A 56,209-nucleotide genomic window follows, 5' to 3' on the forward strand; every position below is an offset into this window, starting at 1 on the left:
GGTTGATGCGTCTTGAATCGGCCCACTGCTGCTAAGCTTATCCACAATTGCTGGGACAGAAATCAGCAATCCGTCCTGGGTCAATTTTCAATCGGCAGGGTGGGTCAGTTTTCAATCAGCGCCAACACACCTTGCCATCGACTTTCGTCGGATTAAACAAAATGCCATCACAAATGGCTAAGTTTTCCGCGATTGGTGCCGACAGCCTCTTGAGCAATGCGTGCTAAGTAGAGCTGCCGGTTGAAAAGGCTGCCTGCGCTGTTACATGGAAGGTTGCACCCGTACGCATCCCCACTCTCGGCATAAGAAGTCCCATGAAATGAATCTCAAGTTCAGCCATAAAATCCTTCTGGCCGCTTCAGGCGTCGTGGTTCTGGCGTTTGCGTTGTTCACTTTGTACAACGACTACCTGCAGCGAAACACCATCAAGCAAAACATCGAGTCCTCGGTGCAACAAGCTGGGAACCTGACTGCCAGCAGCGTTCAGAATTGGCTGAGTGGCCGAATTCTAGTACTCGAAAGCCTCGCACAAAACGTAGCCCACCAAGGCAAGCAAGCAGATTTGGCCGGATTGGTGGATCAGCCTGCGTTAACGTCGAATTTTCAGTTCACCTACGTTGGCCAAGCGAACGGCGTATTTACACAGCGCCCTGACGCCAAGATGCCAGACGATTACGACCCGCGTGAACGTCCTTGGTACAAACAAGGTGTAAGTGCCGGTAAGACCATGCTTACGCCGCCCTACATGGCAGCGGTAGGCGGCTTGATCGTGACCATCGCCATGCCTGTGAAAAAAGATGGCGAGTTACTCGGTGTGGTAGGTGGGGACTTGAGCCTCGACAGCCTGGTGAAAATTATCAACTCCGTGGATTCGGGCGGCCTTGGCTACGCGTTTCTGGTGAGCGGCGATGGCCAGATCATCGTAAGCCCGGAAAAAGATCAGGTCATGAAAAACCTGAAAGACATCTACCCATCCAGCTCGTTGCGAATTGAGAAGGGTATTCAGGAAGTCAGCGTGAATGGACATGAGCGGATTATGTCTTTCACACCGGTAACCGGTTTACCTGCTGATTGGTATATCGGTCAGTCGCTGGACAAAGAGAAAGCTTACGCCCCACTTTCTAAATTCCGCACCTCTGCGTTTATAGCCATGTTTATCGCAGTGGCTGTGATTGCAGTTCTGCTTAGCCTGTTGATTCAGTTCCTTATGCGCCCTTTGACCACCATGGGCCGAGCCATGCAAGACATTGCACAAGGCGAGGGTGACTTGACTCGTCGTCTGGTAATCGAAAGCAAGGATGAGTTTGGGATGCTCGCCAGTTCTTTCAACCAGTTTGTAGAACGTATTCACGCATCGATTTCGGAAGTTTCTTCGGCAACACGTCAAGTCCATGATTTGTCCCAACGAGTGATGGCTTCGTCTAACGCGTCGATCATTGGTTCTGACGAACAAAGTGCACGGACCAACAGCGTGGCCGCGGCGATTAACGAACTGGGCGCTGCAACCCAGGAAATTGCACGTAACGCGGCTGATGCGTCACAACACGCCAGCGGAGCAAGCGAACAGGCCGATGATGGCCGTCAGGTGGTTGAGCAAACCATTCAAGCGATGACTGAGTTGTCGCAAAAAATCAGCTTGTCGTGTGCCCAGATTGAAACCCTGAACGCTAGCACTGACAACATTGGTCATATCCTGGATGTAATTAAAGGTATCTCCCAGCAAACCAACTTGCTCGCCCTTAACGCGGCGATTGAGGCGGCACGTGCAGGTGAAGCTGGGCGCGGATTCGCCGTTGTGGCCGATGAGGTGCGCAACCTCGCACATCGCACGCAGGAGTCGGCAGAAGAGATCCATAAAATGATCACTTCCTTGCAAGTGGGCTCGCGGGAAGCGGTGACCACCATGAATGCCAGTCAGGTGTCCAGTGAGGAGAGTGTGGAAGTGGCTAACCAGGCGGGCGCACGCTTGATCAGCGTCACTCAACGTATTGAAGAGATTGACGGCATGAACCAGTCAGTGGCCGCTGCCACTGAAGAACAAACCGCCGTAGTTGAAACCCTCAACGTTGATATCAACCAGATCAACCTGTTGAACCAACAAGGCGTGGTCAATCTTAATGAAACGCTCAAGGACTGTGATGCGCTGTCGCAGCAAGCGAGTCGACTGAAGCAATTGGTCGACAGTTTCAAAATCTGACCCACAAGCTGGCAATCGCTTTGTCCACAGCCCTGTCGTTTGAAACGTCAGGGCTGTTTTGCTTTTCGGCGGTCCAGATACTCAGTGATGGCGCTGACCGCGCGCTGCAAATGCAGCCCCAACTCGGCCACACAGGCTTCGACCTCTTTTGCCCGGGCGAGACGCAAAAGGGTGCGGTGATCGTCTTGAGCCAGAGGGCCGAGATTCATTTGCTCAAGATTAAAGCGAAGAAAACGCTCTTCCTCAATCAGTCCGGCATCAACCAAAGCCAAAAGCTTCTTGTTAGATGCTTTGTTATAGAGCGCCTGATGAAACTGCCGATTCAAGGTGCCGACTTTGCTCAAGTCAGTTTCGGCTTCCATCGCCTCGATAAATCCCGATGCGGCTGCCAGATCCTGGTCATCCAGTAACGGAACAGACTGACGCAATGCCTCGGCTTCCAACAACAAGCGCAGCTCGTAGGACTCCAGTGAATTGTCTTCAATCAAAGGCGCCACCACTGCACCTTTGTACTGCACTACATGCAATAAGCCTTGGGACTCCAGTTGGCGCAATGCTTCGCGCACCGGCATGCGGCTCACACCAAACAGATCGGCCAGCGCCTCTTGGCGAATCGCCGTACCGCATGGCAGACGCCCGTCGAGGATGGCATTACGCAATGACTCTTCGATTACCGCGCGAGCTTGATGAGCTGCTACAGGGCCATGAACTTCAATGCTGCTTAAAGGGTTTCGTTTTACGGCCACGTTCGCGCACCTGCGTATGACATTCAGCTTGCTTGTTTGGATCCAAATGAAGGTAGGTACAGACCAAATCCTTGTCAAATCCTGTAACAACAAGTTTACCGTAACGACAGGTGAGTCCATCCATATCGAATTTCAGAACTGTCTTACAGACTGTCTGTCAGAAGACCTTCACGCGGGATAACTCGCCATTTCATTGTTTTTGGTACCACCACGACCGGCGATCATTTGCAGCAAGGCTGAGTAACAGGGCTTCGGTTTACTCAGGCTCGACTATATTCACCTAGGCACGGCCAGGCACGTGCGCAAAGGTGCAGTCAGCGCGCTGTTTAAGAATTAATTTGCAACACTCTTGACTGAAACCCACTCGCCGCGCAAAATTAATAGTTAGCAAACTAACATTATGTGACGCTTCTCTTGTCTGACACCCTTGATTCACTTCAAATGAGCATCAGCACTGGCATGGTGGTCGCGACCCGCCATTGGCGTCGCGTGTGCCAGACCACGCTGGTCAATTACGGAATTTCCGAAGCTTGCGCCATGCCGCTGCTGATTATCGGCCGCCTGGGCGAGGGTGTGCGGCAGGTTACTGTGGCCCATGCAGCCGGTATGGAAAGCCCATCGTTGGTGCGCTTGCTTGATCAGTTGTGCAAAGACGGCTACGTCCGCCGTTGCGAGGACGCCAGTGACCGCCGCGCCAAAACGTTAAGCCTGACAGACTCCGGGCGTGCTCTTGCGCAGTCCATTGAGGCGCAGTTGGTTCAATTGCGCCGTGCGGCGCTGGCCAATGTGCCAGTCGCCGATCAAGAAGCCGCGTTGCGAGTGATCCAGGCATTCGAAGCGGCTGGCCAACTGCCTGATGGGGCTGCTTCTTGAACGGCTTCTTCAGCAGCATGCCGCCTGCACGCGACTGGTTTTACGGCGTACGCACATTCGCCGCATCGATGATCGCGTTGTACATCGCCCTGCTCATGGAAATGCCGCGCCCGTATTGGGCGATGGCAACGGTTTATATCGTTTCCAGCCCCTTCGTAGGCCCTACCAGCTCCAAGGCCGTGTACCGCGCCCTGGGTACTTTGCTGGGGGCATCGGCAGCCGTGTTCTTTGTGCCGCTGTTCGTCCAGACACCGTTTTTACTGGTACTGGTCATTGCGCTCTGGACCGGCATTCTGTTGTTCCTGTCGCTCCATCTGCGCACCGCCAACAGCTACGTGTTCATGTTGGCGGGCTACACCATGCCGATGATCGCACTGCCGATTGTGGATAACCCGCTCAACGTCTTCGACATTGCCATTTCGCGGACCGAAGAAATCATGCTCGGCATCGTCTGCGCCGCCGTCGTGGGCAGCATGTTCTGGCCGCGCCGCCTGACCCCCGTGTTCATTGATGCGGCGGGCAAGTGGTTTGGTGATGCGGCCAACTACAGCAAACACTTTCTGGCCCGAGATGTAGAGCCCAATAAGGTCAGCGGCCTGCGTTCCTCGATGGTGGCCACGTTCAACACCCTTGAACTGATGATCGGCCAATTACCCCATGAAGGTGCGCACCCGCAAACCGTGCGTAACACCAAAGAATTGCGCGGGCGCATGATTCACTTGCTGCCTGTCGTGGATGCACTGGACGACGCGCTGTACGCCCTTGAGCGGCGCACGCCCGAGCTGGTAGAGCAAGTCACGCCACTGCTCGACCGCGCGCAACAATGGCTTGAAAGCACCCGCGAAGGCGCGCCTATTGAGCACTGGAAGGCCCTGCGCCACGAACTTGAGGCCCTGCAACCGAGCGCGGCGGCGCTGGATGATCGGCGTCAGCTGCTGTTGTCCAACGTGTTGTACCGCTTGGGTGAGTGGATCGATCTATGGCAAGACTGCAGAAGTTTGCAGCAGGCCATTACGACGGGAAATCAAGATGTCTGGCGCGCGGTGTATCGACATTGGCGGCTGGGTCGCCTGACGCCGTTTCTGGACCGCGGCCTGATGCTCTATTCGGCGTTCTCGACTGTGACCGCCATCGTGGTGGCGTGCGTGTTGTGGATTTTGCTGGGCTGGACAGACGGGGCGAGTGCCGTGATTCTGGCCGCTGTAGCCTGCAGTTTCTTTGCTGCGATGGACGATCCGGCCCCGCAAATCTACCGCTTCTTTTTCTGGACCTCGCTGTCGGTACTGTTTGCCAGTTTGTACCTCTTTGTGATCTTGCCCAACCTGCATGATTTCCCCATGTTGGTTCTGGCGTTCGCTGTGCCCTTTATCTGCGTCGGCACCCTCACCGTGCAGCCGCGTTTCTACCTGGGCACGTTACTGACGATTGTGAACACTGCCTCTTTTATCAGCATTCAGGGCGCCTACGACGCGGACTTCATGGTGTTCATAAATGCCAACCTTGCAGGCCCTATCGGCTTGCTGTTTGCATTTGTGTGGACGCTGATCGCCCGGCCGTTCGGTGCTGAGCTGGCGGCCAAGCGCCTAACCCGTTTTAGCTGGCGGGATATTGTACGGCTCACCAAACCCGCGACGCTGGCCGAACACCGGCAAATGGGGGCGCAAATGCTTGATCGCCTGATGCAGCATTTGCCGCGCCTGGCCATGACCGGGCAAGACACCGGCATTGCGGTACGCGAGTTGCGCGTCGCGCTTAATCTGCTGGACTTGCTTGCGTATGCACCTCGTGTGACCGGCGGCCCGCAACTGCTGCTGCGCCAAGTGGTCAGTGACGTAGGGGATTACTTTCGCAGTTGCCTGATGGCCGGTGAACGCCTGCCTGTTCCTGCAGGGTTACAGATGACCATGGACCGAACGCGCCGCGCCCTCAATGCCAATGATTTGCAGGACGAAAGTGATGCCCGTGTTCATTTGTTGCACGCGCTAAGCGGTCTGCGGCTGGCCCTGTTGCCCGGCGTCGAATTTATCGTTGACAACGACGACCTGCCCCAGCCGCACGTACAAGGTATTGATGGAGCACCGCTATGATCGGGGATGTGGATATCAGCGGCGTGTTCCTGCCTACCTTTCTGGTGTTGATGGGCATCACCTATTTACTGTTTTTGGTGGTACACGCGGTTCTGACGCGTGTGCACTTTTACCGCCTGGTCTGGCACCGGGCTTTGTTCAACGTCGGTCTCTACGCTCTGCTTCTCGGCGTTGTGGATTCGTTAAGTCGATATTTGATGACATGAAAAAACCGTTATTGACCCTGGGCCGCGTCGTTCTCACCTTGCTGGTGGTGGCGTTTGCCTGCGTCGTGGTCTGGCGCATGACCATGTACTACATGTTTGCGCCGTGGACACGGGACGGCCACATCCGTGCCGACATCGTGCAGATTGCCCCCGATGTCTCGGGCCTGATCAAACAGGTTGAGGTGCGTGACAACCAGCCGGTCACCCGTGATCAGGTGTTATTTGTGATCGACCAGGAACGCTTCAAGCTGGCGCTGCGCCAGGCCCAAGCCACCCTGGCCGATCGCAAGGAAACCCTGGCCCAGGCCCAGCGTGAAAGTCGTCGTAACAAAGGCTTGGGCAATCTGGTCGCCCGCGAGCAACTGGAAGAAAGCCAGTCCCGCGAAATGCGTGCACAAGCGGCGCTCACCGAGGCCCAAGTGGCGGTGGATAGCGCTCAGCTCAACCTTGACCGCACCGTCGTGCGCAGCCCGGTGGACGGGTATGTCAACGACCGGGCGCCGCGGGTCAACGAATTCGTCACAGCCGGGCGGCCGGTGTTATCCATTGTCGACAGCAGCTCATTTCATATTGATGGCTATTTCGAAGAAACCAAACTCGATGGTATTCACGTCGGCCAGAGCGTGGATATCCGTGTGGTGGGTGACAATGCGCGTTTGCGCGGGCATGTCGAGAGCATTGTCGCGGGCATTGAAGACCGTGACCGCAGCAGCGGCCAGAACCTGCTGCCAAACGTCAACCCGGCGTTCAGCTGGGTACGGCTGGCACAACGCATTCCGGTGCGCATTGTGTTCGACGAAGTGCCGGAAGATTTCCGTATGATCGCCGGGCGAACCGCCACGGTTTCGATTATCGAAGACTCACCCAAAACCACGCCTGCGCAGGAGCAAGCGCAATGAAAGCGGTTCACCTGGCGGCCGTGGGGCTGGGTTTGTTGCTGTCCGGCTGCCAACTGGTGGGGCCGGACTATCACCTGCCTAAAGACGCCGCGCTGCAGCGCCCCGATTTGCAGGGAGGGTTTGCGGGCGAGGGGGCCAACGTGATGTCGGCGCCCGTGCCTGCCGATTGGTGGAAGCTCTATCGGGACCCGAAGCTTAACGAGCTGGTGCGTCAGGCGCTCGCCTCCAACACGGACCTGCGCGTTGCAGCCGCTAACCTGTCGCGGGCACGGGCTCAGGTTGAGCAAGCGCAATCAGCGGGCGGCTGGAGCGGTTCGGCCAAGGCGGGCGCCCAGCGCTTGCAGGAGTCTGGCGAAGCGTTCCTGTTGGCCGACAAGGTGCCTGTGGCCAACGTAGGCGACCTTGGCATCAGCACTTCGTATCAGTTCGATTTATGGGGCACCTTGCAGCGCGGTATCGAGGCGGCACAGGCCAATGCTGACGCCACCCAGGCCGCCGCTGACACTGCTCGTATCACCTTGGTGGCAGACGTGGTACGGGCGTATACCCAAGTGTGCGCGGCCAACGAGGAGCATCACATTGCTGAAGAGTCACTCCAGCTGCAGGCGCAAAGCACGCGATTGACCCAGCAACTGCGCGATGCAGGGCGCGGCGACGAAACTCAGGTCACGCGGTCTGAAACTCAATTCAAATCGTTGCGCGCCGAACTGCCTCGCTACGAAGCCTTGCGCCAGTCCGGGCTGTTTCGTCTATCGATGTTGCTGGCCAAACCGCTGAACCAACTGCCCACGGGCGTAGCCACTTGCGCCGAGTTGCCGCAGATCGCGCAATTGTTGCCCGTGGGTGACGGTGCCGCGCTGCTCAAGCGCCGTCCCGATGTGCGTCAGGCCGAGCGTCATCTGGCGGCAGCCACCGCCGAGATCGGCGTGGCCACAGGCGCCCTTTACCCCGACATCAGCATCGGCGCGAGCATTGGCACTGTTGGCATCATCGACAACCTTGGCACTGCGCCGACCAATCGTTGGGGCTTTGGCCCGCTGTTAAGTTGGACTATTCCTACAAACGGCTCGCGTGCGCGTATCCGTGAAGCCGAAGCCGCCACCCAAGGTGCGCTGGCCAAGTTCGACGGCGTTGTTCTAAACGCGATCCGCGAAACCCAGACCAGTCTGGTGCAATACACCGCGTTGTTGCAGCGCCGCGATGCCTTGGCCGAAGCAGAAGCATCAGCCAAGACAGCCGCCGACCAAACCCACCAATTCTTTCAGGCGGGGCGCGAGTCGTTCCTGGCGGACCTGCAAGCGACCCGGGTTTACACGGATATGCGCGCGCAATTGTCAGCGGCCAACACTCAGGTTGCCATGAGCCAGATCGACTTGTTTCTGGCCCTCGGTGGTGGCTGGGAAAGCGGACGAACGCAAGCGGCGACCCACGCCAAACCCTGATGGCGTTGCTATGCTCTGAGAGGTCGGTATCAAAACGATGGCTCAGGGCGTCGAGACACTTTTAGCCCCTCCCCATCGCGCAAAATGGCTCGATGGGGATTCTAATAATGAAAAACCCTTATGCTCCCGGTTTCTGGTGTGCGGTCGTCGCGGTGGTGCTGCTGTCTGCTACGTACTTCTACGGCATCATGTTGGCGCACCAGATCGACAAGGCGTTGTTCTTCCTGGACAGCGCCAGTGCATTGATTGCGGTATTGGCTATTGCTGTGGTGGCTTGGGCATTGGTGCAAACCCGGCAAATCAAGAAGCGTCAGGTTGAAGCCGGTCAGACCCGGGTTCTGATCTGGGACACCAAAATCGCATTACGCCGCGTCGAAACAGTCTTCGATCGCTACTTCTGGGGCAGCTACTGGCAGCCGGGGCGCACGTTTGAAGCGTTCATGGGAGAACTGACCGGAACGCCACTCGAAAAAAGCCTTGATGCCCTCAAATCTCAATGCCTGCAACTCGATAAAGCCTTGCCCTCGGAAGAGCGTCAGTGGCTCGATAACGCACGCGAGTTATCTGACGTAGCCGCTGCCATGGCCCGAGAGCGGTATCAGTTGGATTACTCAGATTCGTCTGTGAATTCCGTGGGAGAAATCTGCGTAGATCATGACCTGGAAGTGTTGGTGTACACCTGGAGCGCCATCCTCAAGAATTTCGATCATCGCCTGGATGAAATAGAGCGTCTCTTGGCCCGCCCAGCATGAATTTTCATGACTGAAAATGTCCGAAAGAAGCGTGTGGCAAGTTGCCAGTGATACCCTGCTGCCACTTTTCGGCCCATGACGGGCTTGGCAAAGACCGCTTTTACTTTCAACACAACGGACATTGAACGGGTCAACTGATGAATAAACCATTAGGCGTGTTAGTAGGGATTGTTGTTATTGCAGGTGCTCTGAATACCGCTGGGGCGTGGTACACCGGCACCAAACTGGAAGGCGTGTTGCAAACGTCGATTCAGGAGGCCAACAAGGAACTGGCGTCTCAGTTGCAAGGTACGCCAACCCACGGCTCGGTCGAACTGGTCTCACTTGACCGTCACCTCTACAACAGCACCGCCCACTATCGCGTAAAGGTTGAGGATGACTCCGCCGGGCCGGATGCCCAGCCTGTAGAGTTGCTGTTCGTGGCCGACATCGAGCATGGTCCGTTGCCGTGGTCGCGCCTCAAAACCTTCAAGTGGATGCCAGTCATGGCAACGACCACGTATGCGCTGGAAAAAACACCGTTCACTGAAAAGTGGTTTGCTGCTGCCAAGGACCAATCGCCGCTGCAAGGCCAGGTCACACTGAATTACAACCGTTCGGTTGAAGGCCGTATGGAGTTTCTGCCGCTCGAAGCCGCCCTGGACGCAAACTCCAGCCTCAGCTTCTCGGGCATGACCATGGAAGGGACGTCCGGTGCCGACGGTCAAAACCTCAAAGGCAAAGGCTACATGGATCACTTCAAACTGCATGCCGTGTCGCTGAACAAACCGCCTTTGTTGATTGAGCTGAACGGCCTGACCGTGGCCAGTGACCTGGACAAAAGTGAATTTGGCTTCTTTCTGGGTCAGAACTTTATCAATTTGAATGAAACCCGGTTTACCTTCGGCAATCGCCAATCGGTGCTCAAGGTCAATAATTTTGAATACACCGGCTCCACCTCGGCCAAAGGCAAGTTGTTGTCAGGGCGACTGGACTACAAAGTCGGTGACGTTTCGCTCAACAACAACCCGGTCGGCAGTGCACAACTGGTCTTGAGCGCCAGCAGCCTGGACATCCCTGCGATGCAATCGATGTTGCAGATTTACCAGACCAAATTTCAGCCTAAACCTGACGGCACACTGCCCGCGACTGAGCTGACCCCGGCCGAGCAAACCCAGCTACAAACCAATCTTGATACGTTGCTGGCGGGTAAACCGCACATGGCGGTCGAGACGCTGACGGTGAAAACGCCGAATGGCGAAAGCGAGTTCAACCTGGCAGTTGCACTGGCTCAGCCTGCTGCCCTTGATCAGCCGCCGGTGGAAATCACCAAGCAACTGCTGACCTCGCTGGTAGCCAAGTTGCAGCTGTCCAAGCCGATGATTGCCGACCTCGCCGGTGTACAGGCGCAACTGGAAGGCCAAACCGACCCGCAGACCCTGGCGCAGGTTGGCACCATGACCAGCGACATGGTCAGCAACATCGCTGTGGGTGCCGGGCTGGCAAAAGTGGAAGGCGACAACATTGTGGCGTCGCTTGACTACGCGGCAGGCAACGTGGATTTCAACGGCCAGAAAATGAGCCTTGAAGACTTCATCAACCAAATGACTCTGCGCTTCAACGCGCCGATTCAGTAATTACCCCAGCGCCTCATGCCTCGTCAGCGGTGACAGAAAACCTGTCGCCGCTGCCGTGCAACACGATGCGTCAATACGCCATCGACCACGTCAGGCTGTAGGTCCGACCGCGGCCCTGATAGTCGTACAAGTATTCCGGTCCGTATGTTGGCGAGTAGAACAGCGCTGCACGCTGGCCCCACACGGTGCTGTATTCCTTGTCGAGCAGGTTCTGGATACCCGCGCTGAACGTGCCAAATCCGGTTTCTTGGCTGCCCATTAAATCGAACGTGGTGTAGCCGCTGATTGTGTGGTCGGCATCGTCCTTGAGGGTGAATGCATGGTTGCCTTGCAGGCGTACGTTACGTCCATCTCCGTGCCATCCCACGAACGCGGTGGATTTGGACAATGATGCGTAACGCGCATCGCGCTTCATCCAGTCGCCGTTAGCGTCTTCTTCCTCTGAACGCACCATGTGCAAGGTGCCACCCACCTCCCAGCCGTCGCTGAAGTGACGGGTCAACGCGCCTTCGAACCCAAAGTCGCGGCTCTTCTTGTCTGTTACATCAATCGTCAGTGTGGCGGCATCTGTGGTGATGACCTTGTCCGACCAGATGTAATAAACCGCGGCCTGCGCATCCCAATCCACATCCGCGAAACGCCACCCGGTCTCAACCTGACGGCTTTTAATACCGGCCAGCGGGTTATCTTTAACGCTCAAACCCGGCTTGCCGTAGTACTTGGCCGGATCCGGCAGGTCGAAGCCTTCGCTGTAGTTGATCCAGGTCTGGTGGCCGTTCTGGAAGTCGTAAATGGTGCCCAGGTTGAACAGATTGACCGCGTAGTCGTTGCTGCCCCCCGGTACATTCTTGAATACGCCCACCTCCACGTCCATTTGCTGGCGCCGCGCGCCGCCGGACAGGGTCAGGGCGTCAGTGAGTTTCCAGTCCAGTTGCGCGTACACCGAATGCCCGTCCACGCGGTAGCTGGGATAGCGCGGGGCTTTGCTCTGGGTGACCAGATCAAGGCCGCCGCTTTGCGAGGAAATGGCCGAATCAAATACGCTTTGCTCGGCGTTGAAACGCTCGCGATCCAGGTCCACGCCATACGTCAGCTTCAAGCGGTCCCACTGCTTGGCGAACAGCGCCTTGAGGCTGGTGACTTCAAAGTTTTGCTGCGATGCCGCAAAGTAAACGCCTTTTGAGCCTTGGGGTTTGGCAGTGTTGTAGTAAGGAAACGGGAAGAAGTTGTTGTCCTCCTTGCGGTAAGAACCCTGTAGGTAGAAGTCCTGACCCAGTACGTCGCTGTGATGGTAGTTGGCGTTGAACAGCAGGCGTTTGGAGCGCGGCTTAAGGTCGGTGTCATAGCCGCTGCGGATCTCGGCATCTTCAAGGTTGGAGGGGGCCTTGTCGTGCAGGTTGGGGAAGTAAATGCCCACGTTGCCGTGGTTGCCCGAGTCGTAATACTGCGCCAGCAGGTCGAGGTCCTGTTCATCGTCGAGCTTGATCGCGAGGCTGCCCATCAGGTCAAGGGTGCGGTTGTACTGCAGGTCGGTCTGGGTGTTGTCGATAAACACCTGATCGCCTTTGCCATCGTAAAAGGCTTCGTTCTGCTCGCCGGAAATCCCCAGCCGGCCGTAGATGCGTTCCGTGCCGCCGCTCACCGATTGCGAGATGCGGCTGGACAGGTCATCGCTGTTGTTGAAGCCACTGGTGGCTGACAGTTCGGTTTCGAATTGAGCCGGGCCGGGGGTGCCTTTTTTGGTCACGATATTGATGATCCCACCCGTGGCACCGCCGCCGTACAGCGCGCTGGCGCCAGATAACACTTCGACCCGCTCCACGTTGAACGGCGAGATGCTGTCGAATTGTCGCGACAACCCGCGCGAGCTGTTCTGGCTGACGCCGTCGATCATCACCAGCACGTTACGCCCGCGCATGTTTTGCCCGTAGTTACTGCGTCCTTCAGGGGCCAGGTCCAGCCCCGGTACCAGCTTGCCGATGGCCTCCTTCAGGGTGACGCCAGTGTCGAGCTGTTCTTGCAACTGCACGTGGTCGACCACCCACACGGTGCCCGGAATTTCGCTGATCGCTGTGCTGGTGCGCGCGCCGACGCTGACTTGCAGTGCTTTGAGTTGCAGGCTTTGGGCGGGCGCTTCCGGCTTGTGCAGGGTCACCGTCCGTGCATCGCTGAACTGCCAGTTCAGGCCGCTGCCCGCCAGCAAGGTCTGCAACGCCTGCGCGACACTCATCTGGCCTTGCAACGCCGGGCTGTGCAGACCGGCGACTTCAGCAGACGTGAACAGCAGGTGCAAGTCGGCCTGGTCGGCGAACTGGGTAAGGGCTTGGTCGAGGTCTTGAGCCGGGACGCTGACAGTGACCTGACGCGTGCTGATGGCTGTGTCTTGTGCCGTCGCTGTCTGAGCCGTGGCCTGCACGGTGCCGCCCAAGCTGGCGAACAAGGTGGTGGCGATCAACACCTGACGCAGTCGCTGTTCTTTACGTTGTGCACTACGCGGCTTTTTGACGTGCTCGACCATCGCGTTTTCAATCCTTCTTCGGGTTTTTATGTCGCAAATGAGAACGTATTTCGCTCTCAGTCTTACTACGACGATATGCCCGAGCGGATCTTGCAGTGCCCGCGAAGAATTATTTTCAGCGCACCCACGCCACAAACGGCAAATAGGTGATGTTCAGCCCGTAACGTTGCTCCAGGGTATGCAGCAGGTTTTGCGGGTCGTTGAGGTCGAACACGCCGCTGATTTGCAACGCGCCGAGGCTGGCATCAGGAAGGACGATGCGCCCGTATTGATAGCGCTCCAGCTCGGCCAGCACCTCTTGCAACGGTTTACGATTGAAGATCAGTTTGCCGCGATGCCAGGCTGTGAGCGCATGGGCGTCCACCTGATCGCGCTCGGCCAGCGCTTGCCCGGCTCGGTACACCGCTAACTGATTGGTTCGCAGCTCCAGTGTTTGAGCCTGATGCTCGACCTGCGCAGCGCCGGTGGCCACTAGCACCCTTGTTTGATCCGATTCGCGTCGCACGCTAAAGGTAGCGCTTTTGGCTTGCACCCGATCGGCGCCAGCCTCAACGATAAAAGGCCGCGACGGGTCCTCAGCCACTTCAATCAAGGCTTCGCCCTTGCGCAGTGAGAGCGTGCGGCGGTGTTCATTGAAGTCGACGGTAATTGCGCTGGCGCTGTTGAGCGTGACCCGTGAGCCATCGCTCAATACCCATTGCTGGCGCTGGCCAACGCCGGTGTGATGGGTGTCGAACCAGCCCGGCACAGCCTCGGCGCCGCCATAACCGACCACTGCCAGCACCAGCCCGGCCGCCACCCCGCTGGCCCAGCGTGCAGCCCTGCGGCGCGGGCGAGGTGTGACGACGTGAGTGTGAGCCGTTGGGGTCAAACCGATGTCTGCCCACAGCGCTTCGGCCTCTTGAGCAGCCGCTTTGTGGGCGGGGCTTGTGTGCTGCCACTGAACATACGCCAGACGCTGACGCGCCGTGGCTTCACCCGAGTGCAGCAGGGTTTGCCAATCAATGGCCTGATCGTCGAGATCGTCGGAGGGGGGGCAAGGAGGCATTGCGGCGGGCTCAGGCATGGTTGTGTTTGAGCCAGTCACGGCAGTGGCGCAACGCCTGGCCGATGTATTTTGCCACCATACTTGGCGACACGCCCAGCTCAGCGGCGATCTGGGCTTGGGTCATCCCGTCGATGCGGCTCATGAGCAGCGCTTGCCGGGCGTTGGGCGATAACTGCTGCAATGCTTGGTCGAGAATCCCGATGCGTTCCTTGGCCAACAGCAGCCCTTCAGGCGGCAAGCCCGGATCCACAAGTTCCACCGACGGAGGCTCGGCGCTCAAATTACGGGTCTGGCGCTGATCGATCCGTAGCGTATCAATGGCCAGATTGCCCGCGACCTTGAAAATAAAGTGCCGATCATTTTGCACAGTGATTGAGTGTGGATCGATCTTCGCCAATTTGATCCACGTTTCCTGCGCCACATCCGCCGCCCGGTGACGGTCTCGCAGGCGGCGGGTCAGGAACGACAACAGATCGTCGTAATGCTCCTGAAAACTGGCCAGCAAACGGGAAGGAGAAGGCGAGGGCATCAACAGAGACTCAAGCGGCAATAGCGTGAATGAGAAGCCGTATCATTCATGATTGCGCGCCCCGGCGCAATGACCCGCCATGTACGCCACTGAAAGGGAGGACGCCAGAATGCAGCACACCCTTCTTTCTAATCGTGTCAGGGGGCAAGCTCAGTCGCGGCAATGCATCAAGCGATGACTTGCAGGAGAGCGAATAAATAACGGAGGGGTAAAGCGGTTCCCTTGAACAAGGGAAAGAAGAATGGTGCACCAGGCGGGATTCGAACCCACGACCCCTGCCTTCGGAGGGCAGTACTCTATCCAGCTGAGCTACTGGTGCGACGCGGGCGCCATAATACTCATCTGCGTGTCACCCGTCCATGCCGCTGATTGAGCGGGTGTTTCTTGCGCCGATATGGGCTATTAATGGGGGCCGTGCGAGAAAGGGGGTTTAATAGCCGCTTGTTCTTTTTTTCGAACAACCTATTGTCCTTTACCCCCTTTGCTCCTAGGATTCGTTTGAGATTTCAAACGCTCTTGTCTGAGTGCTAAACCGCACGCCGTGTGTGTTGTGCGTTTTTTGAACACTTTGGCAGTGAATGACTTCCTGACGGCAGCCACCTCTGGCGCCTTTCTACACTCAATAATTTGCTCCGCGTCCGCGCGGTGCTGTTAAGGAAAGCCCACATGCAGCTCAAAGACGCACAGTTGTTCCGCCAGCAAGCCTATATCGACGGGGCTTGGGTAGACGCCGACGGCGGCCAGACGATCAAGGTCAATAACCCGGCCACCGGTGAAATTCTCGGTACTGTGCCAAAGATGGGCGCCGCTGAAACCCGCCGCGCCATTGAGGCGGCCGATAAGGCGCTGCCAGCCTGGCGTGCCCTGACTGCCAAAGAGCGTGCCACTAAACTGCGCCGTTGGTTTGAGTTGCTGATCGAACATCAAGATGACCTGGGTCGCCTGATGACCATGGAGCAAGGCAAGCCGCTGGCCGAAGCCAAAGGCGAGATTGTTTACGCCGCGTCGTTCATCGAGTGGTTCGCGGAAGAAGCCAAGCGTATTTATGGCGACGTCATTCCGGGTCACCAGCCGGACAAACGCCTGATCGTGATCAAGCAACCCATTGGCGTTACCGCCGCGATCACGCCGTGGAACTTCCCGGCTGCCATGATCACGCGTAAAGCAGGCCCGGCACTGGCGGCCGGTTGCACCATGGTCATCAAGCCTGCTTCGCAAACACCTTTTTCCGCATTGGCACTGGTTGAGCTGGCGCACCGTGCAGGCATTCCGAAGGGCGTGTTGAGCGTGGTTACCGGCAGCGCTGGCGACATCGGCGGCGAGCTGACCAGCAACCCGATCGTGCGCAAATTGTCCTTCACCGGCTCGACCGAGATCGGTCGCCAGCTAATGGCTGAATGTGCCAAGGACATTAAAAAAGTTTCGCTGGAACTGGGGGGTAACGCGCCCTTTATCGTGTTCGACGACGCAGACCTGGACAAGGCTGTTGAAGGCGCAATCATTTCCAAATACCGCAACAACGGCCAGACCTGCGTCTGTGCCAACCGTCTGTACATTCAGGATTCGGTGTACGACGCGTTTGCCGAAAAACTCAAAGCGGCTGTGGGCAAGCTGAAGATCGGTAACGGTCTGGAAGAAGGCACCACCACGGGGCCGCTGATCGATGACAAGGCCGTGGCCAAAGTCAAAGAGCACATTGCAGACGCCGTGAGCAAAGGCGCAACGCTATTGACTGGTGGCAACAGCCTGGAAGGCAGCTTCTTTGAGCCGACCATTCTGGTAAACGTGCCAAAAAATGCTGCTGTGGCGAAGGAAGAAACCTTTGGCCCGCTGGCGCCACTGTTCCGCTTCAAAGACGAAGCCGAAGTGATCGCCATGGCCAACGACACCGAATTCGGTCTCGCGTCGTACTTCTATGCCCGCGACCTGAGCCGTGTATTCCGTGTGGCGGAAGCCCTCGAATACGGCATGGTCGGGGTGAACACCGGTCTGATCTCCAACGAAGTCGCCCCGTTCGGCGGTATCAAGGCGTCGGGTCTGGGCCGTGAAGGCTCCAAATACGGCATTGAAGACTACCTGGAAATCAAATATCTCTGCCTGGGGATCTAACCCGGCGGGTGGTTCAGCAGAGGGGGCACGAGAGCGATGCTTCCTCTGCGTTTCAACGTGTTAATTCCTGTGGCCGGGAGCGCCATGCCAGTCGATCATCGCATGCTGGCCTGGTTGTCTCCCCGGCGCGTCAGCCTTGAACCACGCCGTTTGATGAGCGGCGAATGAGGACACCCATGAGCAACAAGACCAACGCATCCCTGATGAAACGCCGTGAAGCCGCTGTCCCGCGCGGTGTTGGCCAGATTCACCCGATCTTCGCCGAGTCTGCGAAGAACGCGACCGTGACTGACGTTGAAGGTCGTGAATTCATCGACTTCGCAGGCGGTATTGCCGTACTCAACACCGGTCACCTGCACCCGAAAATCGTTGCCGCTGTTCAAGAGCAACTGACCAAACTGACCCACACCTGCTTCCAGGTACTGGCCTACGAGCCCTACGTTGAGCTGTGTGAAAAAATCAACGCCAAGGTGCCGGGCAATTTCGACAAGAAAACCTTGCTGGTCACCACCGGTTCTGAAGCCGTGGAAAACGCCGTGAAAATCGCCCGCGCCGCCACGGGTCGTGCGGGTGTGATTGCATTCACCGGCGCCTACCACGGCCGTACCATGATGACGCTGGGCCTGACCGGTAAAGTCGTGCCTTACTCGGCCGGCATGGGCCTGATGCCGGGCGGGATCTTCCGTGCGCTGTACCCGTGCGAACTGCATGGCATCAGCGTTGACGACTCTATCGCCAGCATCGAGCGCATCTTCAAAAACGATGCCGAGCCGAAAGACATCGCCGCCATCATCATCGAGCCGGTACAGGGTGAAGGTGGTTTCTACGTGGCGCCGAAAGCGTTCATGGCGCGCCTGCGCGAGCTGTGTGACAAGCACGGCATCCTGTTGATCGCGGATGAGGTACAGACCGGTGCAGGGCGTACCGGTACGTTCTTCGCCATGGAGCAGATGGGCGTAACTGCCGACTTGACCACGTTTGCCAAATCCATCGCGGGCGGCTTCCCGCTGGCCGGTGTGTGCGGCAAGGCCGAGCTGATGGACGCCATCGCACCGGGCGGTCTGGGTGGCACGTATGCCGGTAGCCCGATTGCCTGTGCGGCTGCGTTGGCTGTGCTGGACGTGTTTGAAGAAGAACACTTGCTGGACCGCTGCAAAGCGGTGGGCGAGCGTCTGGTTACCGGCCTCAAGGCTATCCAGGCCAAGTACCCGGTCATCGGTGATGTTCGCGCACTGGGTGCCATGATCGCGGTTGAGCTGTTTGAAGGCGGCGACTCCCACAAACCAAACGCAGCGGCCGTGGCACAGGTCGTCGCCAAAGCGCGTGAGAAAGGTCTGATCCTGTTGTCGTGCGGTCCTTACGGCAACGTATTGCGGGTGTTGGTGCCGCTGACCTCGCCTGACGAACAACTGGACAAAGGCCTGGCCATCATCGAAGAGTGCTTCGCTGAACTGGCGTGAGTCTTGGCGTGTAAGTTGTGATACGTGACACAAAAAAACCGCTTCGGCGGTTTTTTTGCGTCTGTAAAGCGCAATTAGGGCATTTGGCCTGTATCCGACGCGCGGCATTGACTAAGGTGCATAGACATTCCCCGGAGCGTATTCATGACTGCTGTTGATGTGTCCACTGCGCCGAGCGTGCTGATTGCCGAGACCGACCCGTGGTCTCGGGATCTGCTCAAACAAGTGGTACTGAGTGTGCGTTGCGACGCGCGACTGGATGTATGTGGCGAAGGTCAGCAGGCGATCGCACTGTTGGGCGAAAAGAGCTACGACCTGGTGATCGCTGACTGGGACCTCTCTGGCGTCAGCGGTCTCGATCTGTTGCGCCACGTGCGTCAGCGCCGGCGAAGCCCTGTTTTGCCGTTTATCTTGTTGAGTAATCGCAACGACAGTGCCAGCGTGCGGGAAGCCTTGCCACTGGTGCCCACGGCTTACCTGACCAAACCGCTGGACATGCCCGGTCTGACACAGCGATTGCAAGGCCTGCTGCTGAGCGCGGGGCAAGAGGTGGCGTGCGACGTTCCGGCGTTGACCCCCGGTATGACCCTCACGCGGTTTCTGGAACACCGGCGTGCCTCATCGGATGGCGCGCCTTTGCTGGCCGACGTGCAGTTGGCGGTCAAGCGCAGCCTCAATCCGGGTGGCCTGGACCTGAAACTGCTTGAGCAAGAGGTGCGCACCGACCCGCAAATTACGGCGGTGCTGATTGCGGCCGCCAACAGCGCAGCCCAGCATCAGGCCAGTCCGGTGCAGACGCTTGCGCAGGCGTTGCAACGCCTCGGGCCGGCGCAAAGTATGAATCTGGTGCTCGGGTTGACCCTCAAACGCAGCGCTCGTCTCAGCGACCCTTGCCTGGCTGATTACGCGGAACATTACTGGAACGCGTCGCTGCACACCGCTGAATACGGGCGCACGTTGGCTCGCCTGTTGATGCTGGATCAGGAGCGCTGCTACTGCGCCGGGTTACTGCATCGGCTGGGAGATCTGGCGTTATTACGCTGTTTGCAGGAGTGGCAGCAGGCCGGTGGCGCGCTGGACACTCAAGCCATTGACGAGTCGCTGGCTGAGTTCGGCGCGGCCTATGGTTCGGCGTTGCGCACCCGTTGGCGTTTACCGCTGGAGCTGCGCGAGCTGATCGCGGCGATCTATCACTTGGGTGGCGGGGTGTATTCGCGGGAAGCCTTGCTGATGAATCTGGCGGGGCAGGTGGCCAGCTTGCAGCCTGGCGAAGGGGTGAACGAGGTGGCTAAAAGCAAAACGGCACGCCTGTTGAAAGTTGGCGTGCCGGAGCTGGAGCGTCTGCTTAAAAAGTCTTGAGCTTGTGCAACTGCTGCCTGTAGCAGCGGTTGCACGCTCTCCTTTAAACCGCTGCCGGGCGCAGCGAGTACGTCTTCAACTGCTTGGCGAACTCTCGCAGTGATTGAATCCCGCTGGCCTCAGCTTCGTGGACCCAATCTTTGATTGCCGCCAACATGTCGTGCCCGTTGGAGCTGGTCTTGACCCAGATCTGTTGCAAGGCCAGCCGCTTTTCGTAAATCACTTTCAGCGACTGGCTGTGCTCAAGCAACGTCTCGATACGTTGGTGATGACGGTCTTCCAGCAAACTGGTCTCGCGTGACAGCAAGCGCTTGGCACGGCGGAACTGGTGGCGCACTGAATGATCGACCTTGGCCAGCTCTTGCTTAACCAGCGGTGCAATTACCAACTTGCGGTACTGCGCCATGATCTGAAAACGGTTGTTCAAGATGGCCATGGCGGTGTCCATGTCCAGGCTGCCTTTGCCTTCGACCCGGTGGGCGATGGGGGCAACCCGCTGCACTTTGGCAAGACGCAAAAAGCTGAACACTTTGATCCACGCCCAGCCGAGGTCGAACTCCCACTTTTTCACCGACATCTTGGCCGAGTTCGGGTAGGTGTGGTGATTGTTGTGCAGCTCTTCGCCGCCAATAATGATGCCCCACGGCACCAGATTGGTCGCTGCGTCGCGGCATTCGAAGTTGCGATAACCCACCGCATGGCCCAGACCGTTTACTACGCCAGCGGCCCAGACGGGAATCCACATCATCTGGATCGCCCAGATGGTCAGGCCGATGGCGCCGAACAGCAGCAGGTCGATGGCGAGCATGATCGCAACGCCCAACAGTTTGTAACGCGAGTACAAATTGCGCTCAATCCAGTCTTCAGGGCAGTTCTTGCCATAGATGCGCAGGGTTTCGGGATTTTGTGCTTCTTCGCGATAAAGCTCTGCACCTTTGCGCAAAACGGTCGATAACCCTTTGATGACCGGACTGTGCGGATCATCGGTGGTTTCGCATTTGGCGTGGTGTTTGCGGTGGATGGCAGTCCACTCGCGCGTGTTCTGTGCAGTGGTGAGCCACAGCCAGAAGCGGAAGAAGTGTTTCAGGCCACCATTGAGCTCCAGGGAGCGGTGAGCTGAATAGCGATGGAGATAAACCGTGACACCAATAATGGTCACGTGGGTCATCAACAGAGTGACTGCCACCAGTTGCCAGGCTGACAAGTCGAGTAAACCGTTGTACCACATAGGCTGTTTGGCCCTCGGGGAAGATGAAAAAAACTGCAACACGCATTATCACTATGCAGGCAGATAAAACCAGTCGGCCTTTCAGATAACAGTCGCGGGATGTTTCTTACACTATAATTCCTCTTTTTTTGTAGGCGTTTTGACTGTCTTATGTCGGTTTCTTATCGTGATGCCATGCGTGCAGCCCTTTTATACGGGCTGTTGTCGGTCTCGTGGCTATTGCTCACTGATCATTTATTGAACAGTTTTCTTGATGATTCAGCCCAATTGGCGCGCTGGCAGCTGGTTAATAGCTATGTTTGGGTGTGTGTGAGTGCCGGGCTGATATTCGTCGCACGTGCCCGCCTGTTCAGTTTTTTGGGTATGGGCGCGCGCTTGAAACGCCAGCGTCAGGATCAAGAGCACCTGCGTCAGGCTGCGGTGGTGTTCGACTGCACCCGTGAGGGCGTGCTGGTCAGCGATCACAATGGCGTCATCGTGCACGTGAACCCGGCGTTGGTGAAAATCACCGGCTATGCACCTGACGAGGTACTGGGTCAACGGCCCAGCATGTTCAAGTCTGGGCATCATGGGCCGGAATTTTATCAGGCCGTGTTCGAATCGCTGGAAAAAACCGGCGAATGGCACGGTGAGATCTGGAATCGTCGCAAAAGCGGCGAGATCTATCCTCAATGGCAGACAATTCGCCCCGTTCGCGACAGCCAAGACCGGGTCAGCCATTACGTGGCAGTGTTTTCGGACATTTCTGCAATCAAAAACACCCAAACCGAATTGATGCGTCTGGCGCATCACGATCCACTGACTGACCTGCCAAACCGCTTGCTGTTCACTGACCGTGCCGAACAGGCGCTGGCGTACGCGCAACGGCACAAATCGGGTTGCGCGCTGCTGATGATCGACCTCGATCATTTCAAAATCATCAACGACAGCATGGGCCACAACGTCGGTGACCTGTTGCTCAAGGCCGTGGGTGAGCGCCTGACAGCGGTGTTCGGTAAAGGCTTTACCGTGGCTCGTCTGGGCGGCGATGAATTCGCCGTGCTGGTGGAAACCTGCACACAGGTTGCTCAGGCTGCCGGCTTTGCCCAGCAAGTGCTCGAAGTCATGAAGGGCGCCTTCATTATTGAAACCCACCAGCTGTTCATCAGCGCCAGTGTGGGCATCAGCTTGTACCCCAATGACGCCCTGAATGCCGAACAATTGCTGCGCAATGCCGACTCTGCGTTGTTCAAGGCCAAAAGCGCGGGCCGCGAAGGCTACGCTTTGTACACCGAAGAACTGACCGCCCATGCGCAATACCGCATTGAAGTGGCCAGTGATTTACGGCGCGCCCTGGAACAGCATGAGCTGCGCGTTTATTTCCAACCGGTTCACGACTTGACCTCCAGCCGCATGGTGGGCGTTGAGGCGTTGGTACGTTGGCAGCACCCGCAACGCGGTCTGGTGGCGCCGGGCGAATTTATTCCGATTGCCGAGCGTACGGGGTTGATTGCCGAGATTGATGCGTGGGTGCTGGAGCAGGCCTGCTGGCAGATGTGCCAATGGCAAGCGGCGGGCGTGGAGTTGTCGTTTGTCGCCGTGAACATTTCCAGCCGCCTCTTTGCGCGGCCCGAACTGTATCAGTTGGTGTCTACGGTCTTGACGGACACCGGGCTGAATCCCGCGTTGCTGGAGCTGGAAGTGACCGAAAGTGCGGTCATGGACAATTCTGAAGTTGCGCTGGAGCAGATGCATCGCCTGCGTGAGCTGGGGTTGCGACTGGCGATTGATGACTTCGGCACCGGTTTTTCGTCGCTGTTGCGGCTCAAGCGATTGCCGGTGCAAAAGCTCAAGATCGATCAGGGTTTTGTCGCCGGGCTGCCGAGTGACGATGACGATGTGGCCATCGTGCGCGCAGTCATCGCGCTGGCGCAGAGCATGGGCATGCAGGTGCACGCTGAAGGGATCGAGTATGTCGAACAGGCGCAATTCCTGCTCGACCACCATTGCGACTTGGGGCAGGGCTACTGGTTTGGTCGTCCGGTGCCCGCCCACGCGCTGGATTGGCAGCGGGCGCCGACGATTCGCCCCTGAGTGCCGGCTCAGTTTTTCTCGGGTGGCAGCTCGGGCAGTGCGCGCAACGCGGCTTCGTACCACTCGGTGTTGAAGGCGCGGTCTTCTTCGAGAATCGCGTCAATTTCCACAGCCAGCACGTGGGCCATCATGTTCAAAATGTCATCGCGCTCATAGCCCACTAGCGTCAGCTTGTTGAATGTGGCTTTGGCAGCAGGCGGGTTGTCGGCCTCGATTTGGTTTTCGATGGCCTCGATCAGGGTGTTTTCGGCGAACGCTTCTTCGTCGCTATCGATGTCTGTTGGCTCGCTCATGGGCAGGCTCCTTAAGTAAAGGCGGGCAGTTTAACTGCATTCAGCGCAGTGATGCTGCTAGCCAGTCGAGTGGTGAACCTCTATAACAAACGCTGCCCACCCCCCAACCCGGCCTGGAGGCTTCGCAATGCTCAAGCTTTACGGATTTGCAGTCAGCAACTACTACAACATGGTCAAAATGGCGCTGCTGGAAAAAGGCGTGCCGTTTGAGGAAGTGCCGTTTTTTGCCGCCCAGACCCCCGAAGCGCTGGCCATCAGCCCGCGTGGCAAAGTGCCGGTGCTGGGTGTTGAGCAGGGCTTCATCAACGAAACCAGCGTGATCCTGCAATACATTGAAGACACTCAACCGGGCGCCGCCCTGCTGCCAGCCGATCCGTTCGAGCGTGCTCAGGTGCTGGCGCTGGCCAAGGAAATCGAGCTGTACATCGAGTTGCCAGCCCGCGCGTGTTATCCCGAGGCTTTCTTTGGCATGAAAGTGTCGGAGGAGATTAAGGAAAGAGCTAAAGCCGAGTTGATTCAAGGCATTTCTTCCCTCGGCAGGCACGGTAAATTCGCCCCGTATGTGGCAGGCGAAACCTTGAGTGTGGCGGACATTTTCTTCCTCTACAGCGTGGATCTGGCGTGTGCCGTAGGGCATAAAGTATTTGGACTGGATTTGTTGGCCGAGTGGCCTGCGGCGAAAGCCTTACTCAAGCAACTTGAGCAAACCCCGCATGCGCAGAAGATCGCCGCCGACAAAACCGCGGCCATGCCGCAATTTATGGCGTGGATCAGTAGCAAGAAATAATCGGGCGCCCTTGGGCGCCCGGATGTAGTCGCTGACGAGTTGCACGTGGGTTGACCCCGACGGCTGCCATTGCCCGGACAGCGACTACCGATTGTTAGCGGCTGGCCAGCAAGGCTTTGCCGCGAGCAACCGCTGCCTTTACCTGGGCCGGAGCAGTGCCGCCAATGTGATTACGCGCATTGACCGAGCCTTCCAGTGTCAGCACCGCAAATACGTCGTCGTCGATTTGATCGCTGAACTGGCGCAGTTCGTCGAGGCTCATCTCTGCCAGGTCCTTGCCTGTTTCAACACCGTACTTCACGGCGTGACCCACGATTTCGTGGCAGTCGCGGAACGGCAGGCCGCGGCGTACCAGATAGTCCGCCAGATCGGTCGCCGTGGAGAACCCGCGCAGTGCAGCCTCGCGCATGATTGCGTGCTTGGGTTTGATCGCCGGAATCATGTCGGCAAATGCTCGCAGCGAATCGCGCAGGGTGTCGGCGGCATCGAACAGCGGCTCTTTGTCTTCCTGATTGTCCTTGTTGTAGGCCAGGGGCTGGCCCTTCATCAAGGTCAACAGGCCCATTAGCGCGCCGAACACGCGACCGCTTTTGCCACGTACCAGTTCGGGAACATCCGGGTTTTTCTTTTGCGGCATGATCGAGCTGCCGGTGCAGAAACGGTCAGGCAAGTCGATGAACTGGAACTGCGCGCTGGTCCACAGCACCAGCTCTTCGGAGAAACGCGACAGGTGCATCATCGCGATGCTGGCGGCAGCGCAGAATTCGATGGCGAAATCGCGATCCGACACGTTGTCCAGCGAGTTGCCGCCAACGGCATCAAAGCCCAGCAGTTGCGCGGTAAATTCGCGGTCGATCGGGTACGTGGTGCCCGCCAGTGCGGCGCTGCCCAGCGGCATGCGGTTAGTGCGCTTGCGGCAGTCTACAAGGCGCTCGTAGTCGCGGCTGAGCATTTCAAACCACGCCAGCATGTGGTGACCAAATGTCACGGGCTGGGCGGTTTGCAGGTGGGTGAAGCCAGGCATGATGGTCTCGGCTTCGCGTTCGGCCTGCTCCAGCAACCCTTTTTGCAAACGGGTGATTTCAGCCAGGATGAGGTCGATTTCATCGCGCAGCCACAAGCGGATATCCGTCGCCACCTGATCGTTGCGGCTACGGCCTGTGTGCAGTTTTTTACCGGTCACGCCGATGCGGTCGGTCAGACGCGCCTCGATGTTCATGTGCACGTCTTCCAGATCAATGCGCCAGTCAAACGTACCGGCTTCGATTTCGCTCTGGATGGTCTTCAGGCCATCGATGATGCTGTCGCGTTCGGCATCGGTCAGTACACCGACCTTGGCCAGCATGGTGGCGTGGGCCACGGAGCCCATGATGTCGTGACGATAAAGGCGCTGGTCGAAGGTGACGGAGGCGGTGAAGCGCGCAACGAAGGCGTCGACGGGTTCACTGAAGCGGCCGCCCCAGGACTGATTGGTCTTGTCGGTGCTCATGGATTCGCTCGTAATCGGCTGAGGGGAGTTACACAAAAAGTTACCGCGAATCATAACAGGGTTGCCCTTCAAGGCGTTGACGCAGGTCGGCTGGTTTTTGCCTGATCTGAGGTATAAACAAAATACCGAAACGAAATGTATCGATTGAGCACCTTCGGCTTGGCAACCGTCTACAGTTGGTCGTATGGATAAGTCGTTACAGATGTTTGCTGGTGCTTCGACGGATCCGCAATTAAAACGAGCCACAGATACAGGTGAATATTGCTGTGCGGTTTACGGCACTTTTTGGCCTTCGCGCTAGTCTTAGCATCGATCGCCGTGACAGCCGTCACTTCACCTGTCTACGCTATCCTTGTGCGAGACTCACGCAGGAATACAGCGCTATATGAATGTCCTGATCGTTGATGACGAAACCCTGGCCCGCGAGCATTTGAGCCGATTGCTCGGCTCGCTTGAGGGCTATACGTTGCTGGAGCCCGTCGCCACTGATGGCGAAGAGGCATTGAACCTGATCGAGAGCCAGAAACCGGACGTTGTGTTGCTCGACATCCGCATGCCGGGTCTGGACGGGCTGCAAGTGGCTGCGAAATTGTGCGAGCGCGAACTGCCGCCTTCCGTGGTGTTCTGCGTGGCGCCTGACGACTTCCCCGAGCAGGCGCTGAAAGACAGCGGCGTCAGCTATGTGCTCAAACCGGTGAATGCCCAGGACCTCAGCGCCGCCCTGAAAGAGGCGCACCGGCCCAACCGCATTCAACTGGCTGCGCTTACCCGTCCAGCAGCGCAATCGGGCAGTGGCCCCCGCAGCCATATCAGCGCCCGTACCCGCAAAGGCATTGAGCTGATCCCTATCGACCAGGTGATCTACTTTATTGCCGACCACAAATACGTGACCTTGCGCCATGAAGGCGGCGAAGTCTTGCTGGATGAGCCTCTCAAGGCGTTGGAAGACGAGTTTGGCGAACGCTTTGTGCGTATTCACCGCAATGCCTTGGTGGCGCGCAATCGTATCGAGCGCCTGCAGCGCACGCCGCTGGGGCACTTCCAGCTGTTCCTCAAAGGGCTCAATGGTGATGCATTGATTGTCAGCCGCCGCCATGTAGCGGGTGTTCGAAAAATGATGCAGCAGCTGTAGCACGCGCCCAATAGGGCGCGTGAGCCCCGTTTTCGGTCAGGGAGGCCGCTGACTTCTGATACAAGTCAAAGCAGATTTGGCTGAGCTGTTATTATCCGCCGTATCTTTTCAGTACGGATTGATCCATGTCCTCTCGCGAAATCCGCATCGCTACCCGTAAAAGCGCCCTGGCTCTGTGGCAGGCCGAATTCGTTAAAGCCCGTCTGGAGCAGGCCCACCCTGGTCTTGTGGTGACGCTGGTGCCCATGGTCAGCCGTGGTGACAAGCTGCTGGACTCGCCGCTGTCGAAAATCGGCGGCAAGGGCCTGTTCGTCAAGGAACTGGAAACAGCCTTGCTCGAAAACGAAGCTGACATTGCCGTGCACTCGATGAAAGACGTGCCGATGGACTTTCCTGAAGGCCTGGGTCTGTTTTGCATCTGTGAGCGCGAAGACCCGCGTGACGCGTTTGTGTCCAATACCTATGCCAGCCTTGACGCCTTGCCCACGGGCAGCGTGGTGGGTACGTCGAGCCTGCGCCGTCAGGCTCAATTGCTAACCCGTCGTCCGGATCTCGAAATCCGTTTCCTGCGCGGCAACGTCAATACCCGTCTGGCCAAGCTCGACGCTGGCGAGTACGACGCCATCATTCTTGCGGCAGCAGGTTTGATCCGTCTTGGCTTTGAAGATCGCATCACGTCCGCCATCAGCATCGAAGACAGCTTGCCCGCGGGCGGCCAAGGGGCTGTGGGCATCGAATGCCGCAGTGCCGACACCGAAATACATGCGTTGCTCGCGCCTTTGCATCACGCCGACACGGCCGTGCGCGTTACGGCCGAACGTGCCTTGAACAAACACCTTAATGGTGGATGTCAGGTTCCGATTGCGTGCTACGCCGTGCTTGAGGGTGAGCAACTGTGGTTGCGCGGTCTGGTGGGCGAGCCTAGCGGCGGGACACTGTTGAGCGCTGATGCCCGTGCGCCCCGCAGTGATGCCCAAGCGTTGGGTGAGCAGGTCGCTGAGGCCTTGTTGGCCCAAGGCGCGGGGGACATCCTTAAAGCCGTTTACGGTGAGGCAGGTCACGCGTGACAGGCTGGCGTGTGTTGCTGACCCGGCCAGCCGATGACTCCGCGGCATTGGCCGCCGAGTTGGCCGCTGCCGGGGTGTTCAGCAGCAGCTTGCCGCTGTTGGCGATTCGGCCGCTGGAGTTAAACGATCCGCAGCGCGAACTGATTAGTGGGCTGGATCGTTATTGCGCGGTCATAGTCGTCAGTAAACCCGCTGCCCGGCTGGGGCTGGCTCTGGTCAGTCAGTATTGGTCGCAGCCGCCCCGGCAGAAGTGGTTCAGTGTCGGGGCCGCCACGGCGCAGATTCTCTGCGGTTATGGGCTGGATGTTAGCTACCCTCCATCGGCAGATGACAGTGAAGCCTTGCTGGCCCTTGAGGAGTTCAAGCGTGCTGTCGAAGGGGCCGAACGCAAGGTCTTGATCATGCGCGGGCAGGGCGGGCGCGAGCGATTGGCCGACCATTTGCGCCAGTTGGGCGCGCAGGTCGACTACCTTGAGCTCTATGCGCGTGAATTGCCGTCCTACCCGCCAGAGGCGCTCTGCCAACGAGTTCAAGTGGAACGCCTGAACGCGCTGGTGGTCAGCAGTGGACAAGGATTCGAACATTTACGGCAGTTGGCTGGCGATGCCTGGACCCGGCTGTCAGCGTTACCGTTGTTTGTTCCAAGCCCCCGCGTGGCTGAGATGGCGCGCAGCGCCGGGGCCCAACATGTTGTGGATTGTCGTGGCGCCAGTGCCGCGGCTTTGCTGGCGGCGTTACGGGAGCATCCCGTACCTGCCCTCTAATGCAAAGGATGGATACGTGAGCGAAACAATCTTGACCAAAGAACCTGTGCAGCCCGCGCCGCAAGCGCCGGCTGAAAAGCCTGTCGTCAAGCCTGAGCGCCGGGGCAATGGCCTGGCGGTCGTCGCCCTGTTGCTCGGTGCTGCCGGTGTCGCGGTAGGCGGCTGGGGCGTGTGGCAGGTCCGTCATCTACAAACGAAGACGGCGCAACAACTGAGCGAAGTGCAAACGTTGGGTGCGCAAACCTTGTCGATCAAGCAAGGTGAGCAACAGTTGCTCACGCGTCTGAACCAATTGCCTTCGGCCAGCGCCCTGGATGATCAGCGCCAGCTGGTGGTGCAGTTGCAGGGCGACCAGCAGCGTTTGAATCAGCGCCTCGAAACCGTTCTTGGAGCCAGTCGCAAGGATTGGCGCCTGGCGGAGGCCGAGCATTTGCTGCGTCTGGCCAGCCTGCGCCTTTCTGCACTGCAAGACATCACCAGTGCGCAGGCGCTGGTGGAGGGGGCAGATGCCATTTTGCGTGAACAGAATGACCCGGGCTCGTACGCTGCGCGGGAACAGTTGGCCAAAAGCCTCGCGGCCTTGCGCAGTGTCGAACAGCCAGACCGTACCGGCCTGTTCCTGCGTCTGGCAGCCTTGCGCGATCAAGTCGCCCAGCTCAATGCGTTGGCTCCGGCTTATCAGGACCAAGGCGATTCATTGCTTGGCCTGACGGCTGACGGGGATGGCGCAAGCCGATGGGCGCAGTGGTGGGACGAAATCTCCCATTACATCCGCATTGATTTCAATGCGGATAAAAACGTCCGCCCACTGTTGGCCGGGCAAAGCCTGACGCAAGTACGTCTAGCCTTGAGCCTTGCACTGGAGCAGGCGCAATGGGCGGCGCTCAATGGACAGGCGCCGGTGTACACCCAGGCGTTGGCGCAGGCTGAAGAGGTGCTCAAAGGCAACTTCAATCAGGACAATCCGCAAAGCCAGAAGCTGTTGGAGCAAGTGGTTGAGCTCAGCAAGCAACCGGTAACTGTCAAAACCCCGGACTTGGCCGGCACGTTGAGCGCGGTGCAGGCTTACCTCGAGCGACGTCATGTCAGTGCTGACGAGCCGGGTCAGGCAGCCGGCAACCCGGCGCAGGAGACCAGTCCATGAAGCGCTTCTATGTGATTGTGTTTTTGTTGATCGCAGCGGCGGCCTGCATCGGCCTGGCCATTGCCGAAGACACGGGCTACGTGCTAATCGCTTATAAAAGTTTTCGCTATGAGTCCAGTGTGTGGGCCACGCTGGCGCTGATTGTTGTGCTGTGGCTTTTGATCTGGGGCATCAAGCTGTTGGTCGAGCTGGTGACGGCCTCAACCGGGCTGGTTAACCCCTGGTCGCGTCGCAACCGTAGCCGGCGTGTGCAAATAGCGATCGAGCAAGGCCAGATGGATCTTGCCGAAGGACGCTGGGCCAGTGCGCAAAAACACTTGTCACGTGCAGCCGAAGCAGAGCGGCAGCCGCTGCTGTTCTATCTTGGCGCGGCCCGTGCGGCCAACGAGCTGGGTCATTACGAAGAGAGTGACAAACTGCTTGAGCGCGCGTTGCAGCGTCAGCCACAAGCGGAACTTGCGATTGCTTTGAGCCATGCGCAGTTGCAAGTAGACCGCGCCGACACCGATGGCGCACTGAATACCCTTCAAGCCATGCACGAGCGTCATCCGCATAACGTGCAGGTGCTGCGTCAGTTACAGCGTCTGCATCAACAGCGTGGCGACTGGACAGCGCTGATTCGCCTGTTGCCGGAGCTACGCAAAGACAAAGTGTTGCCCGCCAAAGAACTGGCAGAGCTGGAAAGCCGGGCATGGGGGCAAAACCTCAATCTGGCAGCACAACGCGAGACAGAAGGCGAAGCGGCCCTGCAATCGTTGCAGCGCGCGTGGCAGCAACTGACCTCGGCCCAGCGTCAGGAGCCGGCGCTGGTTTTGGCCTATGCCGAACAATTGCGTCAATTGGGGGCTCAAGGTGAGGCTGAGGAAGTCTTGCGGGGCGCCCTGAAACGCAACTACGACAGCCATCTGGTGCGTCTGTACGGTTTGTTGCGCGGCAAAGATCCGGTCAAACAATTGCAAACGGCTGAAGGCTGGCTCAAGGCGCATCCGGCAGATCCGAGCCTGCTGCTGACCTTGGGTCGTTTGTGCCTGCAGAACAGCTTGTGGGGCAAGGCCCGTGATTACCTGGAAAGCAGCCTCAAACTTCAGCGTAACCCGGAAGCCTGCGCTGAACTCGCCAGGTTATTGGCTCAACTGGGTGAAACCGATCGTAGCAATCAACTGTTTCAAGAAGGTTTGAACCTTTTGGATGAGCGTTTGTTAGCGTTACCCTTACCGGCCGCTGCGAGTAGTATCTAAGAAGAGTCCGACTTATGCATAGGCGTAAGTCGGCTTCCCTTAAAGAAATCTCATACTTAATTTCCGGAAAGTAAAATTCCTACGAGATGTAACAAACTATCTTTCAGAGCCTGTCGGTTAATCCTTACAGCCTTACGGAAGCTTCCCCCGGGCCCCATCTTGAAAGGGCCAACGGCTTTCCACTACCGTAATTACCTGTCTATTTTGTTACGGAAAAGCCATGTTTTTGGCCGGCTCACGTTTCATATTTCTCCTGATGTTTTTAGCCAGCTCGACTGTGCTGAGCGTCTCCTTGTATCTGGAGTACGGGCCCGGACTTAAACCGTGTTCGTTATGTTGGGTGCAGCGTTTTTTTCTACTGGCCTTTTGTATCGTGAATCTGATCGCTTATGCGCATGCCTCGCGCCCCAAACGTGTAATGAGTTATTCGATCGTGTCGTTGGTACTGGCGTTCGCCGGGGCAATGAGCGCAGTGCGCCAAGTGATATTACTCAGGGTGCCGCCTGAGCAACTCATGTTCTGCCAGCCCGACTTCATTTGCATGTTGCACAACTTTTCCTTGAAAACTGCCCTTTCGGCGCTATTCAGAGGGAGCGAAGAGTGTGTTCACGTCAGTTGGACAGTTTTTGGCCTGAGCATCCCCGAATTGAGTTTGCTGGCATTCACCGGCCTGTGCCTGCTAAGCATTACGCAGCTCATTCGCACAGTCGTTTCCCGCATGCATAGCCCTCCCTGCGACCCGGCGTAGCAGGTCCCATTAAACGCTTGTATGAATTTTCTCTCGTGCGTACCTTGAAGCAGTCACCGTGCGGGCATAATCTGGCCCGCACGCATTACTGGAATATGCCGCCCAATGCCGTTGCGCTCTAGCGCACTTTTGGGTTCAGACAGGCCCGGCCAACGCTGGGTGGCATGAGCCCATAAGGGAAGAGAGATCACCATGCTAGAGAGTTGCAAGAATGCTCAGGAGCGTTTCAACGGCGTCCACAAGCTGATTGATAACTGGCTGCATGAGCGCGCAGAGCTCGTGAAGGCTTACGAAGCCGTCAAGATCGAGCAAAATTCCTCGAATCCCAAGCGTAAAACCCAAAAAGAGTTTTGCCAGGTGTTGGTCGACTATGTGTCGGCTGGCCACTTCGAGATTTACGATCAGCTACATCAAGAAGCTAAAGCCTTTGATGATGAGCGCGGCATTGAGCTCGCCAGTCAACTTTATCCGCGCATTCAAGAAATCACTGAACGTGCTCTGGACTTCAATGACCGCTGTGACGGCAAGGATCATCGTCCTGATTGTGAAAAGCTGGCCGCCAAGTTCAAAGAGCTGGGTGCCTTGCTTCATGAACGATTCGAATTGGAAGACTGCCTGATCGAAGTACTGCACAACGCTCACAACCAAAACGTCATGCCCAACGCTGAAGCCATCCAAGCCTGATATGCCACCCCGGCGTAGACGTTGCAGGAGCACCTGCGCTCCTGCAATCAAAGGCGAGATGCGCTTTATTTTTTGCTGTCGAGCAATTCGATTTCAAACACCAGCGGTGTGTAAGGCGCGATCAAATCCCCGGCGCCGTCAGCGCCATACGCCTGACTTGACGGTATTACCAGTCGCCACTTAGCCCCGACGGGCATTTGAGTCAGCGCGCTACGCCATCCCGCGATCACACTGTCCAGACGAAACCACTGTGGCTGCGTGCTTTGATCAAACACAGAGCCATCGGGCAGCCGTCCCATGTAGTTCACCTTCACCCACCCTTGAGCCTCAGGCTTTGCACCTGTGCCGGGGTTGAGTTCTGTTTGAAGAATGCCGTTCGCCAGCTCACGGGTATGTGGCAGAGCTTTTTCCTTTGCCAAAAACGCGTGCTCGGCCGACAGGGCGCGCTCGATATCAGGCTGAGTGGAGGCAGCGTCGATCCGCGACTGATGTTCCGTCAACACCTGCTCGATGCGTGCATCGCTGAGGGTTAACGGCTTGCCCTGATAAGCTGCGCGCAACCCTTCAATCAAGGCGTCAAGTTGCAGGTCAGGCACCTCTTCGCGCAGGCGTTCTCCCAGACTGGCGCCCAGGCTGTAAGCCAGGTCATGCGCGGCATCGGTCTGTGTTTCCGGCACTGCGTGGGCCAATGGAGCAAGGCATAAAAAAGTCCATAAAAGATAACGAGCCATGGTCACTCTCCGGCCAAAAGTGCCGGGGATTATGCCAGCCGTGTTGCAGGGCATCGTGTTTTATTTGCTCGGAACAACGGAACGTTTTGAACCGGTAAAAGCCTCCGTTAAATAAATACCGCAGCGGACTAAAGGTTGATCCGGAACAACTTTCTCGACGCCATGCAACGCATAGCTATCGTTAGTGTCAACATGATCTAGCCGCGGTTCTTGCAGAGGTCTAGTATGAGCCGCACTCACTTCAGCCAGGAGGTAAACCATGTCGGCCAAAAAGAAGCCCGTTAATACCCCGTTGCACCTGCTCCAACAGCTCTCAGGCAGCTTGCTTGAGCATTTGGAAAACGCTTGCTCCCAAGCGTTGGCTGATGCTGAGAAACTGCTCGCCAAGCTTGAAAAACAGCGCGGCAAAGCTCAGGAAAAACTGCACAAAGCGCGCGCCAAACTGCAAGACGCAGCCAATTCCGGCAAGTCCAAGGCTCAGTCCAAAGCCAAGTCTGCAGTTAAAGAGCTTGAGCAACTGCTTGATGCCCTGAAAGAACGTCAAACAGAAACCCGCGATTACATCCTGCAACTCAAGCGCGACGCTCAAGAAAGCTTGAAGCTCGCTCAAGGTGTAGGCCGGGTCAAGGAAGCTGTTGCCAAAGCGTTGACCACCCGTGACGCCAAGCCTGCTGCCAGTGCCAAGAAGGCTGCTGCAAAAGCGCCCGCCAAAACAGCCGCAAAAGCCCCTGCCAAGGCCCCTGTAAAAGCGGCTGCGAAACCAGCGGTTAAAGCAGCGGCGCAAAAACCGGCCACCGCACGCGCTGTCAAACCTGTGGCTGCTAAAGCCCCAGCCGCTAAGCCTGCTACGAAAGCAGCCACCGCAAAACCTGCTGCTGCCAAGCCTGCGGCTAAAGCGCCGGTCAAAGCCGCCGCCAAGCCAGCCACCCGCGCCGCCGCCAAACCGGCGCCGAAGCCTGCCGCTAAACCCGCCGCCAAACCAGCAGTTGTCAAACCTGCCGCCGCCAAACCGGCAGTTAAGCCCGCTGCAAAACCTGCGGTCGCCAAACCAGCGGCTAAGCCTGCAGCCAGAAAGCCAGCGGCAACCAAGCCGGCAACAACCGCCAAGCCAGCCGCAACACCTGCTGCAACACCGGCCTCTGCGCCAGCCGCAACGCCCGCTCCAACGCCTGCGACAACCCCCGCGGTTACGCCAACCAGCGCTTCTTAAGCGTGGTTGATTGCGGCACGCAGCGCTTGCAGCGTGTCGCAATCGGGTTGGCCAACAAGGCTGACCAGCTCCCGCAACCAGTTGCATTTCTGTGCTGATTGCCCAGGCAGCCACTTGCGAGTCAATGATTCCAACCGCAACAGCAATGTGCGCTCCGCCTCTAACTCCAACGTTTTGACCTGCATGCGCAAAGTGGCGAGTGCCTCATCGTGCTCAGACGCTTCACGCCATTGCATCCGTAATTGGCGTAAAGGCTGTATGACGTCGCGCTGCCAAGGCTCGGCGCAGGCCTGTAGTTGCGTCAGTCGGCCTTCATTGCAGGCCACGCCGCGCGTTTGCAACCATGCCCCACACAGCAGCAGGCACACATCCATCCCCCGGTTTTGCAGCTCAAGGCAGGCGTGCTCGACGCCGGGCCGCGCATAGAGGTGTAAACAGTAGTTCCACAGGTCAGTGTGCATAGTGCAATTAGCGCCAGTTGAGAGGGAAGCTGGTAGACTCCGCCGCCATTATGATCCGACTTCAGAACCTGACTTTACAGCGTGGCCCGCAACGTCTGCTAGAAGACGCCGAGCTGACGCTGCACGCCGGCCACAAAGCCGGTCTGGTCGGCGCCAACGGCGCCGGTAAATCCACGTTGTTCGCCTTGTTACTGGGTGAGTTGACCCCCGATTCGGGTGATTGTCTGCTCCCTGCCGACTGGCGGATTGCCCACATGCGGCAAGAAATCGACACCCTCGACCGCATTGCGATCGATTACGTGCTTGATGGCGACCAGCGTCTGCGCCAGGTGCAAGCCGATCTGGCCAAGGCCGAGGCGGACGAAGACGGCCCGGCTCAGGCACGCCTGCATGCCGAGCTGGACAGCGCCGACGGCTACACTGCCGACGCCCGTGCGCGCAAAATGCTCGCCGGTCTGGGGTTCACCAACGAACAAATGGATCGCCCGGTCGCCGACTTTTCCGGTGGCTGGCGGATGCGCCTGAACCTGGCGCAAGCCCTCATGTGTCCGTCGGATTTGTTGTTGCTCGATGAACCGACCAACCACTTGGACCTTGATGCCATTTTGTGGCTCGAAGACTTCCTCAAAAGCTACCCGGGCACCCTGCTGCTGATATCCCACGACCGGGATTTTCTCGATGCCGTGGTGGACAACATCGCCCACGTCGATCAGCGCAAAATCACGCTCTACCGCGGTGGTTACACAGCCTTCGAGCGCGCCCGTGCCGAGCGTCTGGCCCAGCAACAGCAGGCCTACGAGAAGCAACAGGCGCAACGTGCGCACATGGAAAGCTACATCGCCCGCTTCAAGGCTCAAGCCACCAAGGCGCGTCAGGCACAAAGCCGGATCAAGGCACTTGAGCGCATGGAAGAACTGAGCGCGGCCCACGTTGATTCGCCGTTCGACTTCGTGTTTCGTGAAGCCGTGAAGCTCTCCAGCCCGCTGCTGGATTTGTCCGATGCCCGCTTGGGGTATGGCGACAACACCATCCTGGAAAAGGTCAAGCTGCAACTGGTGCCGGGTGCCCGTATCGGTTTACTGGGCCCCAACGGGGCCGGTAAATCAACCCTGATCAAAAACTTCGCGGGCGAGCTGGAGCCGCTGGCTGGCCGTTTGGCCCGCGGCGAGAACCTGGTCGTAGGCTACTTTGCCCAGCACCAGCTTGATTCGCTGGACGCCAAAGCCAGCCCGCTGCTGCACCTGCAACGACTGGCGCCTACTGAACGCGAACAAACACTGCGCGACTTCCTCGGCGGTTTCGACTTCCGTGGTGCGCGCATCGATGAGCCTGTGCTGAATTTTTCGGGCGGCGAAAAGGCCCGCCTTGCGCTGGCCTTGATCGCGTGGGGACGCCCTAATCTGTTGCTGCTCGACGAACCGACCAACCACCTTGATCTCGAAATGCGTCTGGCGCTGACCATGGCTTTGCAAGAGTTCAGCGGTGCGGTGCTGGTGGTATCTCACGACCGGCATTTGCTCAAAAGCACCACCGACGAGTTTCTGCTGGTGGCCGACGGCAAGGTGCAGGAGTTCGACGGCGACCTTGAAGACTACGCACGTTGGCTGGCCGATTACCGTTTGCGCAACGCCCCTGTCAGCAATACGCCGGTCAATCCGGACAAGACTGACAAAAAGGCTCAACGCCAGGCAGCCGCTGCACTGCGTCAGCAATTGGCCCCCCATAAGCGCGAAGCTGACAAGCTTGAGAGCGAGTTGGGTAAGGTCAACGAAAAGCTGGCTAGCATTGAAGTCAGCCTTGGCGACAGTGCGGTGTACGAAGCTGCCCGTAAGGACGAGTTGCGTGAGCTGCTGGCTGAGCAGGCCAAACTCAAGGTGCTGGAAGGTCAGTTGGAAGAACGCTGGATGGAAGCGCTGGAAGTGCTGGAAACCCTTCAGGCAGAGCTTGAGGCCTTGTCCTGATGGAGTCATTGGGCCTCCCTTTACCGGCTGAGTTGATCGCGCCGCTGTGGATTGGCATCCAAATTCTGCTGATTCTCTTGGCGGGTTATTTCCTGCAGCGCGTGATTGCGCGTTTCCTCACACGCCTGGGTGAACGCTACCCGCTGCCGCCACAGCTACTGATGCCACTTCGCGGCGGCTTGCGCTGGTTCATCATGGGCAGCGCGGTCATCTTCGTGCTGGAGCGTCTGGGTGTATCCGCCACGGTCTTGTGGACTGCGCTTTCAGGGTTCGTCGCGGTAGCAGCCATTGCCTTCTTCGCGATGTGGAGCGTGCTGTCCAACCTCTTGTGTGCCGTGCTCATTTTTACTGTCGGACCGTTCCGCATCGGCGACGTAGTCGAGTTACTCGACACGTTGGACAAGCCGGGGGTCAAAGGCCGTGTGGTGGCAATCAACTTGCTGTACACCACCCTGATCGAACCTGCGGAAGCGGGCAGTGGCAGCAGCATGGTGCAAGTGCCCAACAGCCTGTTCTTCCAGCGTTCCGTTCGCCGCTGGCGCGAAGGTGATGTGTAAACAGTCTGCGTTCCCACAGGCTTTACAGCAAAAAACCAGTGGTTAAATTTCAGCCCGCGCATTAGTTTTAAGGACTTGTTACTGATTTTGTCCGGGAGGTGCGCGATGTCGCTGGAAACGTGGTTGGCCTTTTTTGCGGCGTCATGGGTCATCAGCCTGTCGCCCGGCGCGGGTGCAATTGCTTCAATGTCATGCGGCCTGCAGTACGGCTTCTGGCGGGGCTATTGGAATGCCATCGGCCTGCAACTGGGGCTGGCCTTGCAAATCGTCATTGTGGCAGCCGGTGTCGGTGCAATCCTCGCGGCTTCTTCAACTGCCTTTTACGCCATCAAGTGGTTCGGCGTGGCGTACCTCATCTACCTTGCCGTCAAGCAATGGCGCGCCTTGCCTGCCGACCTTAGCGACAACGCCGCCGTTCGCCCCATCGGCAAACCGCTGGCGCTGGTGTTTCGCGGCTTTTTGGTGAATGTCAGCAACCCCAAGGCGCTGGTGTTCATGCTGGCGGTGCTGCCGCAGTTCGTTGATCCCCATGCTCCTTTGCTGTCCCAATATTTGATCCTGGGCGCGACCATGATCTGCGTCGACCTGATTGTGATGGCGGGTTACACCGGGCTGGCATCCAAGGTGCTACGGCTGTTGCGTACCCCGAAACAGCAGCGCCGCATGAATCGCACTTTTGCCGGGTTATTCGTAGGTGCAGCAGGTTTTCTGGCGACGTTGCACCGCGCAACGACGTAAAGCCCTTGAGACATTGCGAAGGGAAGTGAACAATGTGTTACTTCTCATTTCCACCCGGATTTTTCCATGACCGCCCGCTCGCGTTTCTTGGCATGGCTGCTGGTGCCCATGCTCGCGTTGTGCAGCCTTGTTGTGTCTGCCAACTCCCCGGAAGGTGCCTCGCAGGCACTTCATCTCATTGATTACATTGGCGCGGATTACCCGCCCACGGTCGAAGATGGAAAGGTCATCGACGAGACCGAATACCGCGAGCAACTGGAATTCCTGGCCGTTCTCAAGGGGCTGATTGCCGACTTGCCTGAACGCCCGGAGCGTGCGGAGCTGACCCAGGGTGTGATGGCTTTGCAGCGCGCTATCGAGCAACGCGAGGACGGCGTTGCCGTAGCCCGTGAAGCGCGTCAATTGGGTGCCAAACTGGCAGTGGCCTATGAGGTGAGCCAGGCGCCTGTGATTACGCCGGATCCCACCCGTGGGGCGCCGCTGTATGCACAGCATTGCTCAGTGTGCCATGGTGAAACGGGAGCCGGGGACGGCCCGGCCGGGGTGGGCATGGCGCCGCCGCCTGCCAACCTGCGCGACGCAGAACGCCTGGATCGCCTGAGTCTCTACGCGATTTACAACACGCTGGGGCTGGGTGTCGAAGGCACGGACATGCCTTCATTTGCGGACCAGCTCGACGAGCGTCAGCGCTGGGACCTGGCTACCTATATCGCAGGCCTGAGTGCTGACCCGAAGGCAGTCAAAGCAGACAAAACTTACAACTTGGCCGATCTTGCCCGTCAAACACCCAATGAAATTCTGGCCGCTGATGGCCCGCAGGCGGCGGCGACTTTCCGTGCGCAGCGCGCACAGCCGCCGCAGGTCGTGCGCGGGCCAGGCCAGTTGCTCGATTACACCGGCGCCACGCTCGACAAAAGCCTTGCGGCGTATCGCGCAGGTGACCGTGAACAAGCTTATGACCTGTCTGTTGCCGCATATCTTGAAGGCTTCGAGCTGGTTGAAAGCTCACTGGATAACGTCGATAGCAACGTCCGGAAAAACACAGAGAAAGCCCTGATGGCGTACCGTCAATCGTTGCAGGATGGCTTGCCCGTCGAGCAGGTTGAGCAACGTCTGGAGGCCGCCAAAGCGCTGCTCAAAGAATCGGCCGGGTTGCTGGGCAGCGATGGCTTGAGTTGGTCGCTGAGCTACATTTCGGGCTTATTGATCCTGCTGCGCGAAGGGCTTGAAGCCATTCTGGTGCTGGCGGCCATCCTCGCGTTCTTGCGCAATACCGGGCAACAGTCTGCCGTTCGCAGCGTCAACATCGGCTGGGGGCTGGCGCTGCTGGCAGGCCTCGCGACGTGGGCGTTGGCCGCGTATGTGATCGACGTCAGCGGCGCGCAACGCGAACTGCTCGAAGGGTGCACCGCGTTGTTTGCCAGCGTCATGGTGTTGTGGCTCGGGGTGTGGATGCATGACCGCCGACATGCTGCAGCGTGGCAGGACTACATCAAAAGCAGCCTGGTCAGTGGCGGCGGGCGCTTCGGTTTTGCGATCCTGGCCTTTTTCTCGGTATACCGCGAATTGTTTGAAGTGATCCTGTTTTACGAAACCCTGTGGCTGCAAGCCGGTCCGGCCGGGCATAACGCGGTGTTGGCGGGCGGCGCCACGGCCTTGGTGCTGTTGATCGGCCTGGCATGGGTCATCCTGCGCGGGTCGGCCAAGTTGCCGTTGGCGATGTTCTTCGGCATCAACGCGGCATTGCTGTGCGCGCTGTCGGTTGTGTTCGCCGGGCATGGCGTGAAAGCGCTGCAAGAAGCCGGGATTTTCGGCACTCGTCCTGTGCCGTTCTTCGAGTTCGACTGGCTGGGCATTCATGCTGATGCCTACTCGCTGGGGGCTCAGGCCATTGCATTGCTGGCGATCATCGTGCTTTACGGCCGCAGCAAACTGGCCGAAAAGCGCAGGCTGCCAGCCTAGCGAGCGCCAACAGTGTGGACGCTGCCCGGCAGCGCCCACACCCAATGTTCAGGAGAGTGTGCCCATGCGTGTCTGGATCGACGCCGACGCTTGCCCCAAGGCCGCGAAGGATCAAGTCATCAAGTTCGCTTTAAAGCGGCAGTTTGAGGTCGTGCTGGTTGCCGGGCAGAGCCAGGTCAAGCCGACGTATGCGTTAGTCAAATTGATTGTGGTGCCCAGCGTTCCTGATGCCGCCGACGATTATCTGGTTGAGCACGCAGTGCCCGGCGAGCTGGTGATTTGCAGCGACGTGCCGTTGGCAGACCGTTTAGTGAAAAAGGGCGTGGCCGTACTCGATCCGCGTGGTAAAGAGTTCGATGCTCACAACATGGGCGAGCGGCTGGCGGTGCGTAACCTGTTCACGGATCTGCGCGAGCAAGGTCAGGTTGGTGGCGGGCAGGGCGCGTATGGCGAACGCGAGAAACAGGCGTTCGCCAATGCGCTGGATCGAATTTTGACGCGTCTGGCGCGGGTCTGATCAATCGTTTTCGTGGGTCAATTCCAGGACACGGTCGACCATCTTGTTGATGCCCGAGGCGGCTTCGCTGATGGAATTCGCCAGCATGTAGGCGGGGGTGCTTACTAGCTTGCGGGCCTTGTCTTCGACGATCTCGCTGACCTCGCACTCTTGGTGAGTAGCGCCCATTTTGCTCACGGCGGCGGCCGTGTCGGCATCATTACCAATGGTGCAGGTCACGCCAGGGCCATAGATTTTGGCGGCCATGGCAGGTGAGATGCACATCAAGCCCACGGGTTTGCTCGCTTCGGCAAAGGCTTCAGCCAGCGCTAGCACGTCAGGCTGCACGGTACATTCAGCACCTTTAACGGCGAAATCAGACAAGTTTTTCGCGGCACCAAACCCGCCGGGTACGATTAAGGCGTCGAAGTCTTCAACGTTCGCCTCGCGAATATCCTTGACCTCGCCACGGGCGATGCGCGCGGACTCAACCAGCACGTTACGCGACTCGTTCATCTCTTCGCCGGTCAGATGATTGATGACATGCATTTGCGCGATATTGGGTGCGAAGCATTGAACGTGGGCGCCACGCTGATCGAGGCGCAGCAGGGTGATGACGCTTTCGTGGATCTCGGCACCGTCGTAGACGCCGCAGCCCGACAGAATCACGGCAACTTTTTTCTGGGTCATGTGGGTTCTCCTAAAACGTGATACGTGGCGTTAATGTCGCCTGATTTGGCAGCAGATGCCAGAGCGGACAGATCGGGCACACGTCGTTGAATGCTTACTACATGGATCGCTTTCACGCGTCAGTGTTCAGTTTAGAAGAGAGCGGGCAGGCGCTGCGATGGCAACGCCTCGGGAGGGGTGTGTGCGAGCGCACACACGGTATTACTCGGCGGGCGGGGTGTTGGCTTCGGCGGCTTTGTTTTTTTCATCCAGCGCAGTCTGTCGGGCGATGCGCGCATTTTTGAAGCGACGGCGAATCCACAGGCAGATGCCCAGCACCAGCAAGGCGCCCAATACCCACAATTCGTATTTTTTAACGCTGCCGAGCAAGCCTTCCAGCACGGCGCCAAAGTGATACGCGGCGGTGGCCAGGGCGATGGCCCAGATAGCGGCGCCAATGCCGTTGAGCAGTAAATAACGGCCCGGCGGATAACCGGACAAGCCAATGGCGACCGGCATGACGGTGCGCAGCCCATAGACAAAGCGGAAGCTCAGGACCCAGATGTCCGGATGCTTGCGAATGTGCTCCAGCGCCTTGTCGCCCATCAGCTGCCAGCGCGGCTTTCGGGCTAGCAGTTTGCGGCCGTGCTTGCGCCCCAGGAAGTACCATAGCTGGTCGCCGGCGTAACTGCCGAGGAACGCCACGATCATGACCAGTTTGAGGTCCATGTATCCGCGGAACGCCAAGAAGCCTGCGAGTACCAGAATGGTCTCACCTTCAAAGAACGTCCCTAGAAACAGGGCGAAGTAGCCGAATTCTTGAAGAAATTGTTGGAGCATTGTCTGGATGCTGGCGAAATGAACGCGCAGCCTACGCCTTCAAGCGCGTGTATGAAAGTATCGAAATGTGTCTTGGCGTGAACAAATCCTACAATGCACATGGTTTTGACTTACATCATCAGTGTTGTCATCGGGTGTTCATGGTGCGCAGTTATAAAGGTCGCGCGCGTTAAGGCCGAGGGAATTTCTGGTTTTGCCGGTCGTTGGCGATGTGTCGCTACGCACTGAAGACGCTACTAAAGTCGCAGTGGATAAGCGGCAGGCAGCAGTGATGTATCAACAGCTTTAGAACAATTTGAATAAAACACCCTCTAACCAGGCCTCAGCCCGCATAAAGCGCCTCTGAGCGGTTTAATCCCGCAGGCGTTGGTGGCATTCTGGTTGTCAATTTGACTGGCCGCGCCGCTTAACTGTTACGAGAGTCAAACCCGCTCTTATCAGGAACACTCAATGAATACCGAAGGACAGACAGAACTCGTTGCCACCGAACCTCAACCGATTGTTGAGCAGGCCACCCAAACCCCGCCCGAGCCGGAAACCCATGCCCCCGCAGCGGCCGAAAGCCATGGCGCGGCGCACCCGGTGATTGCCATTCCGGGTCTGGATGACAGCAGCCTGTATATCCATCGTGAGTTGTCGCAATTGCAGTTCAACATTCGCGTGCTGGAGCAGGCGCTGGATGAGTCCTACCCGTTGCTGGAGCGGCTGAAATTTCTGCTCATCTTTTCCAGCAACCTCGACGAATTCTTTGAGATCCGGGTCGCGGGCCTGAAAAAACAAATCACGTTCGCCCGCGAACAGGCCGGTGCTGACGGCTTGCAGCCGCATCAAGCGCTGGCGCGGATCAGTGAGCTGGTGCATGGCCATGTGGATCGCCAGTACGCAATCCTTAACGACATCCTGCTGCCCGAACTTGAAAAGCATCAGGTGCGCTTCATCCGTCGGCGTCACTGGAACACTAAAATCAAGGCATGGGTACGCAAGTTCTTCCGCGATGAAATTGCGCCAATCATTACCCCGATCGGTCTTGACCCGACGCACCCGTTTCCGTTGCTGGTAAACAAGAGCCTTAACTTCATCGTCGAGCTTGAAGGCATTGACGCCTTCGGCCGCGATTCGGGTTTGGCGATCATTCCAGCCCCGCGCTTGTTGCCGCGGGTGATTAAAGTGCCGGAAGACGTTGGCGGGCCGGGCGACAACTATGTGTTCCTGTCGTCGATGATTCACGCCCATGCCGATGACCTGTTCCAGGGCATGAAAGTAAAAGGCTGCTATCAATTCCGTCTGACCCGCAACGCCGATCTGGCGGTCGACACCGAAGATGTAGAAGACTTGGCCCGCGCATTGCGTGGCGAGTTGTTCTCGCGTCGTTACGGTGACGCGGTGCGTCTGGAAGTGGCTGATACGTGCCCTAAGCACCTGTCCGATTACCTGCTCAAGCAATTCAACCTGCACGAGACCGAGTTGTACACGGTCAATGGGCCGGTGAACCTTACGCGTCTGTTCAGCATCACCAGCCTGGACAGCCACCCCGAGCTGCAATACACGCCGTTTACACCGGCCATTCCGAAGCTGTTGCAGAACAGCGAAAACATTTTCAGCGTAGTCAGCAAGCAGGACATCTTGCTGCTGCACCCGTTTGAGTCGTTTACCCCGGTCGTCGACTTGCTACGACAGGCGGCCAAGGACCCGCATGTACTGGCCGTGCGCCAGACGCTCTACCGCAGCGGCGCCAACTCCGAGATCGTGGATGCGCTGGTGGATGCGGCGCGTAATGGTAAGGAAGTGACGGCGGTGGTTGAGCTGCGTGCGCGTTTTGACGAAGAGTCCAACCTGCAACTGGCCAGCCGTCTGCAAGCGGCGGGCGCGGTGGTGATCTACGGGGTGGTGGGTTTCAAGACCCACGCCAAGATGATGCTGATTTTGCGTCGTGAAGCCGGCGAAATCGTGCGTTACGCGCATTTGGGTACTGGCAACTACCACGCCGGTAACGCACGTCTGTACACCGACTACAGCTTGCTGACGTCGGATGATGCGCTGTGCGAAGACGTCGGCAAGCTGTTCAGCCAATTGATAGGCATGGGCAAAACCCTGCGCATGAAAAAGCTGCTGCATGCGCCATTTACCCTGAAGAAGGGCATGCTGGACATGATTGCCCGGGAAACCCAGTTCGCACTGGAAGGCAAGCCTGCGCACATCATCGCCAAGTTCAACTCGCTGACGGACCCGAAAATCATTCGGGCGTTGTACAAGGCCAGCCAGTCCGGGGTACGTATTGATCTGATCGTGCGCGGGATGTGCTGCCTGCGCCCGGGTATTCCAGGCGTGTCGCACAACATTCATGTGCGTTCGATCATTGGCCGCTTTCTGGAACACACGCGGGTGTTCTACTTCCTCAATGGCGGGGAAGAGCAGATGTTCCTGTCGAGTGCGGACTGGATGGAGCGCAACCTCGATAAGCGCGTCGAGACGTGCTTCCCGATTGAAGGCAAAAAGTTGATTCTGCGGGTCAAGAAAGAGCTGGAATGCTACCTGACAGACAACACCCACAGCTGGAGCTTGCAGTCGGACGGGCGTTATATCCGCAACACGCCAACCGGCAACCAAAATCCGCGCAGCGCCCAGGCCACATTGCTGGAGCGCTTGAGCCTGCCGGTATTGACTGTCAGCACCGGGCCGTCGGTGTAAACCTGCAAGTCGCTGGCGCACAGAGCGCCAGCGACGGTATGCATATACCGCGTCAGGACACCGTCAACACAATTCCGACCCGAGTCAGCCATTGAGCTTCCTGCTCAAAATCGGCTTGGGTCAGCGGGTTCTGTTCCAGCCAGCCTTCAGGGAATATCACGTCAAGGTGATCGCCATCGGCGCGCAGTTTGACTTGTGACGCTTGCTGGTCGCCACGAATGTGGTGGTACAGAATCGCAAAGCGCAGCAACACGCACAGACGAATCAGCTTGATGCCGTCATCCCCGAATTCAGCAAACTTGTCTTTCGGTATGTTGCGGCGATGACCGCGTACCAGCAACGCCAGCATTTGCTGATCTTCACGTGAGAATCCGGCCAGATCGGAGTGCTCGATCAGGTAAGCGCCATGTTTGTGGAAATGATAGTGAGCGATGTCGAGACCGACTTCGTGCACCTTGGCCGCCCAGCTCAGCAGTTCACGCCATACGCCGTCTTTCAGGTCCCATGACTTGGCCACTTGATCGAAGGCCCGCAGGGCTTTGCGTTCAACCCGCGCGGCCTGCTCGCGATCGACATGGTAACGGTCCATCAGCGAGCTGAGTGTGCGCTCACGCACGTCTTCGTGGTGGTGACGGCCCAGCAGGTCATACAACACGCCTTCGCGCAGCGCACCGTCGCAGTGGTCCATGCGCTGCAGTTCAAGGGCGTCGAAGATCGCTTCCAGAATCGCCAGCCCGGCCGGGAAGATAGTCCGGCGATCAGGCTTGATGCCTTCAAAGTCGATCTTGTCGACTTCGCCCAGCTTGAACAGTTTGCGCTTGAGCCAAGCCAGGCCTTCGGCGTTGACCTCACCATTGCCGTGACCGCCCGCTTTAAGGGCCAGACCAATGGCGCGAATGGTGCCGGACGAGCCGATGGCTTCATCCCAGCCCAAGCGGTGCAGGGCGTGCTCGATGCTCATGATCTCCAGGCGCGCGGCGGTGTAAGCCTGTGCATAGCGTGCCGGGGTGATCTTGCCGTCGCGGAAGTACCGTTGGGTATAACTGACGCAACCCATTTGCAGGCTTTCACGCAGCAATGGCTCAAAGCGTTGGCCGATGATGAATTCAGTACTGCCGCCGCCGATGTCGGCCACCAGGCGTTTGCCCGGCGTGTCGGCGAGGGTGTGCGATACGCCCAGATAAATGAGGCGTGCTTCTTCCCGTCCGGAAATGACTTCAACGGTGTGCCCGAGAATCTCCTCGGCGCGCACGATGAACTCGTTGCGGTTACGGGCTTCACGCAAGGCGTTGGTGCCTACAATCCGCACGGCGCCCAGGGGCATACCGTTGATCAGTTGGGCAAAACGTTTCAGGCAATCGAGCCCGCGCTGCATGGATTCTTCGTTGAGTTTGCGTTCTTCGTCGATGCCGGCAGCTAACTGCACCTTTTCACCAAGACGTTCAAGGATACGGATTTCACCGTTCTGTGCCTTGGCCACCACCATGTGAAAGCTGTTAGAACCCAGATCAATGGCGGCGATCAGGGATGGATTCTTGGCTTGGGATTGGGGCATGGTTGAGGGGTCTCGGTCGATAACGTCGCCATCGTGCCACGATCAAAGGCTCGCGCCAACGCGTGATGTTGGATGGCTTGATAGGGATCAACATTTTTTTCTGAGTGCGTGTCACCGGTTATCTGACCGCTGAGTGGCGGCCGAGTTGTTCAAAACCTTCTACATACGTCGGCTCATGGCTGACTATAGTTATAGTCAATCAAGCGTCAGCTTCCTGAACGCAGTGATGACGGCTATGATGTGCTACGTTTTTGCTTACCACCACGGAGACTTCCATGAGCAGCGATCTTATTAAACACGTCACCGACGCTAGCTTTGAGGCCGATGTTCTCAAGGCTGAAGGCGCCGTACTGGTCGACTACTGGGCTGAATGGTGTGGCCCTTGCAAAATGATCGCGCCAGTTCTGGACGAGATCGCTGAGACGTACAAAGGCAAGCTGACCGTTGCCAAGCTGAACATTGATGAAAACCAGGAAACCCCGGCCAAGCATGGCGTACGTGGTATTCCGACGCTGATGCTGTTCAAGAACGGCAATGTCGAAGCCACCAAGGTGGGTGCGCTGTCGAAGTCGCAATTGACTGCATTCCTCGACGCCAACATCTAAGTGTCGATAAAAGCCCCGCAAAATGCGGGGCTTTTTCATGGCTCAAGGACTAGACGCTATGAAAAGCAAGTGTTACATTCGGCCCCGCACTGGTTTCTCCACTGCCCCCTGCAAGCCGTCGCCGACGCACTCCTTATCGAATTAGTACGCGATCCTGTCGCCTTCTCTGCGGCGCGGCCTCATTAAGCCAAAAGCTTAATTTCCCCCCTCCATAAATGATTACGTCATTCCTATATGAACCTGACTGAACTCAAGCAAAAGCCGATTACCGAACTGCTCGAATTGGCCGAACAAATGGGCATAGAAAATATGGCCCGTTCGCGCAAGCAGGACGTGATTTTCTCCCTGCTGAAAAAGCACGCGAAAAGCGGCGAGGAAATCTCCGGTGATGGCGTGCTGGAGATCCTCCAGGACGGCTTCGGCTTCCTGCGCTCTGCTGACGCTTCCTATCTTGCCGGCCCTGACGATATTTACGTCTCGCCCAGCCAGATCCGTCGCTTCAACCTGCGCACCGGCGACACCATCGTCGGTAAAATCCGCCCGCCAAAAGAAGGCGAGCGGTACTTCGCCCTGCTGAAGGTCGACACGATCAACTACGATCGTCCTGAGAACGCGAAAAACAAGATTCTCTTCGAGAACCTGACCCCGCTGTTCCCGAACGTTCGCATGAAGATGGAAATCGGTAACGGTTCCACCGAAGACCTGACCGGTCGTGTGATCGACCTCTGCGCGCCAATCGGTAAAGGTCAGCGCGGTCTGATCGTTGCTCCGCCAAAAGCGGGCAAGACCCTCATGCTGCAGAACATCGCGTCGAACATTTCGCGTAACAACCCTGAAGTTCACTTGATCGTGCTGTTGATCGACGAGCGTCCTGAGGAAGTGACCGAAATGCAGCGTACGGTACGCGGCGAAGTGGTTGCGTCGACGTTCGACGAACCGCCAACCCGCCACGTGCAGGTGGCTGAAATGGTGATCGAGAAGGCCAAGCGTCTTGTTGAACACAAAAAGGACGTGGTGATCCTGCTTGACTCCATCACCCGTCTGGCCCGCGCCTACAACACTGTGATCCCGAGCTCCGGCAAGGTATTGACCGGTGGTGTTGATGCACACGCCCTTGAGAAGCCAAAGCGTTTCTTCGGTGCGGCACGTAACATCGAAGAAGGCGGGTCGCTGACCATCATCGCCACCGCGCTGGTTGAAACCGGCTCGAAGATGGATGAAGTGATCTACGAAGAGTTCAAGGGCACCGGCAACATGGAGCTGCCCCTGGACCGCAAGATCGCTGAAAAGCGCGTCTTCCCTGCGATCAACATCAACCGCTCCGGCACCCGCCGTGAAGAGTTGCTGACCGCAGACGACGAGCTGCAACGCATGTGGATTCTGCGCAAGCTGTTGCACCCGATGGACGAAGTCGCCGCCATTGAGTTCTTGATCGACAAGCTGAAACAGACCAAGACCAACGACGAGTTCTTCCTGTCGATGAAACGCAAGTAACACGGTTTCTCGACCCTAAAAATGGCGCCCTGCACGGGCGCCATTTTTTTTAGTCATAAAAAAGGGAGGTTTATGCTTAACTCCGGTCAATAAAAACAATGTATTAGCGGGTTTCGAGCGTTATGACTTCTCTTGTTTATCGCAGGGATATTGATGGCCTGCGCGCAGTGGCTGTACTTGCAGTAGTGCTGTTTCACTTTGGTGTGCCCGGTTTTTCCGGCGGTTTTGTTGGCGTCGATGTGTTCTTCGTCATTTCCGGTTATCTGATTACTTCAATCATTTGGCGTCAGCGGGAAGCCGGACGTTTCAGCTTCGTTGAGTTCTGGGCACGTCGTGCGCGCCGGATCTTGCCCGCTTTGTTTGTGTTGCTGGCGGCGGTATTGGTGGCGGGCTGGTTCCTGATGGCGCCCAAGGACTACGAAGAACTGGGGCGCTCGGTGCGCTACCAAGTGATGTTCGTGTCCAACCTGCTGTTTATGCGCCAAGAGGGTTACTTCGATGCCGCCAGCGACCTGAAGCCGTTGCTTCATACGTGGTCATTGGCGGTTGAAGAGCAGTTCTACATCGTCTTCCCGTTGATACTGACGTTGCTTTCAAGCCGTTTCAGGCACTGGCGCATGGCGTTGTTTAGCCTGTTACTGATCTCGTTTGGCTTGAGCGTCTGGGCCGTGGCGCATCACCCGGAGAAAGCGTTTTTCCTGCTGCCGATGCGCGCGTGGGAATTACTGGCCGGTGCCATGCTGGCCATCGCCCCTGAGCGCAAAAAACGTCTCACGCAAACCGCGGCGCAATGCTTCAGCCTTTTGGGGCTGGCGCTGATATTGGTGGCGGTCTTCGGCTATGACAAAAGCACTCCTTTCCCCGGCGCGGCAGCATTGTTGCCTGTGTTGGGCGTTGTGGCGCTGATCTGGGCCAACGAGCATCGCAGTACGTGGGTTGGGCAGTTCTTAAGCACCCGCTTGATGGTCGGTCTGGGGCTGATTTCTTATTCCTGGTACTTGTGGCATTGGCCGGTGTTCGTGTTTGGCAGTTATGCCAGCGTGGACGACTTCAGCCCCGCATTGACCGCTGCGCTGATCGCACTGACGTTGATCCTGGGCTATTTGTCCTGGCGATTTGTGGAAACCCCGTTTCGTGAACGTCGATTGCTGGCCGGGCGTCGTCAGATTCTGATCGCCGCCGCTGTGGGCATTGTGGTGCTGGGGCTGGCGGGGCAAGCGCTGCGCTGGACTGACGGCTTGCCGTCCCGTTTGTCAGAGCAGGCGTTGCAATATGCCAACGCCAGTAAATGGCGGCCCGAGCTGATGGCCTGCATCACTGACGATAAAAGCCCCGCCGACACGCCTTTTTGCCGCTATGGCGCCTTAGACAGGCCCGCTCAGTTGTTGGTATGGGGTGATAGCCACGCCACGGCGTTGATTCCTGCGCTGGACGAAAGCGCCCAGCAGTACGGGGTCACTGTCATGTTGGCCAGTTCGGCAGGCTGTTTGCCGCTCCAAGGGCTGGAGCATGGCGAACGTTGCGCCCAGTACAATCGACGCGTGGAACAGACGCTCAATAGCGAACCCGTCGGTGACGTAATGCTGGTGGCACGCTGGAGCCTGTACCTCGATGGCGACGCCAAAGGTGACAAAGGCCATGCGCTCAAAGCGGCGGATGGTCATTACGACCGGGCTGTTGCCGAGCAACGGTTGGCGGACGGTTTGCGAACGCGCATTAATGAGCTGCGCACAGCCGGGTATCGCGTGTGGTTGATGAAAGAAGCCCCGCTGCAGCCGTTTAATCCTCCGTACCGTTTAAGTCGACTGGCAATGTTGCACCAGCCGACGGCGGGCACCGGTTTTGCGCTGAGTGAGCACCTTAAACAGAAGGCGTTTATCAACCAGCTATTCGCTCAACTCGCTGCCAACGACCCCGGTGTCAAGGTTTTGGACCCTACGCCGCAATTGTGTGACGACACGGGCTTATGCCGGGCCGAGCAAGACGGTCATTCGTTGTATACCGACGACAATCACCTGTCCGAGGTGGGCGCCCGGTTACTGCTGCCTGTGTTGGCTCCGCTGTTCCAAGAGGTGGCGGGTGCCAAGGCACTGGAGGTGAAGTGAGCTCAAATCCGCCCGCCCAGCAGCGATAAGCTGCCAGCGGGCGGCATTGCAGGTAGGATGTACGCCTATTTTGAGGGTGCCAACGTCAATGAAATTCAAGGATCTTCGGGATTTCGTGCAGCAGCTAGAGCAGCGCGGAGAGTTGAAACGCATCCAGATTCCCGTCTCTCCAGTGCTGGAGATGACCGAAATCTGCGACCGCACGCTGCGCGCCAAAGGCCCGGCGTTGCTGTTCGAAAACCCGACCGGCCACACGATCCCGGTACTCGGTAACCTGTTCGGCACGCCTGAGCGCGTGGCCATGGGCATGGGTGCTGAGTCCGTCAGCGAGCTGCGTGAAATCGGCAAATTGCTGGCGTTCCTTAAGGAGCCAGAGCCGCCGAAAGGTCTGAAGGACGCGTGGTCCAAACTGCCGATCTTCCGCAAGATTATCTCCATGGCCCCGAAAGTCGTGAAAGACGCGGTGTGCCAGGAAGTGGTGATTGAAGGCGATGATGTCGATCTGGCCATGCTGCCGGTTCAACACTGCTGGCCGGGCGATGTGGCGCCGTTGATTACCTGGGGCCTGACCGTCACCAAAGGACCGAACAAGGATCGCCAGAACCTTGGCATCTACCGTCAGCAAGTGATTGGCCGTAATAAAGTCATCATGCGCTGGCTGAGCCACCGTGGCGGTGCGCTGGATTACCGCGAATGGTGCGAGAAACACCCCGGCCAGCCATTCCCTGTTTCTGTGGCATTGGGCGCCGACCCGGCAACCATTCTTGGCGCGGTGACACCGGTGCCTGACAGCCTGTCCGAATACGCCTTTGCCGGGTTATTGCGCGGCAACCGGACCGAGCTGGTCAAGTGCCGCGGCAACGACCTGCAAGTCCCCGCCACGGCTGAAATCATCCTTGAAGGCGTGATTCACCCCGGCGAAATGGCCCCGGAAGGCCCGTACGGTGACCACACCGGTTACTACAACGAAGTGGACAGCTTCCCTGTCTTCACCGTTGAGCGCATCACCCATCGGGTCAAGCCGATTTACCACAGCACCTACACAGGCCGTCCACCGGATGAGCCCGCGATTCTGGGTGTGGCCCTGAACGAAGTGTTTGTACCGATCCTGCAAAAGCAGTTCCCGGAAATCACCGATTTCTACTTGCCGCCTGAAGGCTGTTCGTATCGCATGGCCATCGTGACCATGAAGAAATCGTACCCGGGGCACGCCAAGCGGGTGATGCTCGGTGTGTGGTCATTTTTGCGCCAGTTTATGTACACCAAGTTCGTGATCGTGACCGATGACGACATTAATGCCCGCGACTGGAACGACGTGATCTGGGCCATTACCACGCGCATGGACCCCAAGCGCGACACGGTGATGATCGACAACACGCCAATCGACTACCTTGATTTCGCCTCGCCGGTGTCCGGTCTGGGTTCGAAGATGGGGCTCGATGCGACCAATAAATGGCCGGGCGAGACCACGCGCGAATGGGGACGGGTCATCGTCAAGGACGAGGCAGTGACACGCCGGGTCGATGACATCTGGAATCAATTGGGAATAGATTGATGCGAGTAACCTTGCAGCCGTCAGGCGCGGTGTTGGATACCTTGCCCGGCGAGCCGATTCTGAATGCGGCGCAGCGCCTGGGCTATGAATGCCCGCAAAGCTGTCGCAACGGTAATTGCCATGTGTGCGCCGCCTTGCTGGTTGAAGGGCGCGTGCAGCAAGCGGGCGAGATACGTGACCATGGCGAGATCTACACCTGCCTGGCGCAACCGCAGGAAGACTGCGTCGTGTTGTGGGATGGCGTGCTTGCCTTGGGAGAGTTGCCGGTGCGCAGCCTGACGTGCCAGTTGGTTGATTGCGTAGAAATGGGCGGCGATGTCTGGCGGGTGCGCTTGCGTGCGCCCGCCGGCAAGCCGCCGCGTTATTACGCGGGCCAATATGTGATGCTGGAGCGTGAGAACGGTGAGAAATCCGCGTTCTCGCTGGCCAGCGCGCCACATGCCGGACGTGACCTTGAGCTGCACGTGTTGGTGCGTGAAGACAGCGCCCGCAGCCTGATTGAGCAACTGCAACGCAACAAAATGATCCGGGTTGAAATGCCGTTCGGTGATACACACTTGTCCCAGTTGCCCGATGGCCCGCTGGTACTGATCGCTGCGGGCACCGGTATGGCGCAAATGCACAGCCTGATCGAGCATTGCCGTGAGAAAGGTTTCCCGCACCCCGTGCATCTTTACTGGGGTGTACGTCGTCCTGAAGACTTCTACACCCTGGAAGAGTGGGACGCGTGGCAGCAGATCCCTAACCTGCATTTGCACAAGGTCGTGAGTGATCTGTGCGGATGGGAAGGGCGCTGTGGGTTGTTGCACGAAGCTGTGTGCGAAGACATCCGCGATCTGCGCTCTGTTTTCGTCTATGCGAGCGGCTCTCCGGCGATGATTTACGGCACCCTCGACGCCTTGGTTGCGGCAGGGATGGACGCCCACCAAATGCGTGCCGACGTCTTCGCATACAGCCCACGGCCTTGATACGTCTCGTGCAGCCTGTCGCAGCCTTGTGCTTCGACAGCGACTGCACAAGTTGGCTATAGCGCGAGGCGGAAATGCGTTCCTCTCAGCGATTAAAAACGTAACCCCGTTGTCACCATCGCGGCATTGAAACCGAGCAACACCAGCTCGGTGGCGACCGGGCCATAGTGAACACCCACGGACGGAATGATCACGGGCGCTACGCCAAAACGATTGAGTGGGATTTTGTCCTGATACTTCCCGTGATAGCCCTCCAGTAGCCCCCCCGTTACTTTCAAGTACACGGGATAAGTCTCGCTGTCGAAGCGCTTTCCGGCGTAGGCGTAGTACGACCGTTGCCTGAACGAGTTGCGAAACGTCGCTCCACCCGCCAGCCAGCCTGAGCGGTGATGGTACTCAAGGCCGATCAGGTCCTGGTTGTTGTTGTGCTCGGGGTCGGGCGAAAAGTGCCTGGTGTAGACGCTGGTTTGAACGTACCAAAAGTCCTGATCCTGCTGTTGCGCTTCATCATGCGCCATCGCGGCGCTGGCGTTGACCAACATCAACAAGCCACAGATTCCGTATTTCTTCATGCATAGGCCTCTGTTGGCAGTTTGGCGTGCGCCAGTGGCGGGTCACTATAAAGAGGTCGTTGGCCGCAAACCTGAACCTGACTGGAACAGATCGACGGCTTCGGGTTTCAGCGTAGCGCCGATTCGTGACCCGGTAGCCATATGTCAGGCCAAGCGCGTCATTTCACATTCAGTGCTATAAGATTCAGCACGTTATGTTGTGGACATCCTGCAAGTGCGCAAGGCCTGTACCCATTCGTTATGACTGTCACTGAACCGACCTGCTTGACCCTCGCCTATCCGCCGCGACTTGATCTCGGGGCGCCGCTGACTCCCGAACAATTGCGCAGCTCGCTGCTCGGTACCATGGCGCGCCACAAAGGCGGGCCGGTGTGGTTATTTGCCTATGGCTCACTGATCTGGCGCCCCGAATGTTCAGCAGTCGAGCGCGTTCGTGGCCGTGTGCATGGCTACCATCGAGGGCTGTACGTGTGGTCCCACGAACACCGTGGCACCCCGCAGTTGCCGGGGCTGGTGTTCGGGCTGGACCGGGGCGGGTCGTGCAGCGGGTTTGCTTATCGGCTGCCGGAAGAAAACCTCGATGCAGCACTCTATGCCTTGTGGCTACGAGAGATGCCCGTGCCGTCTTACCGGCCGCACTGGCTCACCTGCCGTCTTGAAGATGGCTCTCAGGTGCAGGCATTGGGTTTTGTGCTGGAGCGGCATCTGCCCAGCTATGCGGGCAATCTGCCAGATGACGTACTGGGGCAGGTGTTGGCCAACGCCTGCGGGCGTTACGGCACCACTCGCGATTATGTGGAGCAGACCGTAAGCGCCCTGCGAAGCCACGCCATGCCAGACCGGAATCTGGAGGCGCGGCTCAAGCGCTGTGGATCAATCAAGCCTTAAGCGTTGCGCGCTTCGCTGGCTACTTTCTTGTGGCGCAGGGTGGGGATCATGAACGCGATCGCCAACAGGCACGCACTGATCAACAGTACGAAGCCGCCATCCCAGCCGAAGTGGTCAACCAGATAACCCATCGCTGCGCTGGCCGCCACCGACCCCCCCAAGTAACCGAACAGCCCGGTGAAGCCAGCTGCCGTACCTGCGGCTTTCTTGGGTGCCAGTTCCAGAGCCTGCAAACCGATCAGCATCACTGGCCCGTAAATCAGGAAGCCAATGGAGAACAGCGCGATCATGTCGATGCTCGGGTTGCCCGGCGGGTTGAGCCAGTACACCAGCGTCGCGACCGTCACCAGTGCCATAAACACGATGCCGGTCAGCCCACGGTTGCCCCGGAAGATTTTGTCCGACATCCAGCCGCACAGCAGCGTCCCCGGGATACCCGCCCACTCATAGAAAAAGTATGCCCACGACGTGGTGTCCACGGTGAAGTGCTTGGCTTCCTTAAGGTAGGTTGGCGCCCAGTCCAGCACGCCGTAGCGCAGCAGGTAGACGAACACGTTAGCCATGGCGATGTACCAGAGCATTTTGTTGCGCAGCACGTATTTGATGAAAATTTCTTTGGCGCTGAATTCGTCTTCGTGGCTGGCGTCATACCCGGCCGGGTAATCGTTTTTGTACTGCTCAATTGGCGGCAAACCGACGGATTGCGGCGTATCGCGCATGGTCACAAAGGCAAACAATGCCACCAGCAATGCAACGGTAGCAGGTACGTAAAACGCGGCGTGCCAATCGTTGAACCATGCCATGCCCAGCAAGAACAGCGGGCCAATCAGGCCGCCGCCCACGTTGTGCGCCACGTTCCACACAGACACCACGCCGCCGCGCTCTTTCTGCGACCACCAGTGCACCATGGTCCGGCCGCTGGGCGGCCAACCCATGCCCTGCGCCCAACCGTTGATAAACAACAGAATGAACATCATGGTCACGCTGGACGTTGCCCAAGGCGCGAAACCGAAAATGAACATCACGGCCGCTGAAATCATTAGGCCAAACGGCAGGAAGAACCTCGGGTTAGAGCGATCCGACACCAGGCCCATGAGGAACTTCGACAAGCCATAAGCGATGGCGATTGCCGACATGGCCACACCCAGTTGACCCCGGGTGTACCCCTCGTCAATCAAGTACGGCATGGCCAGCGAGAAGTTTTTACGCAGCAGGTAGTAGCCTGCATAACCAAAAAAGATACCGGCGAAAATCTGCCATCGCAGGCGTCGATAGGTGCTGTCTATTTTTTCGGCAGGCAGCGGTGCCTGATGTGCGGCAGGTCGGAAAAAGGCAAACATTCAAGAGCTCCAAATTTCTTGTTATATCGGCGGGCCCGAACGTTACATTTTCGTTACCGAAAATGACAGGTCTTCTCATCTGAAACGAAAGTTAACAACGCATAAGGCATGTTCACTTATGAACATGTCGCACAGGTGTAATACCTCAAGCACCTGTCCCGTTGTCACTGCGGTGACGCAAAGGCCTGCCCTCCTTATCCATCAAGGCTTCCAGATACGTTTAAGGGATGGACACTGGCGGTTAAACCGGACGGCTCCCACGCTTCGTTGGGAAACCGAGACCTGAAAGAATTGGCGACAAATTTTTATCATCAGCTCTTTCTGCA

At 57.9% G+C, this 56,209-nt stretch carries 48 protein-coding genes, 1 tRNA gene and 1 pseudogene; 35 read left to right on the plus strand and 15 right to left on the minus strand.

All coding sequences use genetic code 11. The annotated features are described in order from the left end of the window. Positions 1-319 precede the first annotated feature (319 nt). On the plus strand, positions 320-2,197 hold the full coding sequence (locus tag HBN61_RS15310) for a methyl-accepting chemotaxis protein (protein WP_169964673.1): 1,878 nt from the start codon (positions 320-322) through the stop codon (positions 2,195-2,197). Between the two features lie 47 nt (positions 2,198-2,244). Here HBN61_RS15310 and HBN61_RS15315 read toward each other — a convergent pair whose 3' ends face one another. Further along, positions 2,245-2,943, minus strand: a complete 699-nt coding sequence (locus HBN61_RS15315) for a GntR family transcriptional regulator (RefSeq protein ID WP_169964672.1) — start codon at positions 2,941-2,943, stop codon at positions 2,245-2,247. A 441-nt stretch (positions 2,944-3,384) separates the two neighbouring features. Between HBN61_RS15315 and HBN61_RS15320 the strand changes: the two genes are divergently transcribed. From HBN61_RS15320 to HBN61_RS15350, 7 genes are all read left to right on the plus strand, one after another. Continuing rightward, a complete protein-coding gene (locus tag HBN61_RS15320) occupies positions 3,385-3,816 on the plus strand; it encodes a MarR family winged helix-turn-helix transcriptional regulator (protein WP_094993301.1) in 432 nt (143 codons plus the stop codon). Beyond that, positions 3,813-5,903 carry an FUSC family protein gene (locus tag HBN61_RS15325; protein WP_170047083.1) on the plus strand — a complete coding sequence of 697 codons (2,091 nt, stop codon included), beginning with the start codon at positions 3,813-3,815 and terminating at the stop codon, positions 5,901-5,903. Before HBN61_RS15320 ends, HBN61_RS15325 begins: the two co-directional genes overlap by 4 nt. Next, a complete protein-coding gene (locus HBN61_RS15330; RefSeq protein ID WP_047272783.1) occupies positions 5,900-6,109 on the plus strand; it encodes a DUF1656 domain-containing protein in 210 nt (69 codons plus the stop codon). The genes HBN61_RS15325 and HBN61_RS15330 overlap by 4 nt, the downstream gene beginning before the upstream one ends. After that, positions 6,106-7,008, plus strand: a complete 903-nt coding sequence (locus tag HBN61_RS15335) for an efflux RND transporter periplasmic adaptor subunit (RefSeq protein ID WP_094993299.1) — start codon at positions 6,106-6,108, stop codon at positions 7,006-7,008. The genes HBN61_RS15330 and HBN61_RS15335 overlap by 4 nt, the downstream gene beginning before the upstream one ends. Next, on the plus strand, positions 7,005-8,450 hold the full coding sequence (locus HBN61_RS15340; protein ID WP_094993298.1) for an efflux transporter outer membrane subunit: 1,446 nt from the start codon (positions 7,005-7,007) through the stop codon (positions 8,448-8,450). Before HBN61_RS15335 ends, HBN61_RS15340 begins: the two co-directional genes overlap by 4 nt. Positions 8,451-8,557: 107 nt before the next feature. Then, positions 8,558-9,202 (plus strand): NADH:ubiquinone oxidoreductase subunit N, encoded by a 645-nt coding sequence (locus HBN61_RS15345; protein WP_094993297.1) that lies wholly within the window; start codon positions 8,558-8,560, stop codon positions 9,200-9,202. 137 nt (positions 9,203-9,339) lie between these two features. Continuing rightward, a complete protein-coding gene (locus tag HBN61_RS15350; protein WP_170047085.1) occupies positions 9,340-10,818 on the plus strand; it encodes a YdgA family protein in 1,479 nt (492 codons plus the stop codon). Between the two features lie 70 nt (positions 10,819-10,888). Here the strand turns inward: HBN61_RS15350 and HBN61_RS15355 are convergent, their stop codons facing one another. The 4 genes from HBN61_RS15355 to HBN61_RS15370 form a co-directional block, all read right to left on the minus strand. Then, entirely contained in the window at positions 10,889-13,336 is a 2,448-nt protein-coding gene (locus HBN61_RS15355) for a TonB-dependent receptor (protein WP_249275346.1), read from the minus strand. A gap of 115 nt (positions 13,337-13,451) precedes the next feature. Then, positions 13,452-14,384 (minus strand): FecR family protein, encoded by a 933-nt coding sequence (locus HBN61_RS15360; protein ID WP_094993310.1) that lies wholly within the window; start codon positions 14,382-14,384, stop codon positions 13,452-13,454. Between the two features lie 10 nt (positions 14,385-14,394). Next, positions 14,395-14,913, minus strand: coding sequence for an RNA polymerase sigma factor (locus tag HBN61_RS15365; RefSeq protein ID WP_249275345.1), 519 nt, complete (start codon positions 14,911-14,913; stop codon positions 14,395-14,397). 242 nt (positions 14,914-15,155) lie between these two features. Continuing rightward, positions 15,156-15,232, minus strand: a tRNA-Arg gene (locus HBN61_RS15370). A 347-nt stretch (positions 15,233-15,579) separates the two neighbouring features. On the opposite strand from HBN61_RS15370, the gene gabD reads away from it, so the two are divergent. The 4 genes from gabD to HBN61_RS15385 all read left to right on the plus strand — a co-directional run bounded on the left by gabD (position 15,580) and on the right by HBN61_RS15385 (position 19,841). After that, positions 15,580-17,022, plus strand: a complete 1,443-nt coding sequence (gene gabD, locus HBN61_RS15375) for an NADP-dependent succinate-semialdehyde dehydrogenase (RefSeq protein ID WP_070411468.1) — start codon at positions 15,580-15,582, stop codon at positions 17,020-17,022. A 36-nt stretch (positions 17,023-17,058) separates the two neighbouring features. Then, positions 17,059-17,190 (plus strand): hypothetical protein, encoded by a 132-nt coding sequence (locus HBN61_RS22680; protein ID WP_262373531.1) that lies wholly within the window; start codon positions 17,059-17,061, stop codon positions 17,188-17,190. 8 nt (positions 17,191-17,198) lie between these two features. Further along, entirely contained in the window at positions 17,199-18,482 is a 1,284-nt protein-coding gene (gene gabT, locus HBN61_RS15380) for a 4-aminobutyrate--2-oxoglutarate transaminase (protein WP_094993294.1), read from the plus strand. Between the two features lie 144 nt (positions 18,483-18,626). Then, on the plus strand, positions 18,627-19,841 hold the full coding sequence (locus HBN61_RS15385) for a response regulator (protein ID WP_169964656.1): 1,215 nt from the start codon (positions 18,627-18,629) through the stop codon (positions 19,839-19,841). 43 nt (positions 19,842-19,884) lie between these two features. Here HBN61_RS15385 and desA read toward each other — a convergent pair whose 3' ends face one another. Then, complete coding sequence (gene desA, locus HBN61_RS15390) at positions 19,885-21,069, minus strand: delta-9 fatty acid desaturase DesA (RefSeq protein WP_094993292.1); 1,185 nt, start codon at positions 21,067-21,069, stop codon at positions 19,885-19,887. A gap of 150 nt (positions 21,070-21,219) precedes the next feature. Between desA and dibA the strand changes: the two genes are divergently transcribed. Then, on the plus strand, positions 21,220-23,142 hold the full coding sequence (dibA, locus tag HBN61_RS15395) for a phosphodiesterase DibA (RefSeq protein ID WP_170047087.1): 1,923 nt from the start codon (positions 21,220-21,222) through the stop codon (positions 23,140-23,142). An 8-nt stretch (positions 23,143-23,150) separates the two neighbouring features. Here the strand turns inward: dibA and HBN61_RS15400 are convergent, their stop codons facing one another. Next, entirely contained in the window at positions 23,151-23,435 is a 285-nt protein-coding gene (locus HBN61_RS15400) for a hypothetical protein (RefSeq protein ID WP_094993290.1), read from the minus strand. Between the two features lie 127 nt (positions 23,436-23,562). Here HBN61_RS15400 and HBN61_RS15405 point away from each other — a divergent pair, with 127 nt between their 5' ends. Further along, complete coding sequence (locus HBN61_RS15405) at positions 23,563-24,222, plus strand: glutathione S-transferase family protein (protein ID WP_094993289.1); 660 nt, start codon at positions 23,563-23,565, stop codon at positions 24,220-24,222. Between the two features lie 94 nt (positions 24,223-24,316). On the opposite strand, the gene argH is transcribed toward HBN61_RS15405, so the two are convergent. Next, positions 24,317-25,711, minus strand: coding sequence for an argininosuccinate lyase (gene argH, locus HBN61_RS15410; RefSeq protein ID WP_094993288.1), 1,395 nt, complete (start codon positions 25,709-25,711; stop codon positions 24,317-24,319). 257 nt (positions 25,712-25,968) lie between these two features. Here argH and HBN61_RS22490 point away from each other — a divergent pair. The 8 genes and pseudogenes from HBN61_RS22490 to rsd all read left to right on the plus strand — a co-directional run. Further along, positions 25,969-26,100 (plus strand): annotated as a pseudogene (locus HBN61_RS22490) (sensor histidine kinase); the annotation flags it as partial. Then, a complete protein-coding gene (locus tag HBN61_RS15415; protein ID WP_094993287.1) occupies positions 26,097-26,843 on the plus strand; it encodes a LytR/AlgR family response regulator transcription factor in 747 nt (248 codons plus the stop codon). The pseudogene HBN61_RS22490 and the gene HBN61_RS15415, both read left to right, overlap by 4 nt. Before the next feature lie 125 nt (positions 26,844-26,968). After that, on the plus strand, positions 26,969-27,910 hold the full coding sequence (hemC, locus tag HBN61_RS15420; RefSeq protein WP_094993286.1) for a hydroxymethylbilane synthase: 942 nt from the start codon (positions 26,969-26,971) through the stop codon (positions 27,908-27,910). After that, positions 27,907-28,674, plus strand: a complete 768-nt coding sequence (locus tag HBN61_RS15425) for a uroporphyrinogen-III synthase (protein WP_094993285.1) — start codon at positions 27,907-27,909, stop codon at positions 28,672-28,674. The genes hemC and HBN61_RS15425 overlap by 4 nt, the downstream gene beginning before the upstream one ends. Positions 28,675-28,690: 16 nt before the next feature. Then, on the plus strand, positions 28,691-29,818 hold the full coding sequence (locus HBN61_RS15430; protein ID WP_170047089.1) for a uroporphyrinogen-III C-methyltransferase: 1,128 nt from the start codon (positions 28,691-28,693) through the stop codon (positions 29,816-29,818). Further along, a complete protein-coding gene (locus HBN61_RS15435; RefSeq protein WP_094993283.1) occupies positions 29,815-31,056 on the plus strand; it encodes a heme biosynthesis protein HemY in 1,242 nt (413 codons plus the stop codon). Before HBN61_RS15430 ends, HBN61_RS15435 begins: the two co-directional genes overlap by 4 nt. Positions 31,057-31,276: 220 nt before the next feature. After that, positions 31,277-31,804 carry a disulfide bond formation protein B gene (locus HBN61_RS15440; RefSeq protein ID WP_169964645.1) on the plus strand — a complete coding sequence of 176 codons (528 nt, stop codon included), beginning with the start codon at positions 31,277-31,279 and terminating at the stop codon, positions 31,802-31,804. Positions 31,805-31,996: 192 nt separating this feature from the next. Further along, on the plus strand, positions 31,997-32,488 hold the full coding sequence (gene rsd / locus HBN61_RS15445; protein ID WP_094993281.1) for a sigma D regulator: 492 nt from the start codon (positions 31,997-31,999) through the stop codon (positions 32,486-32,488). Between the two features lie 65 nt (positions 32,489-32,553). Here the strand turns inward: rsd and HBN61_RS15450 are convergent, their stop codons facing one another. Continuing rightward, positions 32,554-33,219 carry an FKBP-type peptidyl-prolyl cis-trans isomerase gene (locus HBN61_RS15450; RefSeq protein ID WP_170047090.1) on the minus strand — a complete coding sequence of 222 codons (666 nt, stop codon included), beginning with the start codon at positions 33,217-33,219 and terminating at the stop codon, positions 32,554-32,556. A gap of 259 nt (positions 33,220-33,478) precedes the next feature. Between HBN61_RS15450 and HBN61_RS15455 the strand changes: the two genes are divergently transcribed. Further along, the gene (locus HBN61_RS15455) at positions 33,479-34,429 is read left to right on the plus strand and encodes an AlgP family protein (protein WP_170047092.1); all 951 of its coding nucleotides are present in this window, start codon (positions 33,479-33,481) and stop codon (positions 34,427-34,429) included. Here HBN61_RS15455 and HBN61_RS15460 read toward each other — a convergent pair. Beyond that, entirely contained in the window at positions 34,426-34,890 is a 465-nt protein-coding gene (locus HBN61_RS15460; protein ID WP_170047094.1) for a TIGR02444 family protein, read from the minus strand. The genes HBN61_RS15455 and HBN61_RS15460 overlap by 4 nt on opposite strands. A gap of 50 nt (positions 34,891-34,940) precedes the next feature. On the opposite strand from HBN61_RS15460, the gene HBN61_RS15465 reads away from it, so the two are divergent. From HBN61_RS15465 to HBN61_RS15485, 5 genes are all read left to right on the plus strand, one after another. Continuing rightward, positions 34,941-36,851, plus strand: coding sequence for an ATP-binding cassette domain-containing protein (locus HBN61_RS15465; protein ID WP_170047095.1), 1,911 nt, complete (start codon positions 34,941-34,943; stop codon positions 36,849-36,851). Beyond that, on the plus strand, positions 36,851-37,408 hold the full coding sequence (locus tag HBN61_RS15470; protein WP_094993276.1) for a mechanosensitive ion channel family protein: 558 nt from the start codon (positions 36,851-36,853) through the stop codon (positions 37,406-37,408). The genes HBN61_RS15465 and HBN61_RS15470 overlap by 1 nt, the downstream gene beginning before the upstream one ends. Before the next feature lie 105 nt (positions 37,409-37,513). Continuing rightward, positions 37,514-38,146: a LysE family transporter gene (locus HBN61_RS15475; RefSeq protein ID WP_169964635.1), complete on the plus strand. Its 633-nt coding sequence runs from the start codon at positions 37,514-37,516 to the stop codon at positions 38,144-38,146. Between the two features lie 66 nt (positions 38,147-38,212). Further along, on the plus strand, positions 38,213-40,108 hold the full coding sequence (locus tag HBN61_RS15480) for a cytochrome c/FTR1 family iron permease (protein ID WP_094993274.1): 1,896 nt from the start codon (positions 38,213-38,215) through the stop codon (positions 40,106-40,108). Between the two features lie 64 nt (positions 40,109-40,172). Then, positions 40,173-40,625, plus strand: coding sequence for a YaiI/YqxD family protein (locus HBN61_RS15485; RefSeq protein ID WP_170047097.1), 453 nt, complete (start codon positions 40,173-40,175; stop codon positions 40,623-40,625). On the opposite strand, the gene elbB is transcribed toward HBN61_RS15485, so the two are convergent. After that, positions 40,626-41,294, minus strand: coding sequence for an isoprenoid biosynthesis glyoxalase ElbB (elbB, locus tag HBN61_RS15490; protein ID WP_094993272.1), 669 nt, complete (start codon positions 41,292-41,294; stop codon positions 40,626-40,628). Positions 41,295-41,495: 201 nt separating this feature from the next. Beyond that, entirely contained in the window at positions 41,496-42,113 is a 618-nt protein-coding gene (locus HBN61_RS15495; RefSeq protein WP_094993271.1) for a DedA family protein, read from the minus strand. Positions 42,114-42,563: 450 nt separating this feature from the next. Here HBN61_RS15495 and ppk1 point away from each other — a divergent pair, with 450 nt between their 5' ends. After that, positions 42,564-44,801, plus strand: a complete 2,238-nt coding sequence (ppk1, locus tag HBN61_RS15500) for a polyphosphate kinase 1 (protein ID WP_094993270.1) — start codon at positions 42,564-42,566, stop codon at positions 44,799-44,801. 52 nt (positions 44,802-44,853) lie between these two features. On the opposite strand, the gene ppx is transcribed toward ppk1, so the two are convergent. Further along, positions 44,854-46,356, minus strand: coding sequence for an exopolyphosphatase (gene ppx, locus HBN61_RS15505; RefSeq protein ID WP_094993269.1), 1,503 nt, complete (start codon positions 46,354-46,356; stop codon positions 44,854-44,856). Positions 46,357-46,631: 275 nt separating this feature from the next. Here ppx and trxA point away from each other — a divergent pair, with 275 nt between their 5' ends. The 5 genes from trxA to HBN61_RS15530 all read left to right on the plus strand — a co-directional run bounded on the left by trxA (position 46,632) and on the right by HBN61_RS15530 (position 53,083). Further along, positions 46,632-46,961 carry a thioredoxin TrxA gene (gene trxA, locus HBN61_RS15510; RefSeq protein WP_170047099.1) on the plus strand — a complete coding sequence of 110 codons (330 nt, stop codon included), beginning with the start codon at positions 46,632-46,634 and terminating at the stop codon, positions 46,959-46,961. A gap of 234 nt (positions 46,962-47,195) precedes the next feature. Next, the gene (rho, locus tag HBN61_RS15515; protein WP_047291176.1) at positions 47,196-48,455 is read left to right on the plus strand and encodes a transcription termination factor Rho; all 1,260 of its coding nucleotides are present in this window, start codon (positions 47,196-47,198) and stop codon (positions 48,453-48,455) included. Between the two features lie 122 nt (positions 48,456-48,577). After that, complete coding sequence (locus tag HBN61_RS15520) at positions 48,578-50,560, plus strand: acyltransferase family protein (protein ID WP_170047101.1); 1,983 nt, start codon at positions 48,578-48,580, stop codon at positions 50,558-50,560. An 88-nt stretch (positions 50,561-50,648) separates the two neighbouring features. After that, entirely contained in the window at positions 50,649-52,115 is a 1,467-nt protein-coding gene (gene ubiD, locus HBN61_RS15525; RefSeq protein ID WP_094993267.1) for a 4-hydroxy-3-polyprenylbenzoate decarboxylase, read from the plus strand. Continuing rightward, the gene (locus HBN61_RS15530) at positions 52,115-53,083 is read left to right on the plus strand and encodes a CDP-6-deoxy-delta-3,4-glucoseen reductase (protein WP_094993266.1); all 969 of its coding nucleotides are present in this window, start codon (positions 52,115-52,117) and stop codon (positions 53,081-53,083) included. The genes ubiD and HBN61_RS15530 overlap by 1 nt, the downstream gene beginning before the upstream one ends. A 92-nt stretch (positions 53,084-53,175) precedes the next feature. Here HBN61_RS15530 and HBN61_RS15535 read toward each other — a convergent pair whose 3' ends face one another. Continuing rightward, positions 53,176-53,655, minus strand: a complete 480-nt coding sequence (locus tag HBN61_RS15535) for a sn-glycerol-3-phosphate transporter (protein ID WP_169964629.1) — start codon at positions 53,653-53,655, stop codon at positions 53,176-53,178. 240 nt (positions 53,656-53,895) lie between these two features. Here HBN61_RS15535 and HBN61_RS15540 point away from each other — a divergent pair, with 240 nt between their 5' ends. Beyond that, complete coding sequence (locus tag HBN61_RS15540) at positions 53,896-54,543, plus strand: gamma-glutamylcyclotransferase (RefSeq protein ID WP_094993265.1); 648 nt, start codon at positions 53,896-53,898, stop codon at positions 54,541-54,543. Here the strand turns inward: HBN61_RS15540 and glpT are convergent. Further along, a complete protein-coding gene (glpT, locus tag HBN61_RS15545) occupies positions 54,540-55,883 on the minus strand; it encodes a glycerol-3-phosphate transporter (RefSeq protein WP_094993264.1) in 1,344 nt (447 codons plus the stop codon). The genes HBN61_RS15540 and glpT overlap by 4 nt on opposite strands. Positions 55,884-56,209 lie beyond the last annotated feature (326 nt).

This window comes from Pseudomonas sp. WS 5071 (assembly GCF_012985765.1).
Lineage (GTDB): Bacteria > Pseudomonadota > Gammaproteobacteria > Pseudomonadales > Pseudomonadaceae > Aquipseudomonas > Aquipseudomonas lundensis_A.

What these genes read in the sequence shown, in the direction of transcription:
- HBN61_RS15310 (WP_169964673.1), top strand. Translation starts at nt 320, where the DNA reads ATGAATCTCAAGTTCAGCCATAAAATCCTTCTGGCCGCTTCAGGCGTC.
- HBN61_RS15320 (WP_094993301.1), top strand. Translation starts at nt 3,385, where the DNA reads ATGAGCATCAGCACTGGCATGGTGGTCGCGACCCGCCATTGGCGTCGC.
- HBN61_RS15330 (WP_047272783.1), top strand. Translation starts at nt 5,900, where the DNA reads ATGATCGGGGATGTGGATATCAGCGGCGTGTTCCTGCCTACCTTTCTG.
- HBN61_RS15335 (WP_094993299.1), top strand. Translation starts at nt 6,106, where the DNA reads ATGAAAAAACCGTTATTGACCCTGGGCCGCGTCGTTCTCACCTTGCTG.
- HBN61_RS15340 (WP_094993298.1), top strand. Translation starts at nt 7,005, where the DNA reads ATGAAAGCGGTTCACCTGGCGGCCGTGGGGCTGGGTTTGTTGCTGTCC.
- HBN61_RS15345 (WP_094993297.1), top strand. Translation starts at nt 8,558, where the DNA reads ATGAAAAACCCTTATGCTCCCGGTTTCTGGTGTGCGGTCGTCGCGGTG.
- HBN61_RS15350 (WP_170047085.1), top strand. Translation starts at nt 9,340, where the DNA reads ATGAATAAACCATTAGGCGTGTTAGTAGGGATTGTTGTTATTGCAGGT.
- HBN61_RS15355 (WP_249275346.1), bottom strand. Translation starts at nt 13,336, where the DNA reads ATGGTCGAGCACGTCAAAAAGCCGCGTAGTGCACAACGTAAAGAACAG.
- HBN61_RS15360 (WP_094993310.1), bottom strand. Translation starts at nt 14,384, where the DNA reads ATGCCTCCTTGCCCCCCCTCCGACGATCTCGACGATCAGGCCATTGAT.
- HBN61_RS15365 (WP_249275345.1), bottom strand. Translation starts at nt 14,913, where the DNA reads ATGCCCTCGCCTTCTCCTTCCCGTTTGCTGGCCAGTTTTCAGGAGCAT.
- gabD (WP_070411468.1), top strand. Translation starts at nt 15,580, where the DNA reads ATGCAGCTCAAAGACGCACAGTTGTTCCGCCAGCAAGCCTATATCGAC.
- HBN61_RS22680 (WP_262373531.1), top strand. Translation starts at nt 17,059, where the DNA reads ATGCTTCCTCTGCGTTTCAACGTGTTAATTCCTGTGGCCGGGAGCGCC.
- gabT (WP_094993294.1), top strand. Translation starts at nt 17,199, where the DNA reads ATGAGCAACAAGACCAACGCATCCCTGATGAAACGCCGTGAAGCCGCT.
- HBN61_RS15385 (WP_169964656.1), top strand. Translation starts at nt 18,627, where the DNA reads ATGACTGCTGTTGATGTGTCCACTGCGCCGAGCGTGCTGATTGCCGAG.
- desA (WP_094993292.1), bottom strand. Translation starts at nt 21,069, where the DNA reads ATGTGGTACAACGGTTTACTCGACTTGTCAGCCTGGCAACTGGTGGCA.
- dibA (WP_170047087.1), top strand. Translation starts at nt 21,220, where the DNA reads ATGTCGGTTTCTTATCGTGATGCCATGCGTGCAGCCCTTTTATACGGG.
- HBN61_RS15400 (WP_094993290.1), bottom strand. Translation starts at nt 23,435, where the DNA reads ATGAGCGAGCCAACAGACATCGATAGCGACGAAGAAGCGTTCGCCGAA.
- HBN61_RS15405 (WP_094993289.1), top strand. Translation starts at nt 23,563, where the DNA reads ATGCTCAAGCTTTACGGATTTGCAGTCAGCAACTACTACAACATGGTC.
- argH (WP_094993288.1), bottom strand. Translation starts at nt 25,711, where the DNA reads ATGAGCACCGACAAGACCAATCAGTCCTGGGGCGGCCGCTTCAGTGAA.
- HBN61_RS15415 (WP_094993287.1), top strand. Translation starts at nt 26,097, where the DNA reads ATGAATGTCCTGATCGTTGATGACGAAACCCTGGCCCGCGAGCATTTG.
- hemC (WP_094993286.1), top strand. Translation starts at nt 26,969, where the DNA reads ATGTCCTCTCGCGAAATCCGCATCGCTACCCGTAAAAGCGCCCTGGCT.
- HBN61_RS15435 (WP_094993283.1), top strand. Translation starts at nt 29,815, where the DNA reads ATGAAGCGCTTCTATGTGATTGTGTTTTTGTTGATCGCAGCGGCGGCC.
- HBN61_RS15440 (WP_169964645.1), top strand. Translation starts at nt 31,277, where the DNA reads ATGTTTTTGGCCGGCTCACGTTTCATATTTCTCCTGATGTTTTTAGCC.
- rsd (WP_094993281.1), top strand. Translation starts at nt 31,997, where the DNA reads ATGCTAGAGAGTTGCAAGAATGCTCAGGAGCGTTTCAACGGCGTCCAC.
- HBN61_RS15450 (WP_170047090.1), bottom strand. Translation starts at nt 33,219, where the DNA reads ATGGCTCGTTATCTTTTATGGACTTTTTTATGCCTTGCTCCATTGGCC.
- HBN61_RS15455 (WP_170047092.1), top strand. Translation starts at nt 33,479, where the DNA reads ATGTCGGCCAAAAAGAAGCCCGTTAATACCCCGTTGCACCTGCTCCAA.
- HBN61_RS15460 (WP_170047094.1), bottom strand. Translation starts at nt 34,890, where the DNA reads ATGCACACTGACCTGTGGAACTACTGTTTACACCTCTATGCGCGGCCC.
- HBN61_RS15465 (WP_170047095.1), top strand. Translation starts at nt 34,941, where the DNA reads ATGATCCGACTTCAGAACCTGACTTTACAGCGTGGCCCGCAACGTCTG.
- HBN61_RS15470 (WP_094993276.1), top strand. Translation starts at nt 36,851, where the DNA reads ATGGAGTCATTGGGCCTCCCTTTACCGGCTGAGTTGATCGCGCCGCTG.
- HBN61_RS15475 (WP_169964635.1), top strand. Translation starts at nt 37,514, where the DNA reads ATGTCGCTGGAAACGTGGTTGGCCTTTTTTGCGGCGTCATGGGTCATC.
- HBN61_RS15480 (WP_094993274.1), top strand. Translation starts at nt 38,213, where the DNA reads ATGACCGCCCGCTCGCGTTTCTTGGCATGGCTGCTGGTGCCCATGCTC.
- HBN61_RS15485 (WP_170047097.1), top strand. Translation starts at nt 40,173, where the DNA reads ATGCGTGTCTGGATCGACGCCGACGCTTGCCCCAAGGCCGCGAAGGAT.
- elbB (WP_094993272.1), bottom strand. Translation starts at nt 41,294, where the DNA reads ATGACCCAGAAAAAAGTTGCCGTGATTCTGTCGGGCTGCGGCGTCTAC.
- HBN61_RS15495 (WP_094993271.1), bottom strand. Translation starts at nt 42,113, where the DNA reads ATGCTCCAACAATTTCTTCAAGAATTCGGCTACTTCGCCCTGTTTCTA.
- ppk1 (WP_094993270.1), top strand. Translation starts at nt 42,564, where the DNA reads ATGAATACCGAAGGACAGACAGAACTCGTTGCCACCGAACCTCAACCG.
- ppx (WP_094993269.1), bottom strand. Translation starts at nt 46,356, where the DNA reads ATGCCCCAATCCCAAGCCAAGAATCCATCCCTGATCGCCGCCATTGAT.
- trxA (WP_170047099.1), top strand. Translation starts at nt 46,632, where the DNA reads ATGAGCAGCGATCTTATTAAACACGTCACCGACGCTAGCTTTGAGGCC.
- rho (WP_047291176.1), top strand. Translation starts at nt 47,196, where the DNA reads ATGAACCTGACTGAACTCAAGCAAAAGCCGATTACCGAACTGCTCGAA.
- HBN61_RS15520 (WP_170047101.1), top strand. Translation starts at nt 48,578, where the DNA reads ATGACTTCTCTTGTTTATCGCAGGGATATTGATGGCCTGCGCGCAGTG.
- ubiD (WP_094993267.1), top strand. Translation starts at nt 50,649, where the DNA reads ATGAAATTCAAGGATCTTCGGGATTTCGTGCAGCAGCTAGAGCAGCGC.
- HBN61_RS15530 (WP_094993266.1), top strand. Translation starts at nt 52,115, where the DNA reads ATGCGAGTAACCTTGCAGCCGTCAGGCGCGGTGTTGGATACCTTGCCC.
- HBN61_RS15535 (WP_169964629.1), bottom strand. Translation starts at nt 53,655, where the DNA reads ATGAAGAAATACGGAATCTGTGGCTTGTTGATGTTGGTCAACGCCAGC.
- HBN61_RS15540 (WP_094993265.1), top strand. Translation starts at nt 53,896, where the DNA reads ATGACTGTCACTGAACCGACCTGCTTGACCCTCGCCTATCCGCCGCGA.
- glpT (WP_094993264.1), bottom strand. Translation starts at nt 55,883, where the DNA reads ATGTTTGCCTTTTTCCGACCTGCCGCACATCAGGCACCGCTGCCTGCC.